Source organism: Streptomyces sp. NPDC036813, assembly GCF_055609245.1.
In genome coordinates this window covers 55893-110527 of the sequence record NZ_JBVJPV010000018.1, presented here as the reverse complement: position 1 = coordinate 110527, position 54635 = coordinate 55893, and the positions used below count along the sequence as shown (strand labels likewise).

The window sequence follows — 54635 nt, the reverse complement described above, 5'->3', positions numbered from 1 at the left end:
GCAGGTCGCGGAGATCTTCACCGAGGTCATCGTGGCCCCGGACTACGAGGAGGGCGCCCTGGAGGCGCTCACCAAGAAGAAGAACATCCGGGTGCTGCGCTGCGCCGACGGCCCGGCCCACCCGGTCGAGGTCAAGCCGATCGACGGCGGTGCCCTGCTCCAGGTCGCCGACCGGCTCCAGGCCGAGGGCGACGACCCGGCCAACTGGACGCTCGCGTCCGGCGAGGCGCTCTCCTCCGAGGAGCTCCAGCAGCTCGCCTTCGCGTGGAAGGCGTGCCGCGCGGTGAAGTCCAACGCGATCCTGCTCGCCAAGGACGGCGCCTCGGTCGGCGTCGGCATGGGTCAGGTCAACCGCGTCGACTCCTGCAAGCTCGCCGTCGAGCGGGCCGGCGAGGAGCGGGCCCGGGGTTCGTTCGCGGCCTCGGACGCGTTCTTCCCGTTCCCGGACGGACCGCAGATCCTGATCGACGCCGGGGTGCGGGCCATCGTCCAGCCCGGCGGTTCCATCCGCGACGAGCAGGTCGTGGAGGCGGCGAAGAAGGCCGGCGTGACGATGTACTTCACGGGCACGCGCCACTTCTTCCACTGACAGCACCGAGTGTGACAGGGCGGTCTGACGGACCGTCATGACATGCGGACGGCCTCCGGCCCTCCCCCGAGGGGACCGGAGGCCGTCCGCTGCCGTGGATCAGCAGGGCCGCAGCGACCAGATCGGGTCCCAGGTGGCGGTGCCCGCCTGGTAGGCCGTCGAGGTCCAGCGGACGCTGCCGTCCTGGTTGAAGAACCGGGCGACCGTGCCCGGGGTCTGGTTGTTGGTGAACGGGCCGTCGCCGGTCCAGTTGGTGACGTTCCAGGTCTGGCACTTGTAGAAGTCGAACTTGGTGCCCTTGACCACCATGCACAGGTGGCCGTAGCCGCAGGCCAGGTCCTTCACCGCGGCCCTGCCCTTCGGCGCGGCGGTGACGGTCAGACCGTCGTAACGGACCTGGTCGGGGGTGACCTTGAGCGGCTTCGGGTGCCCGGCGAGCACCTGGTCGGCGGTCTGCTGGAGGGAGGTCACCCGGGTGCCGGCGGGGCCGGCGGCGGTGGCCGCCGCCGTGGAGCCGGCGACGAGTGCGGTGGCCGCGACGAGCAGCGCGGCGGGCTTGACGAGGTTCACGTGCGTTCCCCCTGAGAGACGAACGGTGTGGTCGCTCCGCCGGTGGCGGAGTGGTCCCACCGTCGCAGCGGCCGTCGCGCGCCGGTACCTCACACCTCTCAGGGTCACTGCTTCCCGGGTGGCGTGTACTCCTTGAGGTAGTGCGTGACGCGGTCGGCGTAGGCGCGGATCGCCGGGGGAACGCCGCCGGCCGCGTTCACCTTCTTGTACGACGTCCGGTACGCGGCGGCGAGCAGCACGCGCCGGTCGCCGTGCAGGCCGGTGGCGTGCAGCAGCGGTTCCATGTAGCAGAGGTAGCGGGCCACGGCCGGGATCGACTCGGCGGGGGAGAAGGGCGGCCTGGGGATCGCCGTGGCGGGTACGCCGTCGGCGCGGACCCACCAGCGCAGCAGACTCGGCGTCCAGCGGGCGATGCCGTACTCGCCCTCGCGGCCGGCGTGCGGGTCGGAGAGGTCCGGGTCGAAGTCGCTCTCCGCCTTCAGCAGCGCGGCGATCAGCGCCGGGGTCACCTCCGGCTGGACGCAGTCGTGCGCCGAGTCGACGATCAGCCGGCGGTAGCCGACGGGTACGCCCCGGTCGGTGCGGAGTTCGGCGGCGCCGTACACGGCGGGTGCGGCGGTGCTCTTGCCGTCACCTGAGCCGGCCGCCCAGTCGCTCACGCCGTACCCCAGCGCCGCGACGGCCAGCGTGGCGACGACGGCCCCCGTGACCGTCGTACGGCGGGAGCGGCGGCGCAGCCGGGGGAGCCGGCGGGGGCGCGCGGTGCCGGCCGCGGCGCTCACCCGGCGCAGCAGCTCCTCGCCGCCGACGCGCTCGGCGTGGGTGCGGGCCAGGCAGTCGCGCACGATGTCCCGCCACACATCGGGCAGTTCGGGGGCGAGACGTAAGGCGTCGGTGCCGCGGGCGTAGGCGACGGCCGCGTCGCGGCGGGCGGTCGGGGTGCCGCCGGGCAGCGGCAGGGAGCCGGTGAGGACGAGGTGGGCGAGGACGCCGAAGGCCCAGATGTCGGCGGACGGGCGGATCCGGCGGCCGCGTTCACCGATCTCCGTCCACAGCAGTTCGGGCGGCGTGTAGTCGGGTGTGGAGAACGCCGGGGTGTAGGCGTGCGTGCCCTCCAGTTCGGCCGCCATGTTGAAGTCGGCGAGGCGGACCGTGCCGTCCTTCATCAGCAGCACGTTGGCCGGTTTCAGATCGCCGTGCACCCAGCCCGCCGTGTGCAGTTGGTGCAGCCCCTCGCAGATCTGGGCGAGCAGCGCGGGACCGGCGGCGGGGCGCGGGGAGGCGGTGAGCAGCGCGGACAGGGAGCCCTCGGCCTTCTCCAGCACCAGCACGGTCGCGCCGTCCAGCTCCGGCCGGCCCGGGTCGTCGACGGTGAGCGTCTCGTACAGCCGGATCAGCCGCGGGTGGCGCAGCCTGCGGTGCAGGGCGACCTCGCGCTCCACGAGGTCGCGCAGGTGCGACAGGCGGCGCGGGGTGTTCGTGCCGGTCGGCAGGAACTTCAGCGCCGCCGTGCGCGGCAGGCCGGCGTCACCGGACTCGCCGGTGCGGCGGGCCTCGTAGACGCTGCCGAAGGCGCCCGTGGCGAGGGGCGCGCGGACCTCCCACGGCCCGACCCGGTAGCCCGGGGGCACCGGTACGGCGAACGGCTCGCCCGGAGCCTTCACCGAGGGGATCCGGAGGGCGCGCTCGCGCGCAGGACCACCAGGTCGTCCTCGCGGACCAGGTCGAAGCGGAGCGCCAGGGAGACCAGCGACTCCTTCTTGCCGTTCAGCCGGGGCCCGCTGTCGGCGGTGTCCGGACCGGGTTTGAGGCGCAGCTTCACGGCGAGGTAGTCGATGTTCCACTGCACGGTGGTGCGGGAGACGGCCGGCCAGGACGGGCGCAGCCGCTCCACGACCTGGTCGACGGTGGGCGGCGGGGCGTGCGGCGCGCCGCGCAGCCGCGGCTCGCACAGGGCGGCCAGGACCGCGAAGTAGCGCTTGGTGCGGTCCAGCGAGAAGGCGGGCGCGGTGGTGTCGCCGTCGCCGCAGCCGTCGGGATGGAGGTAGTCGTGGCGCGGCGCCCACACCTCGACGGGCAGCAGGTCGCCGGCCGCGGGCAGCACGATCCGCGCGAACTCGAAGGGGATCGGCGCGTCCAGCCGGCCCGGGCCGACCTTCACGTGCTCGCCGGCGCCCTCCGGGTTCTCGACGACGTACGTCTGGTCCCGGCTGAGGTTGCTCAGTATCCAGAAGGCGCCCTGCGCGGCGATCTCCCCGGCCCTGCGGGAGACCCCCTCGTGCGGGATGCGCAGGCGGTTGGCGTGCGCGGACCTGCCGAACGTGAGCCGCTCACCGGGGGCGAGACGGATCTGCTCGGCGGTGCTTCGCTCGTCCTCCGTGGTCGGCGGAGGTACCACGATGATGCTGTACAAGGTGCGTCTCCCCGTGCCTGACAGCTCGCGGTGCCAGAGTAGGGCGAACGCACCAGGGCCGTGTCCCCCTCGTACGGGTGAGACACGGCCCTCGGATGTGATTGGCGCGAACCGTATGGTCCGCTTCGCGTCAGTAACGCGGGCGGTTGAACCAGGCGGTCGCCGCGCCGTTGACCATGGAGGCCAGGATGATGCCGGCCATCGCGAGCGAGATCAGGCCGCCGAACGTCGCCGAGCCGCCACCGCCGTTGACGAGGTTGACGATGCCGCCGAGGATCATCAGCGCCGAGTAGACGATGGTGGTGATCCGGATGCCGCTGCCGCCGTTCTTGAACTTCACACCGAGGAAGATCGACAGCGCGCCCAGGGCCAGCATCAGGCCGGCGATCAGGAAGCCGAGACCGGCCAGGCCGCCGGTGTCGTCACCGGTGCCGACGCCGTTGGAGACGTCCTGGACGGCGCCGATGGCGACGCCGGCGATCAGGCCGATCAGGATCTGGAAGCCGGCCAGGATGAACAGCAGCACGCGGGCCGTCTTCATCAGGCCCGGCATCTCCATCGGCATGGCGTTGCCGGCCGGGTAACCGGGGTACCCCGGCTGCTGCGGGTAGCCGTAACCCTGCTGGGGCGGGACGCCGGGCTGCTGCGGGTAGCCGTAGCCCGGAGCGGCCGGCGGCTGCTGGGGCGGTGTCCCGTAGGGGTTGTTCGGGTCGCCGAAACTCATGGCGCGGTCCTTCCTCCGTTATGCCGAGTGCGGGGACGCGCGGCAACGCTCGGAGGAAGTTCTACAGATGCGGTTCGTCCCCCCGGTACTGCCCGCGGCACTGTGCCCCTCATCGTTCTTTAGATCCCCGTTACTTGTCCAGCCGGATTGCACAGGCGTTGTGCAAGTGCAACATCGTCGATCAAGACAGCTGAACGGCGGGAAGGGTGATGCCCGCACCCGGATTGGTACCGGGGGGCGGTCATCCGGGAGGATGGGGTCATGACCGCCCAGATTCTCGATGGCAAGGCCACCGCAGCCGCGATCAAGTCCGATCTGACCGCCCGCGTGGCGGCGCTGAAGGAGAAGGGTGTCACGCCCGGTCTCGGCACCATCCTCGTCGGGGAGGACCCCGGCAGCCGCAAGTACGTCGCGGGCAAGCACCGCGACTGCGCGGAGGTCGGCATCGCCTCCATCCAGCGTGAACTGCCCGCCACCGCCTCGCAGGAGGAGATCGAGGCGGTCGTGCGCGAGCTGAACGACGACCCCACGTGCACCGGTTACATCGTGCAGCTCCCGCTGCCCAAGGGCATCGACGAGAACCGCATCCTGGAGCTGATGGACCCGGCCAAGGACGCCGACGGCCTGCACCCGATGAATCTCGGCCGCCTCGTCCTGAACGAGCCGGCCCCGCTGCCCTGCACGCCCAACGGCATCCTCACCCTGCTGCGCCGCTACGGCGTCGAGCTGAAGGGCGCCGAGGTCGTGGTCGTCGGCCGCGGTGTCACCATCGGCCGTCCGATGCCGCTGCTGCTGACGCGGCGCAGCGAGAACGCCACGGTGACGCAGTGCCACACCGGCACCCGCGACCTGTCCGCCCACCTCAAGCGGGCCGACATCGTCATCGCCGCGGCCGGCTCCGCGCATCTGATCCGGCCCGAGGACATCAAGCCGGGCGCGGCCGTCCTCGACGTCGGCGTCTCCCGCAACGCCGAGGGCAGGATCGTCGGCGACGTCCACCCCGGCGTCGCCGAGGTGGCCGGCTTCATCTCCCCGAACCCGGGCGGCGTCGGCCCCATGACCCGTGCCCAGCTGCTCGTCAACGTGGTCGAGGCGGCGGAGCGCAGTGCCGGCTGAGGACTCGGACGAGCTTCAGGTACGGGACGCGGTCAGCGCGCCCGACGTCGACGGGCGGCCGCGGCGCACCACCCGGCGCTTCCCGCTGTTCACGCGGGACACCGCGCGCCCGGAGGGCGGCGGCCGGGCCGCGGGCGGTGACGCCCCGGCACCGGCCCGGCAGTGGCCGATGCTGGCGGTGCTCGGGCTGGTCGCGGTGGGCCTGCTGGTGACGGCGCTGGGCGCGTTCCGGATCGGCACACTGCTGATCGGTGCCGCGCTGCTCGGCGGGGCCGTGCTGCGCTGGGTCCTGCCGGGCGTGGGCATGCTCGCCGTCCGCTCCCGCTTCACGGACATCGTCACCTACGGCGTCCTGGGCCTGGCCATCGTGCTGCTGGCGCTGATGGCGCAGCCCAACCCGTGGCTGAGGATCCCCTTCCTGAAGGACACCCTGCACTTCACGGTGAGCAGCAGCTGAGGCGCCCGCCCGCGCCGTCCCGCGCGCGGGCAAGCACACCGGCCGCCGACGGCACGCCCGTCGTGGGCAGGCGCCTCGCCGGCCCGACCCGCCGCCGAAGCCCGCGGCGGACGTCCGGCACCGGCCGACCGAGCCCGGCCGCTGGGCGGCGCCTCACGTGCCCCGCGCGCGCAGCGCCGACCAAGGCCGGCAGCCCCGTGGCCCGTCCGTCTGGCGCCGGATGCGCCGTCGTGGCCTCGGTGGTCCGAGTCCCGCGTGGCCGCCCGGCGGCGTCTGGGTCGGGTGGTGGGCGCGGGCGGTGTCATCCGCCCGGTGGGTGCAGCGCCATCCTTGGCGGGGGCCGCTTGGTGGCGTGTTCGGCCGGCGTCGGGGTGCGCCGTCGTGGCCTCGGTGGTCCGAGTCCCGCGTGGCCGCTCGGCGGCGTCTGGGTCGGGTGGTGGGGCGCGGGCGGTGTCATCCGCCGGGTGGGTGCAGCGCCATCCTTGGCGGGGGCCGCTTGGTGGCGTGTTCGGCCGGCGTCGGGATGCGCCGTCGTGGCCCCGGCGGCCCGAGTCCCGCGTGGCCGCTCGGCGGCGTCTGGGTCGGGTGGTGAGGGCGGGCGGTGAGGCCCGCTTCGTGGGCGCAGTGCCGATCTCGGCCGGCGGCTTCGCGGGGCGTGCGGCCGTTGTCGGACGCGCCGTCGCCCGCCCCGCGTTCGCAAAGCGGTGACCCTGTGCCGGGCGGCCGGTCCTCGTCGGCGGGACGGCCATGGCGCCGCGGCTGCCTGTGCGCCGGGCGCGTCCTGGTGGCCCGTCGCCGTGGCTACAACCGCCGCGGTACGCCCGGCGTTTGACTCGCCGCTCCAGCGGCGGCGTTACGCTGCGGCGATGCGCCTGAGCATGCCCATGCCCCGCACGTATGTCGTGGACCCGCTGATCGCGCTCGGCATGCTCGCGGTGGCCGTGCTGCTGGGCCGGGAGTCGGTGGCGCAGGGCTGGCCGGAACTCGACGCCCGCGCCCTGCTGCTGGTCGCGCTCGCCCACCTGCCGGTCGCGCTGCGCGGCCGCCGGCCGCTCGCGGTGTTCGCGGTCGTGCTGCTGGCCGCGCTCGCCTACATCAGCCTCGGCTACTGGCCGGTCGTGTGCACCTTCGGCCCCATGCTCGCCCTGTACACGGTGGCGTCGGCGCGCCCTGCCCGCGTCGCCGTCGGCTGCGCGGTCTGCCTGGCCGCGCTGTGGGTGTACGCCGGTGCGGTCACCGACGGCTCCGCCATGGGCTCGGTGGTGGGACAGGCGCTGCTGTACACCTCGGTGCTGGTGTGGTTCGGCACGCTGGCGCGCCGCTCCGCCGAGCTGACCCGGCGGCTGCGCGCCGAGCAGGCCGAGCGGGCCCGGCGGGCCGTGGCCGAGGAACGCGGGCGGATAGCGCGGGAGTTGCACGACGTGGTCGCGCACCACATGTCGGTGATCTCGGTGCAAGCGGGACTCGCCCGGTTCGTCTTCGACGCCGACCCGGCGACGGCCCGCTCCGCGCTCGGCACCATCGCCGGCACCAGCACGGAGGCACTGGAGGAGCTGCGCCGCATGCTCCACGTGCTGCGCGAGGAGGACCCCGGGGCCCCCGAGCGTGCCGCCATCCCGACGCTGGCCCGCGTCGGCGACCTGGTCGAACGCATCCGCGCCGGCGGCGTCCCGGTGGAGCTCGCCGTCGAGGGCACCGCCCGGCCCCTGCCGCCCGGCGTCGAGCTGTGCGCGTACCGCGTGGTGCAGGAGGCCCTGACGAACGTCCTCAAGCACGCCCGGCACGCCCACGCGCGGGTGGAGCTGCGCTACGGCCGCCACGAGCTGACGGTCACCGTCACCGACGACGGTCGGGGGGCGATTTCGGACGATGTCCCGGCCGGGGCGGGACACGGCTTGATCGGCATGCGCGAACGGGCCAAGCTCTACGGCGGGACGATCAGCGTCGGCCCGCGCGCCGAGGGCGGCTTCCGGGTCAGGCTGACCCTGCCCGCGTCGCACCGCACCAGCTGAGCAACGTCGGGGGGACGGTGGACGGATGACCAGAGTGCTCGTCGTCGACGACCAGTTCCTCATCCGGGCCGGCCTCGTGGGCCTCCTCGACGCGGCGCCCGGATTCGAGGTGGCCGGCGAGGCGGGCGACGGGGCCGAGGCGGTGCGACTGGCCGCCGAGACGCGCCCCGACGTGGTCCTGATGGACATCCGCATGCCCGGCATGAACGGCATCGAGGCCACGACACGCATCCTCGCCGAGGCCGCCGACCCCGTCCCGCGCGTCCTGATCCTGACCACGTTCGACCTCGACGAGTACGTCTACGGCGCGCTGCGTGCGGGCGCGTCGGGCTTCCTGCTGAAGGACTCCGGCCCCGAGCGGCTGCTGGCGGCGGTCCGGGCGGTGGAAGGCGGCGACGCACTGTTCGCGCCGAGCGTCACCCGCCGCCTGGTCGAGGCCTTCGCCCGGAACCGCGACCCCGAGGGGCGGTCCGACGCTCCACCGGACCTGGCCGCTCTGACCTCGCGGGAACGGGAGGTCCTCACGCTGACCGCCCGCGGCCTGTCCAACCAGGAGATCGCCGACCGCCTCTACATCAGCGAGGCCACGGTCAAGACCCACCTCAACCGCACGATGTCCAAGCTGGACCTGGACAGCCGCGCCCAGGCGGTGGTCCTGGCGTATGAGACCGGGCTCGTGGTCCCCGGCTGCTGACGCCGCCGTACAAAACGGCGGCGGACCGTCCTCTCCCCCGAGCGGGGACGGGCCGCCGCCGGGAGCAACGTTTTCGCACCGTGCGGGGGCTGTTCAACGGCTGTCAGCGCGCTGTGCCACGGAAGTGACCATTCCGCTACGGTGTCCTGAACCTGCCACACCTGCGGAACCGTTTCCGCGTCAGCTGTCGTCACCCGATCCGACCGGACAAGGACGAGGGTGTGCGCGCGGAGGTGGCGATGAGCGGCTGGCGGCCGCTGCCGGACGGGCTGCCGCCGGAGGTACGGCACTTCGTGGCGCAGCTCAGGGAGCTGAAGGACGCGACCGGGCTCAGCCTGGCCGCCCTCGGTGCCCGCACCGCCTACAGCAAGTCCTCCTGGCAGCGTTACCTCAACGCCGTACAGCCGCCACCCCGGCAGGCCGTCACCGCCCTGTGCCGGGTCGCCGGGCTCTCCGCTCAGGACGCCGAACGGGTCGCGGTACGCCGGGAGGTGGCCGTCGAGGCCTGGCCGCGCCCCGAGCCGGCCACCACCGCGGACGGCGAGCCCTACGACGACGATCCGACCGTCCCGTGGTGGGAACAGCTCGAGGAGCCGTCCCCGCCGCGCCCCACCGGGCGGCGGCTGCTGCTCGTCGCCGTCCTGCTGCTGTGCGCCCTGCTGGTGCTCGGCGCCGTCGGGGTGCTCCTCGCCGCGTGAGCTGAGTGAGAGGTGTTCCCGACACCCCTGGGACGGGCGAGGTCACGCCTGTGTCCCCGTTGTGTCGATGTCTTGACAAGTTCCGGGATGTCCTGAGAAGCGCCCGGACAACGGCGCTAACGTGGCCGACCCGGGACGCTCCGGGACGTCCCACTGGACTGCGCGCGGCCGGCGTGCGACGGTGCACGCCCCGCTGCCGCACGCTCCCGTGCGCCCCCGTCCCGGGAACTGAGATCCTTGGTGGGCGCATCCCTGTGGGTAGCCAGAACGGGCACCGCGGCACAGGGCGCCAGGCGCGGGGGAAGACCAAGCACGTCACGGGGGGAAGAGGGGGAAGCAATGCCTCGTTGGAGGGCTTTGCCGGACGATCTCGATCCGCAGATCAAGGAGTTCGCGGAGCAGCTGCGGCGGCTCGTGGACCGCAGCGGCCTGGGCATCGCCGCGCTGGCCGACCGCACGGGCTACAGCAAGACGTCCTGGGAGCGTTACCTGGGCGGCCGGCTCCTCGCGCCCAAGGGCGCGATCGTCGCGCTTGCCGAGGTCACCGGCACCAACCCCGTCCACCTGACCACGATGTGGGAGCTGGCCGAACGCGCCTGGAGCCGTTCGGAGATGCGCCACGACATGACCATGGAGGCCATCCGGATCTCGCAGGCGCGCGCCGCCCTCGGTGACCTCGCGGCACCCGAGGCCGGCGAGCGCGGCGGGCGGGCGGCCCGCAAGGGCGGCAGCGCCACCGCCACGCCGGTCGCCGGGCCCGCGGGCGTGTCCCCGACGGTGCCGCAGCAGCCGACGGCCCCCGACGCCGACGCCCGCGACAGCGCGCTCCAGAACTCGTGGGGGATGGCCGGCTACCGGGGCCCGTCCCCCGTCGGCGGCCGTCCCGGCGCCGGGACGCCCGCCGCCACGGCCGCCCAGGGTGAGGGCCAGGGCGCAGGCCGGGGCGCCGGCCGTCCGCCCGGCGGTGCGCCCAAGGGGCCGCGGAGGCCCGCGAAGAACGCCGGCAAGCAGCGGCTGACGATGTTCCTCGCCGGGCTCGTCGGCGTACTCGTCGTCATCGCCGCGGTGTTCTTCTTCACCGAACGCGGCGGCGGCACCAAGAACGAGGGCAAGGACGCCTCCGCCTCACCGACCGCCACCGCCCCCGTGAACCTGCCGCCCGGCGTCAAGTGCAGCGGCGCGAGCTGCACGGGCAAGGACGCCGAGGCGATGGGGTGCAGCGGCAACCTGGTGACCACCGCCAGCACCGCGACCGTCGGCGCCACCGTCGTCGAGGTGCGCTACAGCAAGACGTGCGGCGCGGCCTGGGGCCGCATCACCCGGGCCGGGCAGGGCGACACGGTCCGGGTCAGCGCCGGCGGGGCCACCCAGGAGGGATCCATCACGGCCACCGGGGACGCCATCGCGTACACCCCGATGGTGGCCGTCAAGGACGCGGGCGAGGCCACGGCCTGCGCGACGCTGGCGTCCGGGAAGAAGGGGTGCACGCGGTAGGCGGCCGGCCGGAGTGCACACAGCAGGCGGGCAGAACGGGGGCACGCAGCAGGCGGCCGGAACAGGTGCACGAGACAAGCGGCCGGAACGAGTGCGCGAAGTGAAGAAAGCAGGGAAATCGGCGCGGGAGCGCATGGCTTCGGCCGGGGCGGGCAGGCGAACGGTATCCCCCCACGGGAGTCCGGAAACGGTACCCCCACCGGCGGCCGCCTGGTCATTCCTCTCCCGGACCGGCGGCCGCCCCCCCCCTTTTCCCCGCCGCTTTCGCCCCCGATGTGCCACTCTGTGGGGTGGGCCACACGGACCCGGACGTCCGGCCTGCCGGATGCGCGATAGCCTGACCGCTGGATCTCTCTTGATACCAAGAGATCGATCATCCGCCCGGGGCAGTGACGCCCCACCGCCAGCTGTCATACGGAGAACGCCATGACCCGCACTCCCGTGAACGTCACCGTCACCGGCGCGGCCGGCCAGATCGGTTACGCCCTGCTCTTCCGCATCGCCTCCGGCCAGCTGCTCGGCGCGGACGTGCCGGTCAAGCTGCGCCTGCTGGAGATCACCCCGGCCCTGAAGGCCGCCGAGGGCACGGCCATGGAGCTGGACGACTGCGCGTTCCCGCTGCTGCAGGGCATCGACATCACCGACGACCCGAACGTCGCCTTCGACGGCACCAACGTCGCCCTCCTCGTCGGCGCCCGCCCGCGCACCAAGGGCATGGAGCGCGGCGACCTGCTGGAGGCCAACGGCGGCATCTTCAAGCCGCAGGGCCAGGCCATCAACGCCCACGCCGCGGACGACGTCAAGGTCCTGGTCGTCGGCAACCCGGCGAACACCAACGCGCTCATCGCGCAGGCCGCCGCCCCGGACGTACCGGCCGAGCGTTTCACCGCGATGACCCGTCTGGACCACAACCGCGCGCTGACCCAGCTGGCGAAGAAGACCGGCACCACGGTCGCCGACATCAAGCGTCTGACCATCTGGGGCAACCACTCCGCCACCCAGTACCCGGACATCTTCCACGCCACGGTCGCCGGCAAGAACGCCGCCGAGGTCGTGAACGACGAGAAGTGGCTGGCCGAGGACTTCATCCCGACCGTCGCCAAGCGCGGCGCCGCCATCATCGAGGCCCGCGGCGCCTCCTCCGCGGCCTCCGCCGCCAACGCCGCCATCGACCACGTCTACTCCTGGGTCAACGGCACCGCCGAGGGCGACTGGGTCTCCATGGGCATCCCGTCGGACGGCTCCTACGGCGTCCCGGAGGGCCTGATCTCCTCCTTCCCGGTCACCTGCAAGGACGGCAAGTACGAGATCGTGCAGGGTCTGGAGATCAACGAGTTCTCCCGCACCCGCATCGACGCCTCCGTCCAGGAGCTGGTGGAGGAGCGCGAGGCGGTCCGTGGTCTCGGCCTGATCTGAGCCCGGCGCGCCCGAGTGGATCTTCGGCGGCCGGTGCGCTACAGTTGATCACACACCGGCCGCCGGGAAATCCGGCGCCAGGCTGTGCGTTGGTGGTCCAAGGAAAGACGTCCCGCTTCCTGCGGGGAGATGCAGGTGCAAGGCCTGCCCGGCGCTCCGAATGACGAGGCCCGTCCCGCGTGATGCGGGGCGGGCCTCGTCGTGTTGCCGCCGGCCTGCGTCGCTCGCTGTCCGCCGGCCGCCGCCCGCTCAGCCGCTGTCCGTCAGCCGCTTCTCGAACCAGTGCCCGGCGTACACATGCTCCGAGTACGCCGGGATCTCCCGGTAGCCGCCGGCCCGGTACATCGCCTGCGCCTCGCTGAGCACGGCGTGCGTGTCCAGCCGCACGACGGCGCAGCCGCGCCGCAGCGCCTCGGTCTCCAACGCGTCCAGCAGCCGGCGGGCCAGACCCAGCCGTCGGGCGTCCGGGTGCACCCACACGTGCTTGATCTCCGCCACGCCCGGCTCCAGCCGCCGCAGCGCCCCGCAGCCGACGGGCCGGCCCTCCTCGTACGCCACGAAGAACGCGCCCGCCTGCCCGGACACCTCCTCGGGGGCGACCAGGTCCGAGGCGTCGAAGCCCTCCGGGAAGCGCGTGTCGAGGTCGGCGGCGTAGGCGTCCAGGCAGGCCCGGGCGTCCGGCGAGGCGCCGTCGACGCGCTCCACGGTGAGGGCGGCCAGCCGCAGCAGGCGGTGGGCGGTGCCCAGCGCTTCGGTGAGCCGGTCGCGCTGCTCGGCCGTCAGCCCGTCCAGCAGGCCGGCCGCGAGGGCGTCGGCGCGACGGTTCTGCTCCTTGATCTCCACGCGTCCGGCCGAGGTCAGCTCCACCGTGCGCACCCGGCTGTCGTCCGGGTGGGTGCGCAGCCGGACCAGTCCCTGGGCCTGGAGCGCCTTGACCATCCGGCTCAGGTAACCCGCGTCGAGGCCGAGCCGCGCCCGCAGTTCCCGCAGGGGAACGCCGGCCCCTGCCTCGCCGATCTCGAACAGCAGACGCGCCTGGCCGAGCGGGCGGTCCTGCCCGAGGTAGTGGTCGTCGAGGGCCCCGATCCGCCGGGTGTACGCGCGGTTGAACCGGCGCAGGGCCGAGACGTGCTGTACCGACACGGGCTCCATGTCTTTGACTCTAGTCAAAGAACGGGCGGGTGTCCCGGGACGGCCCGAGATCACTCCTGAGCCTTTTGTCCGTTTATGTTCCTGATTTCCGTGAGGCAGCGCACTTTCGGCCACGGATTCCGCATGCCGTTCAGGGGTACGGGCATGCGCTCACGGTCCCCGTGGGGGACGCGGATGTGACCCACGGGCACCGAACAGGAACGGAAGGCAAGTACCGATCATGGCGGACCACATACAGCAGTACGCGGGGCGGACCCATTACGTGGGAGGGGAATGGCAAGGCTCCGTCTCCGGAGCCACGCGCGAGATCCTCGACCCCGCGGACGGCCGGCCCTTCGCCGTGGTCGCCGAGGGTGACGAGAAGGACGTCGACCTGGCCGTCGCCGCCGCCCGCGACGCCTTCGCCGGCGGGCAGGGCGCCTGGCCGCGCACCCCCGTCGCCGACCGCGCCGCCGTGCTGCGCCGCGTCGCCGACCTGCTCGTGCGCGACCGCGACGAGATCGGCCTGCTGGAGAGCCGGGACGCGGGCAAGACCGTCGAGGAGGGCCGCGTCGACGTCGACTGCGTCGCCGACGCCTTCCGCTACTTCGCCGACCTGGTCGCCGGCGAGGCGCCCGGCCGGGTCGTGGACGCCGGCACGCCCGACGTCCACAGCGTCGTCGTACACGAGCCGGTCGGCGTGTGCGCGCTGATCACGCCCTGGAACTACCCCCTCCTCCAGGCCAGTTGGAAGATCGCGCCCGCCCTCGCCGCAGGCAACACCTTCGTGATCAAGCCGAGCGAGATCACCCCGCTCACCACGATCGCGCTCATGGACCTGCTGGCGGAGGCCGGAGTGCCGGCCGGTGTCGCGGGTCTCGTCACCGGCCCCGGTCACACCGTCGGCGCCCGCCTCGCCGAGCACCCCGACGTCGACCTGGTCTCCTTCACCGGCGGCCTGGCCAGCGGCACCAAGGTCGCCCAGGCCGCGGCACCCGGCGTGAAGAAGGTCGCCCTCGAACTCGGCGGCAAGAACCCCAACGTCGTCTTCGCCGACGCCTGCGCCACCGACGAGGACTTCGACACCGCCGTCGACCAGGCCCTCAACGCCGCCTTCATCCACAGCGGCCAGGTCTGCTCGGCCGGCGCCCGACTGATCATCGAGGAGTCCGTCCGGGACCGCTTCGTCAGCGAACTCGCCCGGCGCGCCCAGAAGATCCGCCTCGGCCGGGGCACCGCCGACGGCGTCGAGTGCGGCCCCCTCGTCTCCGAACAGCACCGCGCCAAGGTCGAGGCGTACGTCGCCTCCGCGCTTCAGGAAGGCGCCGTGCTGCGCTGCGGCGGCAAGCGGCCCGAACCCTGCGACGTGCGCCCGGAGTCGGGCTACTTCTACGAGCCGACCGTCCTCGACGCCTGCCACCGCGAGATGCGCATCGTGCGCGAGGAGGTCTTCGGCCCGGTCCTCACCGTCGAGACCTTCCGCACCGAGGACGAGGCCGTGGCGCTCGCCAACGACACCGAGTACGGCCTCGCCGGCGCCGTGTGGACCACCGACGCCGGACGCGCCCGCCGGGTCGCCGGACTGCTGCGCCACGGCACCGTCTGGATCAACGACTTCCACCCCTACCTGCCGCAGGCGGAGTGGGGCGGCTTCGGCAAGAGCGGCGTGGGCCGCGAACTCGGGCCCGCCGGGCTCGCCGAGTACCGCGAGACCAAGCACGTCTACCAGAACCTCGCGCCGAAGCCCGTCCGCTGGTTCGCCGGCTGACCCCCGCTCGTTCCCCGACAGCTTCCTGGAGTAGCACCCCCATGTCCCACACCCCCCACGAACACGTCTACGACTACGTCGTCATCGGCGGCGGCACCGCCGGCTCCGTCATCGCCTCCCGGCTGACCGAGAACCCCGACACCACCGTCGCCGTCATCGAGGGCGGCCCCAGCGACGTCGGCCGCGACGACGTCCTCACCCTGCGGCGCTGGATGGGCCTGCTCGGCGGCGAACTCGACTACGACTACCCGACGGTGGAGCAGCCCCGCGGCAACTCCCACATCCGGCACAGCCGCGCCCGCGTGCTCGGCGGCTGCTCCTCGCACAACACCCTCATCTCCTTCAAGCCGCTGCCCTCCGACTGGGACGAGTGGGAGGACGCCGGCGCCAAGGGCTGGGGCGCGGTGCCGATGGAGGCGTACTACGCGCGGCTGCTGAACAACATCGTCTCCGTCGACGAGAAGGACCGCAACGCCATCGCCCGCGACTTCGTGGACGCGGCCCAGTCCGCGCTCGGGGTACCCCGCATCGAGGGCTTCAACCGCAAGCCGTTCGCCGAGGGCGTCGGCTTCTTCGACCTCGCCTACCACCCGGAGAACAACAAGCGTTCCTCGGCGTCGGTGGCGTATCTGCACCCGGTGATGGACTCCCGGCCCAACCTGACGATCCTGCTGGAGACCTGGGCGCACAAGCTTCAGATCACCGACGGCCGCGCCGAGGGCGTCCACGTGCGCACCAAGGACGGCGAAGAGCTGCTGATCCGGGCCCGCAGCGAGGTCGTGCTGTGCGCGGGTGCCGTCGACTCGCCGCGCCTGCTGCTGCACTCCGGCATCGGGCCCCGCAAGGACCTCGAGGCGCTCGGCATCCCCGTCGTCCAGGACCTCCCCGGCGTCGGCGAGAACCTGCTCGACCACCCCGAGTCGGTCATCGTCTGGGAGACCCACGGGCCCATCCCGGAGAACTCGGCGATGGACTCCGACGCCGGCCTGTTCGTGCGCCGCGACCCGGACCACGCGGGCCCCGACCTGATGTTCCACTTCTACCAGATCCCGTTCACCGACAACCCGGAGCGACTGGGCTACCGGCGGCCGGAGTTCGGGGTGTCGATGACGCCGAACATCCCCAAGCCGAAGTCGCGTGGCCGGCTGTACCTGACCAGCCCCGACCCGGCCGTGAAGCCCGCCCTGGACTTCCGCTACTTCACCGACGAGGACGACTACGACGCCCGCACCCTCGTCGACGGCATCCGCATCGCCCGTGAGATCGCCAGGGCCGAGCCGCTGGCCGGCTGGCTCAAGCGAGAGGTGTGCCCCGGCCCGGAGATCACCTCGGACGAGGACCTGAGCGAGTACGCCCGCAAGGTCGCGCACACCGTGTACCACCCGGTCGGCACCTGCAAGATGGGCGCCGCCGACGACGAACTCGCCGTCGTGGACCCGGAGCTGAGGATCCGCGGCCTGGACGGCATACGGATCGCCGACGCGTCCGTCTTCCCCACCATGACGGCCGTCAACCCGATGATCGGAGTACTGATGGTCGGGGAGAAGGCCGCCGACCTGATCGGAGGTGAGGTGCGATGACCATGACCGTGCCTACACGCAAGCCGCCCACCACGACCACCGACCCCGCCGCCCCCGTCTTCTCCGTCGACGGACTGTGGAAGGTCTTCGGCCCCAAGGCCGACCGGATCCCCGGCGACCCGGAGCTGACCGCGCTGGACGCCGCCGAACTGCGCGAGCGCACCGGCTGCACCGCCGCCGTCCGGGACGTCTCCTTCGACGTGCGCAAGGGCGAGGTCTTCGTCGTCATGGGCCTGTCCGGCTCCGGCAAGTCCACACTGGTGCGCTGTCTGACCCGGCTCATCGAGCCCACCGCCGGGACCATCGCCATCGACGGCGAGGACGTGCGCGCCATGGACCGCTCCCGGCTGCGCGAACTGCGCCGCCACCGCGCCGCGATGGTCTTCCAGCACTTCGGTCTGCTCCCGCACCGCACCGTCCTCGACAACGTCGCCTACGGCCTGGAGATCCAGGGCCTCGGCCGGGCCGAACGGCGCGAGAAGGCCGCCGAGATCGTCGCCAAGGTCGGCCTGGAGGGCATGGAGCAGCGCCGCCCCGGCCAGCTGTCCGGCGGTCAGCGCCAGCGCGTGGGCCTCGCCCGCGCCCTCGCCGTCGACCCCGAGGTCCTTCTGTTCGACGAACCGTTCAGCGCGCTCGACCCGCTGATCCGGCGGGACATGCAGGAGGAGGTCGTGCGGCTGCACCGCGACGAGGGCCGCACGATGGTCTTCATCACGCACGACCTCAGCGAGGCCCTCAAGCTCGGCGACCGCATCGCCCTGATGCGCGACGGCCGGGTCGTCCAGCTCGGCACCCCCGAGGAGATCGTCGCGACCCCGGCCGACGACTACGTCCGCGAGTTCGTCCGCGATGTACCGCGCGAACAGGTCGTGACGGTCCGCAAGGCCATGCGGCCGGCGTCCGCCGACGAGGCCGGCAGCGGCCCGGCGGTCCGCCCGGACGCCACGGTCTCGGAGGCGATCGAGGCGGTGGCCCGCGCGGGCGAACCCGCCCGGGTCGTCGACCAGGGCCGCTGCCTGGGCGTCGTGGACTCCGAGGCGCTGCTCGCCGTCGTCGCCGGTGCGACCACCGCTGCCCCGGAGGCCGTCTGATGGCCACGATCACCGCGACACCCAAACGCACCGCCCCCGCGCTCCTCACGCACCCCGCGGTCCGCAAGCTCGCCGTGCTCGCCCTGATCGCCGCCGTCCTGGTCCCGCTCGCGACCAGCCACTGGCCCGGCACCGCCTGGCCGAGCGCGCTCACCGTCGACCTCACCCAGCCGCTCACCAAGGTCAGCGACTGGATCATCGACCACCGTGACAGCCACCCGCTGTTCCTCTACTTCTTCGGCTACGTCTCCGACGCGGTCGTCGTCTCCGTACGCGCCGTCTACCTGCTGCTCCTGGGCCTCGGCTGGGCCGGCGTCACCGCGCTCGGCGCGCTGGTGGCCTGGCGGGCCGCAGGCGCGCGGCTCGCGCTCGGCACGGCGGTGGCGTTCCTCGCCTGCGGGCTGCTCGGCATGTGGGTGCCCACCATGCAGACGCTCGCCCTCATGGTCGTGGCCGTCGTCGCCTCCGTGCTGGTCGGTGCCCTGCTGGGGCTGGGCGCCGGGCTGTCCGAGCGGCTGGACCGGGCGCTGCGCCCGGTACTGGACACCATGCAGGTGCTGCCTGCCTTCGCCTACCTGCTGCCGGTCGTCCTGATCTTCGGCATCGGCGTCCCCGCGGCCGTTCTCGCCACCGTCGTCTACGCCGCCCCGCCCATGGCCCGGCTGACCGCGCTCGGTCTGCGCGGCGCCGACAAGGAGGTGCTGGAGGCCGTCGACTCGCTCGGCGCGACCGCCCGGCAGCGGCTGCTGACCGCGCGCATCCCCCTGGCCCGCAAGGAACTCTTGCTCGGCCTCAACCAGACGATCATGATGGCGCTGTCCATGGCCGTCATCGCGTCCGTGATCGGCGCCGGCGGTCTCGGTGACCGCGTCTACCAGGCGCTGGCCTCCGTCGACGTGGGCGCGGCCCTCGCCGCCGGCATCCCGATCGTGCTGCTCGCCGTCGTCCTGGACCGGGTCACCGGCGCGGCCGGCGCGGGCATGGCGCAGGTGCGCCGCGCCGTGGCCGCGGGTGCGCTCGCCGCCGTGGTCGTCGTCGCGCTCGCCGGACGGCTGACCGGCGGCCTCGACTGGCCGTCGGGCTGGACCGTCGGCATCGCGGAGCCGGTCAACCGGGTCGTCGACTGGATGACTTCCCACCTGTACTCGGGCGTGCCGGTGATCGGCGGCACCGCCGAATGGGCCGCGCACTTCACCACCTGGGTGCTGGACCCGGTGCGCTCCACGCTGCTGTGGCTGCCGTTGTGGTCGGCGCTGCTGATCGTCGCCGCGCTCGCCTGGCTGATCGGCACCTGGCGGACCGCGCTCACCGCCGCCCTCGCCATGGGCGTGATCGGCGCCCTCGGCGTGTGGAAGCCGGCCATGGACACCCTGTCGCAGGTCCTCGCCGCCGTCGCGGTCACCCTCGTCATCGGCTTCGCCACCGGCATCGCGGCCGCCCGCAGCGACCGCTTCGAGAAGCTGCTGCGGCCGGTGCTGGACGTCTTCCAGACGATGCCGCAGTTCGTGTACCTGATCCCGGTCGTCGCCCTGTTCGGCGTCGGCCGTGCCCCGGCCGTCGCCGCGGCCGTCGTCTACGCGCTGCCCGCCGTCGTCCGCATCACCACGCAGGGCCTGCGCCAGGTCGACCCGGCCGCGCTGGAGTCGGCCCGCTCGCTCGGCGCGACCCCCGGCCAGCAGCTGCGCCAGGTCCAGCTGCCGCTCGCCCGGCCCGCGTTGCTGCTCGCGCTCAACCAGGGCGTGGTCCTCGTCCTCGCCGTCGTCATCATCGGCGGCCTGGTCGGCAGCGGCGCCCTCGGCTACAGCGTCGTCTTCGGTCTCGCCCAGGGCGACCTCGCCACCGGCCTGGTCGCCGGCATCGCGATCGTCTGCCTGGGCCTGATGCTCGACCGGGTGACCCAGCCGACGGACCGCCGCGCGGGGAAGGGAGCCTGACATGCGTATCCGTACGACAGCCGCCGTCGCCGCGGCGGGCTCGCTGCTGCTGCTCACCGGCTGCGGTGCCGCCGACATGACCAAGCAGGCGTCGCCCTTCGCGAACGCCCGGGGCGCCAAGACGGTCACCCTGTCCGTGCAGTCCTGGGTGGGCGCGCAGTCCAACGTGGCCGTCGCCCAGTACCTGCTGGAGCACAAGCTCGGCTACCGCGTCGACACCGTCCAGGTCGACGAGGTGCCCGCCTGGGACGCGCTCAGCCAGGGCCGCGTCGACGCGATCCTGGAGGACTGGGGCCACCCCGACCAGGAGAAGCGGTACGTCGACGACAAGCACACCATCGCCCGGGCCGGCGGACTCGGCGTCACCGGTCACATCGGCTGGTTCGTGCCGACGTATCTCGCCAAGCAGCACCCCGACATCACCGACTGGCGCAACCTCAACAAGTACGCCTCGCTCTTCAAGACCGCCGAGAGCGGCGGCAAGGGCCAGCTGATGGACGGCTCCCCGTCGTACGTCACCAACGACAAGGCGCTGGTGAGCAACCTGAAGCTGAACTACCAGGTCGTCTTCGCCGGTTCCGAGGCGGCGCAGATCACCCAGATGAAACAGTTCGCCAAGGAGAAGAAGCCCTTCCTGACCTACTGGTACGCACCCCAGTGGCTGTTCAAGAAGGTGCCGATGACCGAGGTGAAGCTGCCGCCGTACAAGGAGGGCTGCGACGCGGACGCGGCGAAGGTCGCCTGCGCCTACCCGCACACCCCGTTGCAGAAGTACCTCAATGCGGACTTCGCGCACCGCGGCGGCAAGGCGGCGGCCTTCCTGAAGAAGTTCCGGTGGACGACCGAGGACCAGAACGCGGTCGCCCTGATGATCGCCGAGCAGAAGCTCACGCCCGAGCAGGCGGCGAAGAAGTGGGTCGACAGCCACCCGTCCACCTGGAAGGCGTGGCTGTCCTGACGGCGTGTCCGGCCGGCGCGGCTGTCCTCACGGCGTAGCCGTCCGGCCGGCGCGGCTGTCCGGCCTGTGGCGCTGTCAGGTCGGTGTCGCGGTGCGGACGGCCTGGATCCCCTCGGCGATCTCTCGCAGGGCCTGTGCCGCCCGGCGCTGGAGCCCCGGTCCGAAGGTGATCCGGGTGGCCCCGCGCTCGCCCAGAGCGGCGGGCGTGGGGCCCTCGCCGACCCGGGCGAGGGCGTTCAGCGGCCCCTCGATCCCGGCCCGCAGCAGCGGCAGTACGTCGGCGGGGGCGAGAATCGGATACACGCAGTCGGCGCCCGCCGCCACGTACAACGCGGCCCGCTCGACGGCCCGTTCGGGGTCGCCGTCACCGTGGACGAAGGTGTCGATCCGGGCGTTCAGGAAGAGCCGCTCCCCTGCGGCGGCCCGCACCTCGGCCAGGAACTCGGCGTGTTCGCGCGGGTCCCTGAGCCGGCCGCCCGTGGAGTCCTCCAGGTTGCAGCCCACGGCGCCCGCCTCCAGCAGCCGCTCCACCAGCTCCTTCGGGGCGAGTCCGTAGCCGTCCTCGACGTCCGCCGACACCGGCACGTCCACCGCCCGCGCGATCCGGGCGACGGCCGCGAACATCTCGTCGGCCGGGGTCGCGCCGTCGGCGTACCCGAGAGACGCGGCCACGCCGGCGCTCGGGGTGGCGAGCGCCGGGAAGCCGGCCTCGGCGAAGACCCGGGCGCTCGCGGCGTCCCACGGTCCGGGCAGGACGAGGGGGTCGCCGGGGGAGCGGCGACGGTGCAGGGCGCGGAAGACGCCGGCCTTGTCCACGACGGGCTCCTCGGTCACCATGCGGGGCCTTCCGGGGGGATACGGCGGCCGATCATCAGCCGGTTCCAGCTGTTGACGACCGCGATCAGGCCGAGCAGATGGGCCAGTTCACGCTCGTCGAAGTGCACGGCGGCCCGCTCGTACACCGCGTCCGGCACAAAGCCGTCGGTGAGCACGGTCACCGCCTCCGTCAGCTCCAGTGCCGCCCGCTCGCGGGCGCTGTACCGCTCGTCCGCCTCTCGCCAGGCGTTCAGCAGCTGGATCCGCTCGTCCGACTCGCCGTTCTCGCGGGCGAGCGTCACATGCATGTCCAGGCAGAACGCGCACCGGTTGAGCTGCGAGGCGCGGATCATCACCAGCTCCGCGAGGACCGGATCACCCAGGCCCTTCTTGGCGGCGGCGCCGGCCTGCCGCAACGCGTCGCGGACGCCGGGGTCCAGCAGGGTCGTGCGCGCCGTCACGCGTGCTGCCCCGCCTGGTAGTGGCCCGGGGTCATGCGGCAGGTCACGCCGAACCGGTTCCAGGCGTTGATCACCGTGATCGCGGCGATCAGCTGGACCAGCTCCGCCTCCTCGAACTGCTTGGCGGCCCGCTCGTACACCTCGTCCGGCACGAAACCGTCGGTGAGGACGGTGACCGCCTCGGCCAGCTCCAGCGCCGCCAGTTCCTTCTCGGTGTAGAAGTGCCGGGACTCCTCCCAGGCGCTGAGCTGGACGATCCGCTCCACGCTCTCGCCGGCCGCGAGCGCGTCCTTGGTGTGCATGTCGAGGCAGAAGGCGCAGTGGTTGAGCTGCGAGACGCGGATCTTCACCAGCTCCGCCAGCTTCGGGTCGATGCCCTTCCGGGCGGCCACGTCCAGGCGGATCATCGCCTTGTACACCTCGGGCGCGTGCTGCGACCAGTTCAGGCGGGCCGGGGTCTCGGGGGCGTAAGCGACGTTCTCTGAGGTCATGTCCTCGAGCGTAGGAGCCGGGCAGCCCAGCGGTATGGTCCATTCCCATGGCAAAACCTTGGGCCACTTTCGGGGTCGACCTGCATCTGGAACCGTCCGGTCCCGGCGTGCGCCGGGGCCTGACCGACGCGCTGCGCGAGGCCGTGCGCGGCGGACGCCTCGCCCCCGGCACCCGGCTGCCCTCCTCCCGCTCGCTCGCCGCCGACCTCGGCATCGCGCGCAACACCGTCGCCGACGCCTACGCCGACCTCGTCGCCGAGGGCTGGCTCACCGCCCGGCAGGGCTCCGGCACCCGGGTCGCCGAGCACGCCGCCGTGCCGCGTCCGCAGGAGCGCCCGGCACCTCGTCACCGTGAGCCCGGCCGGCCCACGCACAGCCTCCTCCCCGGCGTGCCCGACCTCTCCTCCTTCCCGCGAGCCGAGTGGCTCAAGGCCGCCCGGCGCGCCCTGGCCGCCGCGCCCGACGACGTCCTCGGCTACGGCGACCCGCGTGGCCGCATCGAGCTGCGCACCGCGCTCGCCGGCTACCTCGCCCGCGCCCGGGGCGTGCGCGCCGACCCCGGCCGGATCGTCGTCTGCAACGGCTTCGCCCGCGGCCTGAAACTCCTCGCCGAGGTCCTGCACGGCCGCGGCCTGCGCAGCCTCACCGTCGAGTCGTACGGCCTCGACGTGCACTGGGACCTGCTGCACCGCACCGGTCTGACCACCGTCCCGCTGCCCCACGACGACGCCGGGCCCCGGATCGACGCCCTCGGCGACGCCGGTGCGGTGCTGCTGAACCCCACCCACCAGTTCCCGCTCGGGGGCGCCCTGCCGCCCGAGCGCCGCGCCGCCGCCGTGGAATGGGCGCGGCGCACCGGCGGACTGATCCTTGAGGACGACTACGACGGCGAGTTCCGCTACGACCGCCAGCCCGTCGGCGCGCTCCAGGACCTCGACCCCGACCACGTCGTCTACCTCGGCACCGCCAGCAAGTCCCTCGCGCCCGGCCTCCGGCTGGGCTGGATGGTGCTCCCCGAGTCGCTCCTGCCGGAGGTCCTGGAGTACGGCGGTGCCCGCTCCGCCGGCGTCCTCGACCAGCTCGCCCTGGCCGAGTTCATCACCTCCGGCGCCTACGACCGGCACATCCGCGCCGCCCGGCTCCGCTACCGGCGCCGCCGGGACGCCCTGGTCGCCGCGCTCGCCGCCCGCGCGCCGCAGGTCTGCGTCACCGGCATCGCGGCCGGGCTGCACGCCGTACTGCGGCTGCCGCCCGGCACCGAGCAGGCGGTGGTGCAGGCCGCGGCCTGGCAGGGTCTCGCCGTCACCGGCCTCGACTACTACCGCCACCCCGACACGACCACGGACCCTCTCGAGGCCCTGGTGGTCGGCTACGGCACCCCCTCCGACCACACCTGGCCCCGAACCCTGGAGGCGCTGTGCCGCGCGATGCCCTGACCGGCGGTCTCGGCGGGAGTGGCCGGGGGACGGGGGGACCGTCTCAACGCCCGTGAGGCGGCGTCCGGTCAGTGTCGGCCACCGCCGCGGTCAGCGGGCGGCGGACCTCCCGTGCCGGCCGTCGCGGAGGAGCGGCAGTCGCGGAGGACCGGCCGAACCCTCGCCGGGTGGCCGGGGCGCCCCTCCCAGGTCGCCTGCTCCCCGGCAGGGCGGCCGTGTCGGGCGTCGCCGACCGCCGAAGCCGGCGGTCGGTGGGCCGGCGGTGTCCGCCTTCGCGGAGGCGGCCGAGACCTCGGCGGGCCGTCCATGCCTCGCCGGTCGTCCGGAGCAAGTCCCGGCTCATGCCTCCTCGGGGACGGTTTCCGGGGCCTCTCCGAAGCGGGCCAGGGCGAGGGCTCCGGCCACTGCCACCGCGAACCCCAGGACGGCCAGCCAGGCCAGGCCCTCGCGGGTGCGGTCGCCGAGCCAGACCACGCCGATGAGGGCTGGGCCCACCGTTTCACCGATCACTATGCCGGCCGTGCTCGTCGTCACCGAACCCCGTTGCAGGGCCGACGTCAGCAGCAGGAACGCCGCGCCCCCGCCGAGCAGCAGGGCGTACGCCGCCGGGTCCCGCAGCAGGTCCAACGGGTCGAGGGAGTCGATCAGCCGGACCGTCACCTCCACCACCCCGAAGCCGAAGCCCGCCCCGAGCCCCAGCAGCAGCGCCCGCGTCCGCCCGACGAGCCGCCCGCCCGCCGCGCCCAGCAGCAGCACCGCCGCCGCCGTGGCGAGCATCGCCCAGTCGAGCCCCGCCGGTCCGCTGTCCTCGCCCTCCGTGCCCGAGGCCAGCCCCAGCATCGCCAGGCCCGCGCACACGACCCCCACCGCGGCCCACTCCACCCCGCTCAGCCGCGTCCGCAGCAGCCGCGCCGCGGCCACCGCCGTCACCGCAAGCGACGCGGCGAGGGCCGCGCCGACCGCGTAGATCGGGACCGAGCGCAGCGCCGCGATCTGCAGCAGGAAGCCGACCCCGTCCAGACCGAGGCCCGCCAGGTACCGCCACTGCCGCACCGCCCGCAGCAGCAGTGCCGCGTCGCCGCGGCCCGGAGCGGCGGCCGCTCGCGCCGCGATCGCCTGCAACACCGTCGCCGTACCGAAGCAGACCGCCGCGCCGAGCGCGCACACCATTCCGAAGAGCATCAGGCGACTCTAAGGGAGCGGTCCGGGGCGGGGGCTCCTGCATGCCCCCTCTCACCGGTCTCTAGGCTGACAGCCGAGAACGAGACATCCTTTCGACGGAGAACCAACCGCAACCACGGGGGAAAGACATGGCCGACGCACGGCGGCAACTGCGCTCCGGCACGGTGGTCCTCGGCGGGATGGGGCTGCTCGCTGCTGCCCTCACCGCCTGCTCCTCGGACCCGGACAAGCGCTGCGTGGACCGCGACAGTTACAACGCCCTCAAGGGCTACAAGGTCGTCTCCGACAAGAACTGCAAGTCCGGCACGGGCACCTGGTACTACGGCGGCAAGAAGAAGAGCGGCTGGGTCGACGGCGGCTCCTTCACCAAGCCCCGCAAGGGCGGCGGCGGTTCGGGCGGCAGCGGCGGCAGCCACGGCGACGGCGTCGACCGCGGCGGCTTCGGTGGCGGCAAGGGCAGCGGCGGCGGCTGAGGGGGCCGAGGACACATGGAACGCCGTACCGTCGCACCCCGCCCCGGCTGGCAGCAGACCGTGGAGGCGCAGGGCCTGATCTACCCGCTCACCCGCTACCCCGACGACTCCCTGCGCCCCTACTGGGACGAGAGCGCCCACTACGTCTTCTCCCTCGACGAGGTGGAGGCGCTGGAGGAGACCGTCGAGGAACTGCACCGCATGTGTCTGGCCGCCGCCGGCCACATCGTCGGCGAAGGCCGCCTCGCCGACCTCGGCATCACCGACCCGCGCGTCGCCGCAGCGGTCACCGAGGCATGGCACCGCCGCGCCGAACTGCCTTCGCTCTACGGGCGGTTCGACCTGCGCTACGACGGCACCGGCCCCGCCAGACTGCTGGAGTACAACGCCGACACGCCCACCTCCCTGGTGGAGGCGGCGTCCCCGCAGTGGTTCTGGATGGAGGACCGCTTCCCCGGCGCCGACCAGTGGAACTCCCTCCATGAACGCCTGGTCGCCGCCTGGCGCAAGCAGGCGAAGCTGCTGCCCCCGGGCAGCCCCCTGTACTTCGCGCACTCCGCCGCCGACGAACTCGGCGAGGACCTGATGACGGTCGCCTACCTCAAGGAGACCGCCGAGCAGGCCGGTCTGGAGACCGACTGGATCTCGATGGAGGAGATCGGCTGGGACCCGCTGTCGGGCCGCTTCGTCGACAACCGGCTCCGCTTCATCCGCAGCATCTTCAAGCTCTACCCCTGGGAGTGGCTCACCACCGACCGCTTCGCCGACCATGTCCTCGGCACCCTCGACAACGGCGGCGGCACCGGCTCCACCCTGTGGATCGAGCCCGCGTGGAAGATGCTGCTGAGCAACAAGGCGCTGCTGGCGATCCTGTGGGAGCTGTACCCCGGTCACCCCAACCTCCTGCCCGCCTACCTCGACGGCCCCCGCGAACTGGCCGCCGGCCCCGGCTGGGTCGCCAAGCCGCTGCTCGGCCGCGAGGGCGACGGGGTGACGGTCCACGAGCCGGGCAGCGCACCCGAAGTCCGCGACGAACCCTGCTGCTACCAGCAGCTCGCCCCGCTGCCCGCGTTCGACGGCAACCACGTCGTCCTCGGCGCCTGGGTCGTCGAGGACGAGGCGGCCGGCCTCGGTATCCGCGAGTCCTCCGGCCTGATCACCGACGAGTACGCCCGCTTCCTGCCGCACGTGATCCTTTAGCCCGCATGGTGGACGGCCCCGCCCGGCCGTCCGACACGCCCGGTAGGCTGGCAGCGGGCCGTGACTGGCGCGCTGGGATGGGATGGACCATCGGGGAGCGGCCCCTGCGAAAGCTGTGCCGTGCGCCTGGGCCGAACCGTGAACGCCGTACCCACCACGTCCGGAGGTCCCCGATGGCCGAGAACGGTCCCCTCTCCACCGAGTCCACCGCCTACCGCGCGGCCCTCGACGTCATCCGCGCCGTCGAACCGCGGGTCGCCGACGCCATCCGTCAGGAGGTCGCCGACCAGCGCGAGATGCTCAAGCTGATCGCCTCGGAGAACTACGCCTCCCCGGCCACCCTGCTCGCGATGGGCAACTGGTTCAGCGACAAGTACGCCGAGGGCACCGTGGGCCGCCGCTTCTACGCCGGCTGCCGCAACGTCGACACCGTCGAGTCCCTCGCCGCCGAGCACGCCCGCGAACTCTTCGGCGCCCGGCACGCCTATGTCCAGCCGCACTCCGGCATCGACGCCAACCTCGTCGCGTTCTGGGCCGTCCTCGCCGACCGCGTCGAGGCGCCCTTCCTGCAGAAGACCGGCGTCCGGCAGATCAACGACCTCACCGACGCCGACTGGGCCGAGCTGCGCCAGGCCTTCGGCAACCAGCGCATGCTCGGCATGTCCCTGGACGCCGGCGGCCACCTCACCCACGGCTTCCGCCCCAACATCTCCGGAAAGATGTTCGACCAGCGGTCCTACGGCACCGACCCGGCCACCGGTCTCATCGACTACGAGGCCCTGCGCGCCCAGGCCCGCGAGTTCAAGCCGCTGATCATCGTCGCCGGCTACTCCGCGTACCCCCGTCTGGTGAACTTCCGGATCATGCGCGAGATCGCCGACGAGGTCGGTGCGACCCTCATGGTCGACATGGCGCACTTCGCGGGCCTCGTCGCCGGCAAGGTCCTCACCGGCGACTTCGACCCGGTCCCGCACGCCCAGATCGTCACGACCACCACGCACAAGTCCCTGCGCGGCCCGCGCGGCGGCATGGTCCTGTGCGACGACTCGCTCAAGGACCAGGTCGACCGCGGGTGCCCGATGGTCCTCGGCGGTCCCCTGCCGCACGTCATGGCCGCCAAGGCCGTCGCTCTCGCCGAGGCGCGGCAGCCCGCGTTCCAGGACTACGCCCAGCGGATCGTCGACAACTCCCGCGCGCTCGCCGAGGGCCTGATGCGCCGCGGTGCCACCCTGGTCACGGGCGGCACGGACAACCACCTCAACCTGATCGACGTCGCCGGCTCCTACGGTCTCACCGGCCGCCAGGCCGAGCAGGCCCTGCTCGACTCCGGCATCGTCACCAACCGCAACGCGATCCCGGCCGACCCGAACGGCGCCTGGTACACCTCCGGCATCCGCATCGGCACCCCGGCGCTCACCACCCGTGGCCTCGGCACCGCCGAGATGGACGAGGTCGCCGGTCTGATCGACCGCGTCCTGACGGCCGCCGAGCCCGGCACCACCAAGTCCGGCGCGCCCTCGAAGGCGGCCCACGTCCTGGACGCGAAGATCTCCGACGAGATCTCCCGTCGCGCCACCGACCTCGTGGCCGGCTTCCCGCTCTACCCGGAGATCGACCTGGGCTGACCCCCACCGGGGGCTCACCGGTCGATCAGCTCCTGACGAGGCTCGTCCCGCGGCGGCCCGGCACACTGCCGGGCCGCAGCGCGGCGTATCAGCAGCGTCCCGGCGACCCCGACGGCAAGCCCCGCGGCCGCCCACCCCGCGCCCTCGCGCGCATACCCCTCGCGACCGGCGGCCGGAGCGGCGCCGAGCCCGGGGAAGCCGGCGCCCGTCGGCCGGTCGTACACCGGGCGCGGCGCGCGGTGCCGGCGGATGTCGTGGTCCGGCAGGTCCGGCGCCGGATCGGTCCGCACCCACAGCGTGCCGTCCGGTGCCAGGAACCGGTCCGCACCCACGGCGAGCCGTCCGGTGCCAGGAACATGTGGTTTTGGCGCAGCATCGCCACGTCGCCGCCGGGCGCCCGCCGCGTCTGCGGCCGGCCCCCGACCCCGGTCGGCCCCCACAGCACCGTGAACCGCGCCGCCGGATACCGCCTCTGGGTCCACGCCTCGGGCATCCGCTCCGTACCGCCGTACGGCCGGCTCGAGCAGACCGCGCAGCCGGTCGGAGCCGGCCTCCCCGGCATGCCACGCCTCGGTGCGCCCGGCGCCGGCCGTGACGACCACGGCCACGTCGGGCTCCTCGGGCCCGGCACCGGCCCGCGCCACGGGATGCCCGACGGGATGCCCCATGGGAGCCGGCGGCGCCACGAGTGCGGTCCCCGGCGCCGGCAGCGTCACGAACAGCCCTGAAAGAGCCGCCAGTTGCCGCAACCCGCCCCGTCGCCGTCGCATCCCGCCCCCACCCGCTCATCCGCTCCCGGCCGCCCCGAGCCCCGTTCCCCCTCTGGTACACCGCCCGGCCCGCCGGTGTCCCCCTCTTGTCACAGGCGGAGGCTCCGCCACCTGTTGCGCAAGCGGATCGTGGTCGTGAATGATCAGGCCCGCTTCCGGCCCGGCGCAGCGCACCCAGCACCCGCCGTACCGCACTGACCCGCGGCACCGGGAGGCTTTCACCAGCGGCCGTCGGCCGCCTTCACACACACGCACCGGGGGAACGATGACCGCTCACGACGCCACGTCCGCACCAGCCGCTCCCACCGCGCCGGACACCCCGGCGGCAGCGGCAGGGGACCGCCCCGCGCCGCCCGCCCGGTCCCGGGGCGCCGCGCTGGGCGGCTGGGCCCTCACCATCGGGCTCAACGTGGCCGCCCCGATCCTCACCTACAACGCCCTGCGCGACCACGGCTGGAGCGAGTTCGCCGCGCTGCTCGCGAGCGGTGCCTGGCCGGTCCTCGACAGCGCCGTCCACCTCGCCTGGCGGCGCCGCCTCGACGAGTTCGCCCTGGTGACCCTGGTGTTCCTGGTGATCACAGCTGTGGTGTCGGTCGTCGGCCCCCACTCGGCCCTGTCCCTGCTGATCAAGGACTCGGTCGTCACCGGGCTGTTCGGGCTGTTGTGCCTGGTCACGCTGGCGGCGCAGCGCCCGCTGATGTTCTACTTCGGCCGCAAGTTCGCCACCGACGGCACGCCCGAGAGCACCGCCTGGTGGAACGGCCTGTGGGAGTTCGAGGGCTTCCGCTCGACCATGCGGACCATGACGACGGTCTGGGGCGTGGCCTACTGCCTGGAGGCCGTGGTCCGCATCGCGCTGGCCTGCACGCTCAGCACCGACACCATGGTCTCCCTGAGCCCGGTCCTGATCTACGGCGTGCTCGGCGCCCTCGCCCTGTGGACGGCCCTCTACGGCAAGCGGGCCCGCCGCAAGGGCGAGGAACGCACCGCGGCCCTGGCCGCCGCGCAGGCATAGGAGGGGTGTCTCGCCCCATTCCGGCCGGTGCTCCCCGCCGGCCGGGTGCCGCGCGCTGTGGCCTCCGTCTCACCGGAGGACGATCTTGTTACACGGCGCGCGAAGATTCGGTTCGCAGCTGTTTCCGACCAGTTCCTGTTCGACCCTCCCGCTCTGAGAGAATGGGCCCATGGCCTCTGATCGCCCGTCCGTCGCCCACCACCACCCTCAGGGGAGTGGCTCCGCCACGCCGCGTGCTCTTCGCGTGCTGTCCGGCATCCAGCCCACCGCCGGCTCGTTCCACCTCGGCAACTACCTCGGCGCCGTGCGCCAGTGGGTGGCCCTCCAGGAGTCCCACGACGCCTTCTACATGGTCGTGGACCTGCACGCGATCACGGTCCCGCAGGATCCGGCGGACCTGCGCGCCAACACCCGCCTCGCCGCCGCCCAGCTGCTCGCCGCCGGCCTGGACCCGGACCGCTGCACCCTCTTCGTGCAGAGCCACGTGCCCGAGCACGCCCAGCTCGCCTGGGTCATGAACTGCCTCACCGGCTTCGGCGAGGCCTCCCGCATGACCCAGTTCAAGGACAAGTCCGCCAAGCAGGGCGCCGACCGCGCCTCCGTCGGCCTGTTCACGTACCCGATCCTCCAGGTCGCCGACATCCTGCTGTACCAGGCGCACGAGGTGCCGGTCGGTGAGGACCAGCGCCAGCACATCGAGCTGACCCGCGACCTCGCCGAGCGCTTCAACGGCCGCTTCGGCGAGACCTTCACCGTGCCGAGGCCGTACATCCTCAAGGAGACGGCCAAGATCTACGACCTTCAGGACCCGTCGATCAAGATGAGCAAGTCGGCGTCCACGCCGAAGGGGCTCATCAACCTCCTCGACGAGCCGAAGACGACGGCGAAGAAGGTCAAGAGCGCGGTCACCGACACCGACACCGTGATCCGCTTCGACCCGGAGAACAAGCCGGGCGTGAGCAACCTCCTCAGCATCTATTCGACCCTCACCGGCTCGGGTGTCGCCGAGCTGGAGGAGAAGTACGACGGCAAGGGCTACGGCGCGCTCAAGACGGACCTCGCCGAGGTCATGGTCGAGTTCGTGACGCCGTTCCGGGAGCGCACCCAGAGTTACCTGGACGACCCGGAGACGCTGGACTCGATCCTCGCCAAGGGCGCGGAGAAGGCGCGTGCCGTGGCCGCGGAGACGCTGGCGCAGGCCTACGACAAGGTCGGATTCCTGCCGGCCAAGCACTGACCCGGCCGGCACGACACCCGAGCGCGGACGGTACGGCGGCTCACCCTGCGCGGTGAGCCGTACAGCACACGTCCGCACCCGCCCAACACCGCGGCGGCAGCCGTACAGTCGATAACCGACGGCTGCCGCGGCAGCCACCCCTGCCCCGGACCCGCCGGGACAGCACGACGACAGGAGACGACGTGGGGACCGTAACGATCGGCGTGTCGATCGCGGTCCCGGAGCCTCACGGCAGCCTGCTCCAACAGCTGCGCGCGGGCTTCGGTGACGCCGCCGCCCACGGCATCCCCACGCACGTCACACTGCTGCCGCCGACCGAGGTGGACGCCTCGGCCCTGCCGGACGTCGAGGCCCACCTCACCCGGGTCGCCGCGGCCGGCCGCCCCTTCCCGATGCGGCTGGAGGGCACGGGCACCTTCCGCCCGCTGTCCCCGGTCGTGTACGTGAAGGTCGTCGAGGGCGCCCAGGAGTGCACGCGGATCCAGCAGCAGGTCAGGGACTCCTCCGGTCCTGTCGAGCGGGAGCTGCAGTTCCCCTACCACCCGCACGTCACGGTGGCGCACGGCATCGACGACGCCGCCATGGACCGCGCCTACGCGGAACTCGCCGGCTACGCGGCCGACTGGTCCTGCACCGGCTTCGCCCTCTACGAACAGGGCGCCGACGGCGTGTGGCGCAAGCTGCGCGAGTTCACCTTCGGCGGCGCGGTGGTCCCGCCCCAGGCCGGCAGCGTGGAACAGGGTTCCCTGCGCTAGGGCCCTGGCAGGCCCCCGGCTAGAGCGGCAGCCGGCGGAACACGGCTCGCGGCAGATGCCGCAGCGCCGTCATCACCACCCGCAGGGCGCCCGGTACCCACACCGTCTCCGAGCGGCGGCGCAGGCCGAGTTCGATGGCGGCGGCGACCGCCTCCGGCGTCGTCGCGAGCGGTGTCTCCTCCCGCCCGTCCGCCTGCGGCGTCCGCACACTCCCGGGGCGTACGACCATGACGTGCACGCCGGTGCCGTGCAGCGCGTCGCCGAGGCCCTGCGCGAAGGCGTCCAGGCCGGCCTTGCTGGAGCCGTAGATGAAGTCCGAGCGGCGGGCCCGCTCGCCGGCCACGGAGGACAGCACGACGAGCGAGCCGTGGCCCTGGCCCTGCAAGGCGCGGGCGCTGACCAGGCCGGCGCTGAGGGCGCCGGTGTAGTTGGTCTGCGCGACGCGCACCGCGGCGGACGGCTCGCGTTCGTCGCGCGCCTGGTCGCCGGGCACGCCGAAGGCGAGCAGCACCAGGTCGATGTCGCCCTCCGCGAACACCTTGCCGAGGACCGTCTCGTGGGCCTCGGGGTCGAGCGCGTCGAAGGCGACGGTGCGCACGTCGGCGCCGAGGGCGCGCAGGCTCTCGGCGGCCCGCTCAAGACCGGGTGAGGGGCGCCCGGCCAGCCACACGGTGCGGGTGCGGCGGGCGATCAGCCGGCGCGCGGTGGCCAGCGCGATCTCGGACGTGCCGCCGAGGACGAGCAGGGACTGGGGGAGGCCGAAGGCGTCCTTCATGAATGGCTCCTGGGTGTCACGGGCGGTGGTCACAGACCGAGGCGGCGGGCGAGGTCCGAGGTGAACACCCCGCCCGGGTCCAGCTCCGCGCGCAGCCGGCGGAAGTCGGCCAGGCGGGGGTACATCGCGGTGGGCAGGTCCGGGCGCAGCCGGGCGTCCTTGGCGAGGCAGACCCGGCCGCCCGCCGCGGCGACCTCCTCGTCCAGGCCGTCGAGGAGGGCGGCGAGGCCGGGCAGGTGCGCCGGGAGGTCCAGGGCGAGGCTCCAGCCGGGCGCCGGGAAGGACAGCCAGCCGGGCCCGCTCTCCCCGAAGCGCTTGAGCACGGCCGGGAAGGACGGGCAGCGGTGTGCGGCGAGGCGGCGCACGATCCGGCGCAGGGTGTCCTCCTCGCCGTATCCGAGGAGGCACTGGTAGTGCACGAGCCCGCCGCGCCCGTAGACGCGGTTCCAGTGCGGGACGCCGTCCAGGGGGTGGAAGAAGGCGCTGATCGGTCGCAGTTCGGTACGCGCGCGTGCCGCCCTGCGGTGCCGCAGCTCTCCGGCCAGCGCGGCGGTGGTACGGCCGAGCAGTCCCGTGGGGACGAAGGCGGGCGGGGCGGGCAGCCGGCGGGGGCGGAAGGCCAGCGGTTCCTGCCATGCGCGGGTGCCCGGGCGCAGGGCGGCCGCGGGCGCGTGGTCGGCGTGGGTGACGATGCCCCGGCCGGTGGCCGCGCCGCGGGCGAGCAGGTCGATACGGGCGGCGGCGTGGCGGTGGCGCCGGGCGGCGTTCGCCAGGCGGGCCATCACCTCGTCGAGGTCACGCGCGCGTTCGGTGCCGACCGACATCAGGGCCGTCTCGACGGGCAGCAGCCGGAGCGTGACCGTGAGGATCACACCGGTCAGGCCCAGACCGCCGGTGGTCGCATCGAACAGCTGGGTGCCGTGGGGGACGGTGTGCACGGTGCCGTCGGCGGTGAGGAGTTCGAAGGACAGCACATGGCGGGAGAAGGCGCCCGCTACGGGGTGGTCGCTGCCGTGCACGTCACCGGCGATCGCCCCGCCGACCGTCACCCGGCGGGTGCCGGGGACCACCGGGACGAACCAGCCGAGCGGCAGCACCACCTCCATCAGCCGGTGCAGGGAGACTCCCGCGTCGCACAGCACGGTTCCGTCGTCGGCGTCCACGACATGGACGCGGTCCAGGCCCGTCATGTCGAACACGCGGCCGCCGGCGTTCTGCGCGGCGTCCCCGTACGCCCGGCCCAGCCCGCGCGCGATGCCTCCGCGGACCCCGCAGTCCCGGACGGCGGCCACGGCCTGCGCGTAGTCGCGGGGGCGGATCAGCCGGGCGGTGGTGGGGGCGGTGCGGCCCCACCCGGTGACGGGCACGGTGTCGGTTGCCATGAAAAGACGCTATCGACACGATATGCGGCGTTGGTTTACTAACATTCCGACTCTGCACGAAACGGGTGATAAGTGAGACAACGGCCGTGCATCAGCGGGCCGTGGCAAGGGGAGATCACGAGCATGGAATGGCTGACAGGACTCCCCGTCATCGGACCGCCCCTGAAGCGGCTGATGGTGACGCACGCGTGGCGGTCGTACGAGCGGTTGGACCGTGTGAAGTGGACACGGCTGGCCGCCGCGATGACGTTCGTCAGCTTCGTCTCGCTCTTCCCGCTGCTCACCGTCGTCGCCGCGGTGGCCGCCGCCACCCTCGGCGCCGACCGGCAGAAGACCCTCGAGAACAAGATCGCCCAGCAGGTCCCGGGCATCTCCGACCAGCTCGACATCCAGGGCCTGGTGAACAACGCGGGCACCGTCGGCCTCATCGCCGGCGCGGTGCTGCTGTTCATCGGCATCAACTGGGTCGGCCAGATGCGGGACTGCCTGCGGGCGGTGTGGGAGCTGCCGGACAGCACGGAGAACCCCCTGCTGAACAAGGCCAAGGACGGCGGCATCCTGCTCGGTTTCGGCGGGGCGGTGCTCGCCACGCTCGCCGTCTCCGTCGTCGCCTCCGCCGCCGTCGACTGGATCGCCGGCCAGGCCGGACTCGACGAGCACGGCTGGGGCAGCGCCCTGCTGCGTGTCGCCGCGTTCGCCGTGGCCGTCCTCGCCGACTTCCTGCTCCTGCTGTACGTGCTCACCCTGCTGCCCGGCGTGGAGCCCGCGCGTCGCCGCCTGGTCGTCGCCGCCCTGCTCGGCGCGGTCGGCTTCGAACTGCTCAAGCTGCTGCTCAGCGGCTACATCCAGGGCGTCGCCGCGAAGAGCATGTACGGCGCGTTCGGCATCCCCGTCGCCCTGCTGATGTGGATCAACCTCACCTGCAAGCTGCTGCTGTACTGCGCCGCGTGGACGGCGACGCGCACCAAGGAGGAGGGCGTCGCCGTCGAGGAGGAGGAGGGGAGGGAGGAGGGGATCAGCGCCGACGCCCCACCGGCCAACGGCGGTTGACGACGAACGCGCCGCCGCCCAGCAGCGCCAGCGCCCCACCGGCGATACCGAGCGCGATCCCCATCCCGCTGGAGCCGCTCGCGGTCGCCGCGCTCGCCGCCGCCCTGCCGCCGGAGGCCCCGCCCGAGGCGGTGCCGCCCGACGTGCCGGAGGAGGCCGTCGCACCGGGCTGGGCGTCGCCGCCGACGCTCCTGGGCGCCACCAGCTCACCCACCGGCTGCACCTTCCCGGCCGCCTGGAAGCCCCAGTCGAACAGCCGCGCGGTCTCCTTGTAGACCTCGTTGTGCTCGCTCTTCTCCGGGTGCATCACCGTGACGAGCAGCACATGACCGCCCCGCTCGGCGACACCGGTGAAGGTGGCGCCCGCGTTGGTGGTGTTGCCGTTCTTCACGCCCGCGATGCCCTGGTAGACGGGGACGTCGTGGTCGGTGCCGCTCAGCAGGCGGTTGGTGTTCTGGATCTCGAAGGGCTGGCGGACCACTTTGCCCGACTTGTCCTTCTTCGTCTCACCCGGGAACGCGGCCTTCACCGTCGAGCAGTACTCGCGGAAGTCCTTCTTCTGCAGTCCGGAACGGGCGAACAGCGTCAGGTCGTAGGCCGAGGACACCTGCCCGGGAGCGTCGTAACCGTCCGGGCTGACCACATGCGTGTCGAGCGCCTGGAGTTCCTCGGCGTGCTGGTTCATCTCCTTCACGGTGGCCTCGACGCCGCCGTTCATCGACGACAGCACGTGCACCGCGTCGTTGCCGGAGCGCAGGAAGACACCGAGCCACAGGTCGTGGACCGTGTAGGTCTCGTTCTCCTTTATCCCGACCAGGCTCGAGCCGGCGCCCATCCCCGCCAGGTCGCTCGGCACCACCTTGTGCTGCGTGGAGGCGGGGAACTTCGGCAGCACCGTGTCCGCGAACAGCATCTTCATCGTGCTCGCCGGCGCCAGCCGCCAGTGCGCGTTGTGCGCGGCCAGTACCTCACCCGACTCGGCGTCGGCGACGATCCAGGAGCGCGCGGTGACGTCCTTGGGCAGCACCGGGACCCCGGCGGCCAGGTTGACCTGCGTACCCGGCCGGCCGAGTTGCGCGCCGCCCACCTGGGACATGGACGCCGGGGGTGTGGCCGACGGGCTCGGCGGGGGAGACGGGGCCGCGAGGGCCGCCGGCGCGGTCAGGGCGAGGGACAACAGGGTCGCGGAGGTGACCAGCAGGGATCGCCTGCCGGTCCTGCGGTGAGCGGGCACGACGCAGAACGTACCTCCCGCGCCCGTCGAAGTCCCGCCCCGCCCCCCACCCCGGACACGGAACCGGACATCCGGCGGCGATACTGGAGGGATGAAGCTCAGCCGCCGGGTCTCGTGGTTCCTGCTCGCCTTCGGGGTGTGGAGCCTCGTCATCTGGGTCACTTTCATCAAGAACTTGATCAAGGACAGCAGCGGGCTCGCCTTCGACGACGGTCGTCCGACGGCGTACTTCTGGGTGCACCTGCTGCTCGCGGTCGTTTCCTTCGTATTGGGGACGGCCATCGGGGTCATCGGGTTGCGTGGAGTGCGCGCACTGCGCCGCACGTCATAGCCGACCGTCCGGAACCGGACACCCACGCCGCACACCAACGGGGGACACGACACGGTGGTCATCGTCTTCGCGCTCGTGGCGCTGCTCGTGCTCGCCGCCGCGGTGTCGGCCAACTGGTACGTGTGGCGGCGCCTGTTCCGCGACACGACCACGGGCCCCGGCCGCGCCCGCCGCCTGGGCGCGGCCCTGATCGGGGGCGGCTGGGCGCTCGCCGTCGGCGCGCTCGTCGCCGAACGCACCGGCGCCCCCTTCTGGCTGCAGCGCGTCCTCGCCTGGCCGGGCTTCCTGTGGCTGGCCCTGTCGGTCTACCTGCTGCTGGCCGTCCTCGCGGGCGAGCTGCTGCGGCCGCTGCTCCTGCGGCTGCCGCGGCGGCGCGGGACGGCCGTACCGCGACCGGAACCCGTCCCCGCGGGCGCGAGCGCGGAACCCGCCGATCCGCCGCAGCCGCCCGTGCCCGTCACCGACCCCTCCCGCCGCCTGGTCGTCTCCCGCTTCGTCGCCGGAGCGGCGGCCGTCGCGGCCGCCGGCACCGTCGGATACGGCACTTATGGCGTGCTGCGCGGGCCGAGTGTGAAGCGCGTCACGGTGCCGCTGGCCAAGCTGCCGCGCGCCGCGCACGGTTACCGGATCGCCGTGGTCAGCGACATCCACCTCGGCCCGATCCTGGGCCGTGGCTTCGCGCAGAAGGTCGTCGACACGATCAACGCCACCCAGCCCGACCTGATCGCGGTCGTCGGCGACCTCGTCGACGGCAGCGTCAAGGACCTCGGCCCGGCCGCGGCCCCGCTCGCCCGGCTTCAGGCCCGGCACGGCGCGTACTTCGTCACCGGCAACCACGAGTACTTCTCCGGCGCCGAGCAGTGGGTCGAGGAGGTGCGGCGGCTCGGCCTGCACCCCCTGGAGAACGCCCGCACCGAGATGCCCTGGTTCGACCTCGCCGGCGTCAACGACGTCCAGGGCGAGAGCGAGGGCCACGGCCCGGACTTCACCCGCGCCCTCGGCGACCGGGACACCACGCGCGCGTGCGTGCTGCTCGCCCACCAGCCGGTGCAGATCCACGAGGCCGTCCGGCACGGCGTCGACCTCCAGCTCTCCGGCCACACCCACGGCGGCCAGCTCTGGCCCGGCAACCTCCTCGCCGCTGCCGCCAACCCGACCGTGGCCGGTCTGGAGCGCTACGGCGACACGCAGCTGTACGTCAGCCGGGGCGCCGGTGCCTGGGGCCCGCCGACCCGCGTCGGCGCCCCCTCGGACATCACGGTCGTCGAACTGGCGTCACGGCGGGCCTGAGCGAACCTTCACGAATCAACCAAATCCTCTTCCGCTGCATGAAACTCCTGTGATTAATTGAGCCGCGCCACTAATAGGGGAGTGGCCGCCACTTGGGGGAGTGGCACGTGCACAGGGGGCCCGGAACGGGCCCGTGGGAGGGCAACACCACCATGCGATCACTTCGCATGCGCGTCCTGGCGGCCGTACTCGTCCTGGCGGCCGCCGGTGTGGCCGGCTGGCAGATGCTGCCGTCACAGGGAAACAAGAACAAGACGATCGTGGTCGGTACGACGGACACCATCACGTCGCTCGACCCGGCCGGCGCCTACGACGCCGGTTCCTGGGCTCTGTTCAGCAACGTCTTCCAGTCGCTGCTGACCTATGAGCCCGGCGGTACGCAACCCGTGCCGGACGCGGCCGAGAGCTGCGCCTTCGTCGCGGGCAGCCTGCGCACCTACCGCTGTGAACTACGGGACGGCCTGACGTTCCCCAGCGGCCGCGAGGTGAGCGCGAAGGACGTGAAGTTCTCCTTCGACCGCATCAAGAAGATCAACTCCGATGTCGGTCCGGGGTCCTTGCTGTCCACGCTCGCCTCGGTGGACGCCGAGGGCCGCACGGTCACCTTCCATCTGTCGTCCCCGGACGCCACGTTCCCGTTCAAGGTGGCCACCGGCGCCGGTTCCATCGTCGACGCCGAGCAGTACCCGGCCGGCAAGCTGCGCGAAGGCACCGCCGCCGACGGCACCGGGCCGTACGAGCTGGCGTCGTACACCAAGGGCGGCAAGGCCGTGCTGAAGCCGAACTCCCGCTACCGGGGCGCCATCAAGAGCACCGGCACACCCATCGAGCTGCGCTACTACAAGGACCCGGTGGCTCTGCACAACGCCTGGAAGGCCAAGCAGGTCGACGTCGCCACCCGCCAGCTGCCGCCGGACGTGCTGGCCGGGCTCAGCGCCAGCGACCCCGGCCAGCGCGTCTTCGAGGCCGACAGCTCCGAGACCCGCAACCTGTACTTCAACACCCACAAGGGCGCCCCGCTGCACGACGCGCGCGTGCGCCAGGCCGTGGCCTGGCTGGTCAACCGCGAACAGCTCGCCGGCGACGTCTACGACGGCACCGTCGAGCCGCTGTACTCGCTGATCCCGACCGGCATCATCGGCCACACCGCGTCGTTCTTCGACAGCTACCCCAAGCAGAACACCGCCAAGGCGCGGGCGCTGCTCACCCGGGCCGGGGTCAGCCTGCCGGTCCGCTTCACCTACGGCTACGGCATCGGCAGCGGCGCCGCCGAGCAGGAGGCGAAGGAGCTCAAGCGGCAACTGGAGGCGAGCGGTCTGTTCCAGGTCGACGTCAAGGGCTACGAGTGGACCGACTTCCAGAAGCACTGGGCGACCGGCAAGCTCGACGCGTACGCCGTCGGCTGGGTCGCCGACTATCCCGACCCGGACACCTTCACGGGCCCGCTCGTCGGCAGTGACGCCACCATGAACACCGGCTACAGCGACAAGACGGTCGACGCGCTGATCCGCTCCTCGCAGCAGTACGCCGACCGCAGCCGTTCCGCCCAGGACTTCCGCCGCCTGCAGACCCAGGTCGCCGACGACGTGCCGGTGATCCCGCTGTGGCAGAGCAAGGAGTACGTGGTCACGAACGTGGACGTCAGCGGCGGCCAGTACCTGTCCGACGGCAACGGCGTGTTCCGGCTGTGGCAGCTGACGTGGATCTGACGGCAGGCTGACGGGCGCCCGGCCGGGCCGGGATCACCGGTCCCGGTCGGGGTCCTGGTCCGCCGGCGCGGGCGTGGGGGCCGGCGCGGGCAGCATCTTCGTCATGCCCGGCAGGAAGTCCGTGAACAGCTCGTGGACCTCGCGCACCAGCGGGCGCAGCACCCGGAAGCGGGCCAGCGCCACGCCCCGCGCGGTGATGCGCGCGCCCCGCTCGGCGAGCCGGTAGCTGCGCTCGCGCCCCGGGGTCCGGTCGAAGATCCAGTACAGCACGAGCCCCATCTGCGCCAGCCACATCAACTCGGGCAGGGCGTCCCGCAGTTCCTCGGGCACCTTCGTCTTCCTCGCCCCGCGCAGCACCTCCCGGTGGACGCTGATCGCCTCCTCGCGCGCGTGCTCCGACTCCTGCGAGAAGGGGCTCAGCGGGCTGTCCGGGTCGGCGGCGTTCTTGAAGAACTGCACCGCGAACTCGTGGTACGGCGCCGCCACGTCCAGCCAGGTCCGCAGCACGCCCGCGAGCCGCGCCTCGAAGTCGCTCTCGCGCTCCAGGACGCCGCGGACCGCCGCCTGGTGCTCGGCGGCGATCCGGTCGTAGAAGCCCTGGATCAGGTGCTCCTTGCCGGCGAAGTAGTAGTAGGCGTTGCCGACGGAGACACCGGCCTCCTGGGCGATGGCCCGCATGGTGGTCTTGTCGTAGCCCCGCTCCTGGAACAGCCGCATCGCCGTCTCCAGGATCAGCGCACGGGTCTGCTCGGACTTCTCGGACTTCGGGGTCACGGGGCCCTCATGCGGGCTGTCGTTCTTGGCGGGCACGACACCAGAGCCTAGTCAGTGGCGCAGGCGCCGTCGTCACAGCCGGGTGGGTTGTACGTCCAGCCCGCCCCGGGTTCGTACGACCATCCGTCGCCCCTGCGGTACGTCCGCCCGCCCCACCCTTCCTGCCGGCCCCGCCATTTCGCGGCGGCGAGCACGGCGCCCCGGGCGAGTTTCGCGCCTGCCGGGGTGCTGAGCCGGTGGGCGAGGGGGCGGTGCTCACGCAGGGCCCACAGGACGACGATCCAGGCGGCGGTGTCCCGGTAGACCTGGCCGCCGTCGCCGACGACGGTGACCTCCTCCAGGGTGGCCCCGTGGTCGAGACCCGGGAAGCGCCGCCGGGCCTCGTCCGACCCGGCGGGGACCAGCTCCAGCGGCACCAGCTGCGGCTGCCGCGTGAGCCAGTCCCGCAGGAACGTGCACAGGGAGCACTGGGCGTCGTACAGGACGGTGAGCCCGCGCAGTGCCGGTGCCGGTGCCGCTGCCGGTGTGCCGGTCACGGCGGTCACGCTCCGGTGGTCGGCGCCACCCAGCCCTGCGGCGGCACCGGCGGCATCTGCTCGCGCTCCATCATCCCGCGGCGCCGGATCCGGTTGAGCACGTACACGTTGCCCAGGTGCATCACGCCGAGCACGAGCAGGACCACACCGAGCTTGGTGGACAGGGCCTCGAAGATGCCGCGGGTGTCCGCGATGGTGTCGTCACCGCTCAGGTAGAGGGCGACGAAGCCGAGGTTGACCAGGTAGAAGCCGACGACCAGGAGGTGGTTGACGGCGTCGGCGAGCTTCTCGTTGCCGTGCAGGACGTCGGACAGGAAGACCCGCCCGTTGCGGCTGAGGGTCCGGGCCACCCAGACGGTCAGCCCGATGCTGACGACCAGGTAGATGACGTAGGCGATGACGGTGCGGTCCATGCCCCACCCCTTCTTGAACGCGTTCAAAACGCTGACAGGGATGACTGTAGACCTGTTTTTGAACGCGTTCAACTCACCTGTTCGAGCATCGGGCCCCGCGACGCCGGCGTGATCCGCCGGGCGGGTCCTAGCTCCGGCGGGCCAGCTCGGGCCGCTTGGTGTAGTCCGTGAACCCGATGACATTGCCCCAGGGGTCGGCGATCTCGACGGTCCACCCGGTGGCCACCGCGAAGGGCATCTCCAGCGGCGTGATCCCGGCCCCGACGAGCCGCAGCGCGGCGAGCCGGGCGTCGGGCACCTCCACCCACACCCGCGGGGCGGCCCACGCGGGCGACCGGTAGCCCAGCGCGTCCTCCTGCCGCAGCAGCACGCCCGGTGTCTCCCCGCCGACCTTCAGCAGCGCGATCCCGGCCTCGTCCAGCCGGAACCCGACGACGAACCCGGCCCGCTCGTAGAACTCGACGGCTTCCCCGAGCTCCCCGACCGGCAACAACACGTTGTCGAACCCGAGCAGCTCGTACGACTCTTCGTCAGACATGTCGTCAGATTAGAGCGCATCTCAGGCCAAACCCGACAAAAACGCCCGAGGGTGCCGCGTGCTTCCGCCGGCCGGCGCGGTGCCTACGGGGCGCCGGGAAGGCGGACGGTGACGAGGAGACCGCCGGCGGACCGGGGAACCAGGGCGAGGGTTCCATCGTGGGCGCGGACGATGCTGTGCACGATGGCCAGGCCGAGGCCGACGCCGGCGTGCTCGTCGGAGCGGACGCGTTCCGTTCCGCGCCGGAAGGGCTCGGTGAGCGTCGGTACCAGGTCCGCGGCGAGCCGGTGGCCCGTGTTCTCGACCCGCAGCACGCTCGTGTGACCCACCGTCTCGGTGCGGACCGTCACGCTGCCACCGGCGGGGAGGTTGTGGACGACGGCGTTCTGGACGAGGTTCGTCACCATGCGCAGCAGCAGCTCCGCCGAACCGCAGGCCGGGGCCGCCCCACCGGTGACCTCGAGCGTGATCCGGCGCTGTTCGGCGAGGGGAAGCAGCGTCTCGGCGGCTTCCTCGGCGATGAGGGAGAGGTCGACCCTCTCGCGGCTGAAGTTCCCGCCCTCGCCCCGGCTGAGCAGCAGGAGGGCCTCGGTGAGGTCGATAGCGCGGGTGTTGGCGGTGTGCAGGCGTTCGATGAGTTCGTCGCGGCCCCGCGCGGGGTCCTTGCGGGCGACGTCGAGCAGGGTGCGCGAGATCGCCAGCGGGGTGCGCAGCTCGTGGGAGGCGTTCGCGGCGAACCGCTGCTGTTCGGCGACGTGGGACTCCAGTTGCTGGAGCATCGAGTCGAAGACGTCGGACAGTTCGCGGAATTCGTCCTGGCGGCCCTTCATGCGGATCCGGTGGGACAGCGAGCCCTTCCCGGCCCTCCGTGCCGCGTCCGTGATCTGCGCGAGGGGCGCGAGCATCCGCCCGGCGAGGAGCCACCCCCCGACGAGGCCGAACACCAGCAGGAAGGCCATCGCCACGGCCGCGGCGGGAGCGAAGGTGTGCACGAGGAGATAGCGGTTGGGCGAGATCCCGAGAAGACCCTGCGGGTTGTCGGGCACGTAGCGCAGCAGGAACATCCACACCACGGCCAGCAGGAGAGCACCGGCGACCGCGAGGAACCCCGCGTAGCTGAGCGTGAGCTTCAGCCGGACGCTGAGCCCCGGGCGCCTAGGGCCTGTCGGCCGGTGCGACTGTGCGCACCGGACCCCGCTCGGGTCGGCCGGGGGACACCGCACCTCACAGCCGGCCTGATCCGAACGACAGGCCCTAGGCACGCGGACCGTCCGCGCGGGTGACGTCGGGGCCGGCGTCGATGCGGTAGCCGACACCCGGCACCGTGGCGATGATCCAGGGTTCGCCGAGCCGTTTGCGCAGTGCGGAGACGGTGATGCGCACGGCGTTGGTGAGGGGGTCGGCGTTCGCGTCCCAGGCCCGCTCCAGCAGTTCTTCGGCGCTGACGACCCCGCCCTCGGCGGCGACGAGGACGTCCAGCACGGCGAACTGCTTTCGGGTGAGCGCGACATGGCGTCCGTCGCGGAAGACCTCCCGGCGGAAGGGGTCGAGGCGCAGGCCCGCGATCTCGCGGACCGGGGGCCGGGCGTACGCGCGTCTGCGGTCGAGCGCCCTCAGCCGCAGGACGAGCTCGCGCAGGTCGAACGGCTTCGTGAGGTAGTCGTCGGCGCCCAGCTCGAACCCGGACGCCTTGTCGTCGATCCGGTCGGCGGCGGTGAGCATGAGGATCGGCAGGCCGCTGCCGGAGGCGACGATGCGCCGGGCGACCTCGTCGCCGGAGGGGCCGGGGATGTCGCGGTCGAGGACCACGAGGTCGTAGGAGTTGACGCCGAGCAGTTCCAGGGCGGAGTCGCCGTCGCCGGCGATGTCGGCGGCGATCGCCTCCAGGCGCAGACCGTCACGGACGGCTTCGGCCAGGTGGGGCTCGTCCTCCACGATCAGTACGCGCATGCCCGAAGCGTAAGCAGGGCGTCATATCGCCGACGTATGCACGACGCGGGCACCGGGCACGCGGCTCAGCCGGCGGGCGCCGCCGCGGGGCGAGAGCGGTCCGCAGGCGCCTGCGCGCCGCTGCGCCACCAGCGGCGCGACGCCAGCGCGGCCAGCACGGCACCGGCGGTGTTGACCAGCACGTCGTCCACGGAGGACACCCTGTCCAGCCGCAGCACGTACTGCGCGGTCTCGACCAGGGCCGAGCAGCCCGCCCCGAGCGCCAGGATCCGCGGGACGGACGCCAGCGCCGCGAAGCGCACCGGGGCGAAGAACCCCAGCCACGCTAGGCCCAGCAGGTTGCCGACGATGCCGAGCGTCCCCATCGTGACCAGGTCCCGCAGCGGCACCAGGCTCACCCGGGCGGGCACGACCCCGGCCCCGCCGCCCGGCATCATCGTCAGCCACAGGAACGGCAGCGTCCCGTGGACCATGCCCACCTCGGCCAGCGACGTCCGCCACGGACGGGTGACGCCGGCGGCTCGCCGACGGCGCGCCAGAACCCACACCACCAGCGCGGACAGCGGCAGCGCGACCAACGTCATCAGCACCACACCGTTGAAGGTGTCGTAGCAGCCGTGCCATCGCCCGGCCATGCACATCGGAGCAGACATCATGAGCGGCCGCCGCACGACGAACAGGGCGCTCGCCAGGGCGAGGGCCGCCAGGCCGAGGAGAACGATCCGGAGCGTGCGGCGGGGCGGTGCGGGCACAGGCGCGTGATGGCTCATGCCCCCATTGCAGACGGAGGGCTGTTGCGGCGTCGTATGCGATTTTCGATACGCCCGCGATACACGCGCCCGGCCCGAACACGCAGATGGCCCCGCTTCCCGGTGATGTCACCGGGACGCGGGGCCCTCTCCGGGCTGCGCGAAGCTCAGAAGCGGCGCGTGATGAGCGCGCGCTTCACTTCCTGGATCGCCTTCGTGACCTCGATGCCGCGCGGGCAGGCGTCCGTGCAGTTGAACGTCGTGCGGCAGCGCCAGACGCCGTCCTTGTCGTTCAGGATCTCCAGACGCTGCTCGCCGGCCTCGTCACGCGAGTCGAAGATGAAGCGGTGCGCGTTGACGATGGCCGCCGGGCCGAAGTACTGGCCGTCGTTCCAGAAGACCGGGCAGGACGACGTGCACGCGGCGCACAGGATGCACTTCGTGGTGTCGTCGAAGCGCTCGCGGTCCTCGGCGGACTGCAGACGCTCACGCGTCGGCTCGTTGGTGTCCTTCGTGATCAGGAAGGGCATCACGTCCCGGTAAGCCTGGAAGAACGGCTCCATGTCGACCACGAGGTCCTTCAGGACCGTCAGGCCCTTGATGGGCTCGACCGTGATCGGCTTCTCCGGGTTGATGTCCTTGATCAGCGTCTTGCACGCCAGGCGGTTCTTGCCGTTGATCCGCATCGCGTCGGAGCCGCAGATGCCGTGGGCGCAGGAGCGGCGGAAGGTCAGCGTGCCGTCCAGGTCCCACTTGATCTTGTGGAGACCGTCGAGGACGCGCTCCTTCGGGTCGATCTCCAGCTGGAAGTCTTCCCAGGTCGCCTCGGCCGAGATCTCCGGGTTGAACCGGCGGACCCGGAAGGTGACCGTGATGTACGGGGAGGCCGCGGACTCCGCCTCGACCTTGTCCAGAACAGGGGTAGCCATCAGTACTTACGCTCCATCGGCTGGTAGCGGGTCTGGACGACCGGCTTGTAGTCGAGACGGATGGACTCGGTCCCGTCGGCGCCGACCTCGCGGTACGCCATGGTGTGGCGCATGAAGTTGACGTCGTCGCGGTTCGGGTAGTCCTCGCGGTAGTGACCGCCGCGGGACTCCTTGCGGGCCAGCGCGGACACGGCCATGACCTCGGCCAGGTCGAGCAGGTTGCCCAGCTCGATGGCCTCCAGCAGGTCCGTGTTGAACCGCTTGCCCTTGTCCTGGATCGCCACGTTCTTGTAGCGCTCACGCAGCTCGGCGATCTTCTCGACGGCCGTCTTGATCGTCTGCTCGGTGCGGAAGACCATGACGTTGGCGTCCATGGTCTCCTGCAGCTCGCGCCGCAGCTCCGCCACCCGCTCGGTGCCCGTCGAGGTGCGCAGACGCTCGATCTGCTCCACGACGAGGGACTCCGGGTTGTCCGGCAGGTCGACGTAGTCCGCCTTCTGGGCGTACTCCGCGGCGGCGATGCCCGCACGCTTGCCGAAGACGTTGATGTCCAGCAGCGAGTTGGTGCCCAGGCGGTTGGCGCCGTGGACGGACACGCAGGCCACCTCGCCGGCGGCGTACAGGCCGGGGACGACGGTGGTGTTGTCCGCGAGGACCTCACCCTCGACGTTCGTCGGGATGCCGCCCATGGCGTAGTGCGCGGTCGGCTGGATCGGGATCGGGTCCGTGTACGGCTCGATACCGAGGTAGGTCCGCGCGAACTCCGTGATGTCGGGCAGCTTCGCGTCCAGCTGCTCCGGCGGGAGGTGGGTGAGGTCCAGGTAGACGTGGTCGCCCTCGGGACCGCAGCCGCGGCCCTCACGGATCTCGGTGTAGATGGAGCGGGACACGACGTCACGGGACGCCAGGTCCTTCATGACGGGAGCGTACTTCTCCATGAAGCGCTCGCCGTCCTTGTTGCGCAGGATGCCGCCCTCACCGCGGGCACCCTCGGTGAGCAGGATGCCCATGCGCCAGATGCCGGTCGGGTGGAACTGGAAGAACTCCATGTCCTCCAGCGGGATGCCCCTGCGGTACACCGCGGCCTGGCCGTCACCGGTCAGAGTGTGCGCGTTGGACGTCACCTTGAAGAACTTGCCGCAGCCGCCGGAGGCGTAGATCACGGACTTCGCCTGGAAGACGTGGATCTCGCCGGTGGCCAGCTCGTACGCCACGACGCCGGCCGAGCGCTTGACGCCGTCGACCTCGGTGATCAGCTGGTCCAGGACGTAGAACTCGTTGAAGAACTCCACGCCCTCCTTGACGCAGTTCTGGTACAGCGTCTGGAGGATCATGTGGCCGGTGCGGTCGGCCGCGTAGCAGGAGCGGCGGACCGGCGCCTCGCCGTGGTTGCGGGAGTGACCGCCGAAGCGGCGCTGGTCGATGGTGCCGTTCGGGGTCCGGTTGAACGGCAGGCCCATCTTCTCCAGGTCGAGGACGGAGTCGATGGCCTCCTTCGCCAGGATCTCGGCGGCGTCCTGGTCGACCAGGTAGTCACCGCCCTTGACCGTGTCGAAGGTGTGCCACTCCCAGTTGTCCTCCTCCACGTTCGCCAGCGCGGCGGCCATGCCGCCCTGCGCGGCGCCCGTGTGGGAGCGGGTCGGGTAGAGCTTCGTCAGGACGGCCGTGCGGCTGCGCTTGGTCGCCTCGATGGCGGCCCGCATACCGGCGCCACCGGCGCCGACGATGACGGTGTCGTACTTGTGGATCTTCATGATTCTCGCAGCCCCGTGCCTAGCGGATGTTCGGGTCGAAGGTGAAGATCACCAGCGTGCCCAGCAGGATGGTGAACACCGTGGCGGTGTAGAGCAGGCCCTTGAGCCACAGGCGGGTGTTCGCGCGCTCCGCGTAGTCGTTGATGACCGTGCGCAGGCCGTTCGCGCCGTGCAGCATCGCCAGCCACAGCATCAGCAGGTCCCAGACCTGCCAGAACGGCGAGGCCCAGCGGCCGGCCACGAAGGCGAAGCCGATCTTGGACACGCCGCCGTCCAGCACGAGCTGGATCAGCAGGTGGCCGAGGACCAGGACGACGAGCACGACGCCGGACAGGCGCATGAAGAGCCAGGCCGCCATCTCGAAGTTGCCCCGGGTCGACTTCGGGGTCTTCTTGGTGCGCTTGCGAGGGGCCTCGATGAAGGGCGCCGGGTTGTCGACGGAGTAGACGGCTCCGCCCTCGACCGGGCCGATACCGGCAGCGGTGGTTTCAGTGGTGGACATGCGCGTCAGCTCCCGAACAGAACACGAGCGGCGTGGCCGAGGACGGGGTAGACCGCCCCGAGCATCAGCACGACCCAGATGCCCACGACGGTCCAGAGCATCTGCTTCTGGTAGCGCGGGCCCTTGGACCAGAAGTCGACGGCGATGACGCGGAGGCCGTTGAGCGCGTGGAAGAGGATGGCGGCGACGAGACCGTACTCAAGGCAGGCGACGATCGGCGTCTTGTAGGTGGCTACGACCTTGTCGTAGTCCTCGGGGGAGACACGCACGAGAGCGGTGTCCAGCACGTGAACGAACAGGAAGAAGAAAATGAGGACGCCGGTGACTCGGTGAGCCACCCAGGACCACATTCCTTCCCGGCCGCGGTACAGCGTTCCAGCCGGCACGGAAGTTTCCTCCGGGAGCGGGGGTTGGGGCCGCGCCGGCTTCGGTGTCGGTCGGGCCCGGCCGGGTACGGTCCACCGGCCCCCAGCATCGTAGCGACGCGCTGGCGCTGGGCCTCGCCGGGGTCCCTCGGTGTGATCAAAGTGGCACTCAAAGAGGTACGGGTGGGCTAGTGGGGCCACTGAGATGGGCGGTTTGTACCTGTTTGCCGGATGCGGGTCGTCAGTGGCTGCTCGCGCAGTTGCCCGCGCCCCTGAGGGTGTCGCACAAACGTTCCCTTGCCAGGCGCCGGAGTTCCTCCGCCGCCACCACCCGCTCCTCCTCCGGGTCGTTGGCCAATCGTGACCGGATGGCTTCCAGAACGTGATCCAGCGTCTCCTGCGGCGGGACTCCGTCCAGGCAGATGACGAACGTGTGTCCGAAGCGAGCCTCATAGGCCGCGTTCGCCGCGGTCAGGGCCGTGTGCGCCGCCCCGTAGGTGTCGTCGGGCAGCGGAGGCAGGGTCTCCGCGGTCAGGGCCTCGGCCAGGTCGGTGGGCGCGAGGTCGTAGGCGGCCTCGTCGGACGCGGCCAGCAGGGCGTCCAGCGTGGGATACGGACGGTGGTCGGCGATGCGGCGCGCCCAGCGCAGGCTGCGCAGGCAGCACAGCAGGGCGCGCACGGCCTGGTCGGCGGGCGCGTCGTTGAAGTCCCCCAGGCCGGCCGGCGGACGCGGGACACGCGGCTGCTCGGGTAGTGCCGGTATGGCGACTCGGCCGGGGAGACGGGGAAGACGGTGCGCGGGCAGCGTGAGTCCTCGGCGTGGGTGATGTGTGGGTCGGCAGGGGATCATGTGAGAGATGTGACACCACGTTATCGAGAGTGGTCACGGTGTGTCCGACGGATGCCCGGATTTCACCCGCACGGGAGAGTTTCCGGATGTGCGGTGGACACTCCGGGGGACGTGGCGGACACGAAGGGGTGCCGCGCGGAGCCGTACGTTGGCGAGGTGAGCCAGCACAGGCGCAAGCACAGCAGGCACGGCGAGCACAGCGGCAGGCACAGGCGGCTCGTCGTCACGGCGGCGTTGGCCGGGACCGTCGCGCTCGGCGTCGGCGTCGGGGTGTGGGCCTCGGCGGGCGGCGGGACCTCCGGCGGCCCGACGGCGCGGCCCTCCGGGGCCGGGTCACCCGATCGGGTGGCGTCCGGCGAGCCCCCCACCCCGCCCCGCCCCACGCGCTCCTACCCGCTGTCCACCGCCCCGCGCACCATCCCCGCGGTGCGGGCGCACACCCCGGCGCGCGGGCCGGGCTGGCGTCCGGCGCGCGGCTCCCGCGTCGTGGTCAGCGACCCCGAGCTGGCCGACGAGGGCAGGCTGGTCGCCGGTGAGCTGGGGCTCGCCTACGGCGGGCAGCGCGACGACGTGCGCGCCGGCGACGTACGACTGGCGCTCAGTGGTGAGGAGGGCGGCGACCCGGAGTCGTACACCATGACCGTGCGCGCAGGGCGGGTGGTGATCAGCGGACCCGGTGAGGCCGGTGTCTTCTACGGCACGCGCACGCTGAAGCAGGAGGTGCGGGGCGCAGGCGGCGCGCCTGAGGGCGTGGTGCGGGACGAGCCGGCGAAGCCGGTGCGCGGGTTCATGCTGGACATCGCGCGCAAGCCGTTCACCGCCGGCTGGATCGAGGACCGCATCCGCGAGCTGGGCGATCTGAAGTTCAACGAGCTGGGGCTGCACTTCTCCGACGACCAGGGCTTCCGCATCGAGTCCGCCGGCCACCCGGAGATCGTGTCCGGGACCCATCTCACCAAGGCGCAGGTCGAGCACATCGTCCAGCTGGCCCGGGACCGGCACATCACCGTCGTGCCGGAGATCGACTCGCCTGGGCACCTCGGGGCCGTCCTCGCAGCCCATCCCGAGCTGAAGCTCGTCAGTGCGCGCGGCAACGTGGCCCGCGGCGCCGTCGACATCTCCCGGGACGCGGCCGCCCGGATCGTCGACGACCTGCTCGACGAGTACGCCGGTGTGTTCCCCGGCGACCAGTGGAACCTCGGCGGCGACGAGTACCAGGCGCTGATGGCGAAGGACCCCGCGGCGAGCTACCCGCGGCTCGCGGCCGCCGCCCGTGCCGCCCACGGCCCCTCGGGCACCATCGCCGACCTGGCCACCGGCTGGCTCGACGACCGTGCCGACACCGTCCGCGCCCACCACCGCACCCTGCGCGCCTGGAACGACGGCTTCTACCCGGGCACCTCCGTCGAGCCGGCCGCCGACCTCCAGGTGGCGTACTGGACCGGCAAGGAGATCGGGGCGCGTCGGCCCGAGGAGTACCTGAGCGCCGGCCGCAAGGTGATCAACTACAACGACTCGTACCTCTACTACGTCCTCGGGCAGCCGAACCGGTTCGTCTACCCGACGGGGCAGCGGATCTACGAGCAGTGGACCCCGCGGGTGCTGCGCGGCAGCCGGCCGGTGCCCGCGCGCTACGACGGGCAGATCCTCGGCGGCTCCTTCGCGGTCTGGGGCGACTTCCCGAACGCCCGGACCGAGGACCAGGTCGCGGCCGGCATCCGGATGCCGCTGCGGGCGACGGTGCAGAAGCTCTGGAACCCGGGCGAACCCGCCGTCCCCTGGACGCAGTTCACGTCCCTGGCCGCCGAGCTCGGCTGATCGGTTCCCCGAACCGGCTGCGGCGGGCCGTACGGCTGTGGTGTATTCGGCGCGACCGCAGCCGTGCACGGGCAGAGCCGGGGGGACGGACATGGGCTACTGGGGGTACTTCGTCGTGGGCCGCGGTGAGCGGCCGCTGGACGGGCTGGACACGCTGGCGGGGCTGCCGGGACTGCGGCAGCGCACCGCGGCACCGGGCGGCTGGCAGGTGTGGGAGTACCCGAGCGGCGAGGGCGACATCGGCAGCATGAACACGCTGGCCCGCGAGACCGGGGCGCCCGCCCTGTTCGGGTACGTCATGGACAGCGACTGCGTGGTCGTGGAGGCGGCGGCCCCCGAGAGCGGCACATGGACCACCTGCCTGGGATGGGAGGCGATGGCCGGATATCTCGGCGAGGACGGCCTCAGCGCGCAGGACTACTTCCTGTCGCCGGACGACGCCGCCGGGCACGCCGTCGCCTGGGCGGCGGAAGCCGGGCACACGGTCCGCGCGCAGGCGCTGCTCGCCGTCCTCACCGCCACGCCCGATCCGCTGGCCGAAAATATCTTCTTCGCCTTCCTCGACCGGCTCGGTGTGGTACCCCTGTGACACTGCGCGGGCGTCGCACGCAGTAAGGGGAAGTGCGGGCTCCGTAAGGGATGGCGCCCCGTCGAGGGAGGCGTGGATGAGTCTGGTGGATCTCATCTCGCAGGCTGACGAACGCGGGCTGGCCGCGAGCGGACTGGCTTGTTTGGATCGGTGCCTGCCCCTGCTGGGCGGCGACGACGAGGCATTGCGGCCCCTGTGGGCCAATCTCGCCGATGACGCCGGCGGCGCCTGGGGCGACCTGCTCGACGCGGCGCGCGGCAGACTCGCGGTGTCCGCCGGTGCCGGCGACGAGGCGACCCTGCTGGCCCAGCGGATGCTCGCCGCCGCGCCGGACGAGCGGTTCGCTCCGCAGGTGCGGGTGTGGGCGGACGCCTGCTCGGTCGCGTCGCTGCAGATCCACCGGCTGCTCGACCCCGCCGAGGACACCTCCGGCGTCGACGCGCGCCGCCAGGGCCGTACCGACGGCATCTCCCCGCTGGTCGCCGCCGAACTGCGCCGCCAGGTCACCGTCCTCGAAGTCCTCGCCGAGCACGGCACGTCCGGCCTGCGCCGGGCCCTGGACGTCTCCACCGAGGGCCGCCGGGTGCTGCGCGCGGTGGTCTCGCGCCGGTCCCGCGGACGGGCCTGAACCCCGCAACGGCCCCGTGAAACCCGCCGCCGTGCGCGGGTCCTGTGACCGTCGTGCGGGGGCGCTGGGGCGGACTCGCACCGGTTCGCCGAACACCCCCCGAACCCCGTGACGCCGCACCGGTCCGGTGCGCTCTTGGGTACGTGACGACTGTTACCTCCCAGTACACGACCTGGCACCAGCGGACGCCCGGGCAGGACGGCAGACCGCAGGCCGCCGCCAAACCCGCGCGGTGGGCGGCCGACGTGGTGGCCACCATGCGCGAGGGCGCCCGCCTCCACCTCGACTACTCCGCGCAGAGCCTGTGGCGTGTCGACCGGATGATCGAGGAGATACGGAGGGAGGGCGCCCCCGAAGCCGCCGTGGCGACCGTGCTGCGCGGATTCGGCGCCTACGCCGGTGAGGTGATCGTCCGCCAGGCCGGTGCCGAGTGGTGGGCGAGCGGCGGCGACCACTGGGTGCGCACCCCCGACGGCAAGCTGTGGGACCCGGTGGACGAGGCCCACCGCGCCTACGCCGGCCACGGCTCGCTGCGCCTGCTGTGCCGGGATGCGACGGCGCCCGGCTGACACCGCCCGGCCCCCTGCGACGCATGAGCGCTCCGAAGGTTGTACGCCCGCGCCCGGTTTTTGCTGTGGCAATGGACACCCTTGGGGCCCGTGATGCCGAACGCCCGGCATCCGCTTGGTAGTCGGGGGGTGCCGCGGGGTTCCTCCCGAGACCGAGCGAGGGGGAGCCCATGGACGCCGCGGACCAACGCATGCCGTACGCACGTCAGATGCGACCGCACGCGGCGGCCTTCGTCGCCCGCGCGAGCGCACGCCACCGGCTGCCGCTCGACTATTCCGTGCGCAGCCTGCGGGTCGTGGACTTCATCGTCGACGGACTGCGCAAGGGCGGTGCCGAACACGAGCGCGTGGCAGGCACGTTGTTCGGGCTCGGTGCGTACGTCGGTGAGGTCCTCGTACGCCGGGCGGGCGCCGCCTGGGTGGACCTCGACGCCGACCAGCGCCACTACTTCGGGCAGGCGGTCGGGGTGCGGATGCCCGACGGGCGGGTCTGGAACCCGCTCGGCAAGGTCCTCAACCGCTTCACGGAGGGCGCCCCCGAGGACTCACTGCAGACCTTCTACCTCACCCTGCACGGCAGGGCACGGCGAGCGGCCGCCTGACATGCTGTGACACTTCTGTGAGCCGCGACGCTGATGACCGTGGAGGCGTGGACGACGAACGAGGGCGGACTTGGGCCAGGGAGCTAAGCCCCGGCGTGCGCAGGCGTACGACGGGGAGCTGGGTGCGGCGGTCGCACGGGCCCAGGGCGGTGACGAGGCCGCTTTCGCCGTCGCGTACCGGATCGTGCAGCCCGGTCTGCTCGGCTATCTGCGCGGCCTGGTGGGGGATGACGCCGAGGACGTGGCCTCCGATGCCTGGCTGGAGATAGCGCGCGACCTCGGGCGGTTCAAGGGCGACGGCGCGGGCTTTCGCGGCTGGACGGCCACCATCGCCCGGCACCGGGCGCTGGACCATCTGCGCCGCCGGCGCTCCCGGCCCCGGCCGGCGGCGCTGGACGCGGAGCTGCTGGAGCTGCCCGGGCCGCACAGCACGCACGACCAGGCGCTGGAGTCGCTCGCCACCGAGGAGACGCTCGCCCTCGTGCGCGGGCTGCCCCGCGACCAGGCCGAGGCGGTGCTGCTGCGGGTGGTCGTCGGGCTCGACGGCCCCGCGACGGCACGGGTCCTCGGCAAGCGCCCGGGCGCGGTCCGCACCGCCGCCCACCGGGGGCTGCGGCGGCTCGCCCGGCAGCTCGGCGTGGCGGCCCCGGCGGGCGAAGGTGTGACGGATGAGGCTTCCCGGACGCTGGGGGAGTCGAAATGAACGGTGGCGGCGGCAGGCCGTACACCCCACAGCACGAGCCTGGCCCAGCGGGCCGGCCGGAAAGGGACGGACACGGACATGGGTGACACGCACAGGGGCGGCGAGCCGCACACTCGCCGGCACATCCACCCTGGCGCGCCCGCGTCCGCGACCCACGCCCCCGACGACGTCCCGACGCCGGCCGGTGACCACGTCACGCCCGGCTCCCCGCTGCTCCCCGCGGGACAGGCGACCCGCGGTGACCACCTCGCGCTCGAGGACCTGCTGGCCGCCGCGATCCTGAGCGGTGACGTCGATCCGGACGCCGAGCAGCGCGCGGTGGCCGCCTTCTGTGCCGCCCGGGACGCGGGCGCCCACCGGGCCGGTACCCGGCGGCGCGACGACTGGCGGCCCCGCGCGCGGCGCCCCCGGCGCTCGCTGAAGGCCGCGCTGTCCGTGCTGGCGGCGAGCCTCACCCTCGGGGGCGTCGCCTTCGCGGCGATCGGCACC

Annotated in this window: 56 protein-coding genes and 1 riboswitch (2 of these 57 cut by a window edge); of the genes, 31 read left to right on the top strand and 25 right to left on the bottom strand. The window is 72.5% G+C overall.

The window, feature by feature from the left end; all coding sequences use genetic code 11:
* Positions 1 to 589, top strand: partial view of a bifunctional phosphoribosylaminoimidazolecarboxamide formyltransferase/IMP cyclohydrolase gene (gene purH, locus ACZ67Q_RS31985; RefSeq protein ID WP_471189340.1) — the 3' end only. Its footprint begins 974 nt before the window's first position; 589 of the gene's 1563 nt are visible here — the last part of the coding sequence; its start codon lies off the left edge, out of view; it ends in the stop codon at positions 587 to 589.
* 99 nt (positions 590 to 688) lie between these two features.
* Here purH and ACZ67Q_RS31980 read toward each other — a convergent pair whose 3' ends face one another.
* The 4 genes from ACZ67Q_RS31980 to ACZ67Q_RS31965 form a co-directional block, all read right to left on the bottom strand.
* Positions 689 to 1159 (bottom strand): hypothetical protein, encoded by a 471-nt coding sequence (locus ACZ67Q_RS31980; RefSeq protein ID WP_471189337.1) that lies wholly within the window; start codon positions 1157 to 1159, stop codon positions 689 to 691.
* A 104-nt stretch (positions 1160 to 1263) separates the two neighbouring features.
* Positions 1264 to 2823, bottom strand: coding sequence for a protein kinase domain-containing protein (locus ACZ67Q_RS31975; RefSeq protein WP_471189335.1), 1560 nt, complete (start codon positions 2821 to 2823; stop codon positions 1264 to 1266).
* The gene (locus ACZ67Q_RS31970) at positions 2820 to 3572 is read right to left on the bottom strand and encodes an FHA domain-containing protein (protein WP_471189333.1); all 753 of its coding nucleotides are present in this window, start codon (positions 3570 to 3572) and stop codon (positions 2820 to 2822) included. Before ACZ67Q_RS31970 ends, ACZ67Q_RS31975 begins: the two co-directional genes overlap by 4 nt.
* A 130-nt stretch (positions 3573 to 3702) precedes the next feature.
* Positions 3703 to 4296 (bottom strand): hypothetical protein, encoded by a 594-nt coding sequence (locus ACZ67Q_RS31965; protein ID WP_471189330.1) that lies wholly within the window; start codon positions 4294 to 4296, stop codon positions 3703 to 3705.
* 261 nt (positions 4297 to 4557) lie between these two features.
* On the opposite strand from ACZ67Q_RS31965, the gene ACZ67Q_RS31960 reads away from it, so the two are divergent.
* The 7 genes from ACZ67Q_RS31960 to ACZ67Q_RS31930 all read left to right on the top strand — a co-directional run bounded on the left by ACZ67Q_RS31960 (position 4558) and on the right by ACZ67Q_RS31930 (position 12183).
* Positions 4558 to 5412, top strand: coding sequence for a bifunctional methylenetetrahydrofolate dehydrogenase/methenyltetrahydrofolate cyclohydrolase (locus ACZ67Q_RS31960; RefSeq protein WP_361632279.1), 855 nt, complete (start codon positions 4558 to 4560; stop codon positions 5410 to 5412).
* Positions 5402 to 5869, top strand: coding sequence for a DUF3017 domain-containing protein (locus ACZ67Q_RS31955; RefSeq protein WP_471189327.1), 468 nt, complete (start codon positions 5402 to 5404; stop codon positions 5867 to 5869). The genes ACZ67Q_RS31960 and ACZ67Q_RS31955 overlap by 11 nt, the downstream gene beginning before the upstream one ends.
* Before the next feature lie 866 nt (positions 5870 to 6735).
* Positions 6736 to 7881 carry a sensor histidine kinase gene (locus tag ACZ67Q_RS31950; RefSeq protein ID WP_471189325.1) on the top strand — a complete coding sequence of 382 codons (1146 nt, stop codon included), beginning with the start codon at positions 6736 to 6738 and terminating at the stop codon, positions 7879 to 7881.
* A 25-nt stretch (positions 7882 to 7906) separates the two neighbouring features.
* Positions 7907 to 8575: a response regulator gene (locus ACZ67Q_RS31945; RefSeq protein ID WP_471189322.1), complete on the top strand. Its 669-nt coding sequence runs from the start codon at positions 7907 to 7909 to the stop codon at positions 8573 to 8575.
* Positions 8576 to 8814: 239 nt separating this feature from the next.
* A complete protein-coding gene (locus ACZ67Q_RS31940) occupies positions 8815 to 9273 on the top strand; it encodes a helix-turn-helix domain-containing protein (protein WP_471189444.1) in 459 nt (152 codons plus the stop codon).
* 357 nt (positions 9274 to 9630) lie between these two features.
* Complete coding sequence (locus ACZ67Q_RS31935) at positions 9631 to 10767, top strand: helix-turn-helix domain-containing protein (RefSeq protein ID WP_471189319.1); 1137 nt, start codon at positions 9631 to 9633, stop codon at positions 10765 to 10767.
* 426 nt (positions 10768 to 11193) lie between these two features.
* Positions 11194 to 12183: a malate dehydrogenase gene (locus ACZ67Q_RS31930; RefSeq protein ID WP_469811789.1), complete on the top strand. Its 990-nt coding sequence runs from the start codon at positions 11194 to 11196 to the stop codon at positions 12181 to 12183.
* 249 nt (positions 12184 to 12432) lie between these two features.
* Here the strand turns inward: ACZ67Q_RS31930 and ACZ67Q_RS31925 are convergent, their stop codons facing one another.
* Positions 12433 to 13335, bottom strand: coding sequence for a GNAT family N-acetyltransferase (locus ACZ67Q_RS31925; protein WP_471189315.1), 903 nt, complete (start codon positions 13333 to 13335; stop codon positions 12433 to 12435).
* Between the two features lie 220 nt (positions 13336 to 13555).
* Here ACZ67Q_RS31925 and ACZ67Q_RS31920 point away from each other — a divergent pair, with 220 nt between their 5' ends.
* Genes ACZ67Q_RS31920 through ACZ67Q_RS31900 form a run of 5 tightly spaced genes read left to right on the top strand, consistent with a single transcriptional unit; the run spans position 13556 to position 20645 of the window.
* A complete protein-coding gene (locus tag ACZ67Q_RS31920) occupies positions 13556 to 15082 on the top strand; it encodes an aldehyde dehydrogenase family protein (protein WP_471189313.1) in 1527 nt (508 codons plus the stop codon).
* Between the two features lie 41 nt (positions 15083 to 15123).
* A complete protein-coding gene (locus ACZ67Q_RS31915; RefSeq protein WP_471189311.1) occupies positions 15124 to 16662 on the top strand; it encodes a GMC family oxidoreductase in 1539 nt (512 codons plus the stop codon).
* Entirely contained in the window at positions 16659 to 17753 is a 1095-nt protein-coding gene (locus tag ACZ67Q_RS31910; protein ID WP_471189308.1) for a quaternary amine ABC transporter ATP-binding protein, read from the top strand. The genes ACZ67Q_RS31915 and ACZ67Q_RS31910 overlap by 4 nt, the downstream gene beginning before the upstream one ends.
* Positions 17753 to 19687 carry an ABC transporter permease gene (locus tag ACZ67Q_RS31905; RefSeq protein WP_471189306.1) on the top strand — a complete coding sequence of 645 codons (1935 nt, stop codon included), beginning with the start codon at positions 17753 to 17755 and terminating at the stop codon, positions 19685 to 19687. Before ACZ67Q_RS31910 ends, ACZ67Q_RS31905 begins: the two co-directional genes overlap by 1 nt.
* A gap of 1 nt (position 19688) precedes the next feature.
* Complete coding sequence (locus ACZ67Q_RS31900; RefSeq protein WP_471189304.1) at positions 19689 to 20645, top strand: ABC transporter substrate-binding protein; 957 nt, start codon at positions 19689 to 19691, stop codon at positions 20643 to 20645.
* 75 nt (positions 20646 to 20720) lie between these two features.
* Here the strand turns inward: ACZ67Q_RS31900 and ACZ67Q_RS31895 are convergent, their stop codons facing one another.
* Genes ACZ67Q_RS31895 through ACZ67Q_RS31885 form a run of 3 tightly spaced genes read right to left on the bottom strand, consistent with a single transcriptional unit; the run spans position 20721 to position 22413 of the window.
* Complete coding sequence (locus tag ACZ67Q_RS31895; RefSeq protein ID WP_471189301.1) at positions 20721 to 21482, bottom strand: isocitrate lyase/PEP mutase family protein; 762 nt, start codon at positions 21480 to 21482, stop codon at positions 20721 to 20723.
* Complete coding sequence (locus tag ACZ67Q_RS31890; RefSeq protein ID WP_471189299.1) at positions 21476 to 21922, bottom strand: carboxymuconolactone decarboxylase family protein; 447 nt, start codon at positions 21920 to 21922, stop codon at positions 21476 to 21478. Before ACZ67Q_RS31890 ends, ACZ67Q_RS31895 begins: the two co-directional genes overlap by 7 nt.
* Positions 21919 to 22413, bottom strand: coding sequence for a carboxymuconolactone decarboxylase family protein (locus ACZ67Q_RS31885; protein ID WP_471189297.1), 495 nt, complete (start codon positions 22411 to 22413; stop codon positions 21919 to 21921). The genes ACZ67Q_RS31890 and ACZ67Q_RS31885 overlap by 4 nt, the downstream gene beginning before the upstream one ends.
* Positions 22414 to 22460: 47 nt before the next feature.
* On the opposite strand from ACZ67Q_RS31885, the gene pdxR reads away from it, so the two are divergent.
* On the top strand, positions 22461 to 23849 hold the full coding sequence (gene pdxR / locus ACZ67Q_RS31880) for a MocR-like pyridoxine biosynthesis transcription factor PdxR (protein ID WP_471189294.1): 1389 nt from the start codon (positions 22461 to 22463) through the stop codon (positions 23847 to 23849).
* A gap of 339 nt (positions 23850 to 24188) precedes the next feature.
* On the opposite strand, the gene ACZ67Q_RS31875 is transcribed toward pdxR, so the two are convergent.
* A complete protein-coding gene (locus ACZ67Q_RS31875) occupies positions 24189 to 25019 on the bottom strand; it encodes a DMT family transporter (RefSeq protein WP_471189442.1) in 831 nt (276 codons plus the stop codon).
* 140 nt (positions 25020 to 25159) lie between these two features.
* Here ACZ67Q_RS31875 and ACZ67Q_RS31870 point away from each other — a divergent pair, with 140 nt between their 5' ends.
* From ACZ67Q_RS31870 to ACZ67Q_RS31860, 3 genes are all read left to right on the top strand, one after another.
* Positions 25160 to 25504 carry a hypothetical protein gene (locus ACZ67Q_RS31870; protein ID WP_471189292.1) on the top strand — a complete coding sequence of 115 codons (345 nt, stop codon included), beginning with the start codon at positions 25160 to 25162 and terminating at the stop codon, positions 25502 to 25504.
* 15 nt (positions 25505 to 25519) lie between these two features.
* On the top strand, positions 25520 to 26704 hold the full coding sequence (locus ACZ67Q_RS31865; RefSeq protein WP_471189290.1) for a glutathionylspermidine synthase family protein: 1185 nt from the start codon (positions 25520 to 25522) through the stop codon (positions 26702 to 26704).
* Between the two features lie 50 nt (positions 26705 to 26754).
* Positions 26755 to 26843, top strand: a riboswitch (ZMP/ZTP riboswitch).
* A 34-nt stretch (positions 26844 to 26877) separates the two neighbouring features.
* Positions 26878 to 28329, top strand: coding sequence for a glycine hydroxymethyltransferase (locus ACZ67Q_RS31860; RefSeq protein ID WP_471189287.1), 1452 nt, complete (start codon positions 26878 to 26880; stop codon positions 28327 to 28329).
* A 14-nt stretch (positions 28330 to 28343) separates the two neighbouring features.
* Here ACZ67Q_RS31860 and ACZ67Q_RS31855 read toward each other — a convergent pair whose 3' ends face one another.
* The gene (locus ACZ67Q_RS31855) at positions 28344 to 28661 is read right to left on the bottom strand and encodes a hypothetical protein (RefSeq protein ID WP_471189284.1); all 318 of its coding nucleotides are present in this window, start codon (positions 28659 to 28661) and stop codon (positions 28344 to 28346) included.
* 703 nt (positions 28662 to 29364) lie between these two features.
* Here ACZ67Q_RS31855 and ACZ67Q_RS31850 point away from each other — a divergent pair.
* From ACZ67Q_RS31850 to ACZ67Q_RS31840, 3 genes are all read left to right on the top strand, one after another.
* Positions 29365 to 30114 (top strand): VC0807 family protein, encoded by a 750-nt coding sequence (locus ACZ67Q_RS31850; RefSeq protein ID WP_471189281.1) that lies wholly within the window; start codon positions 29365 to 29367, stop codon positions 30112 to 30114.
* A gap of 244 nt (positions 30115 to 30358) precedes the next feature.
* A complete protein-coding gene (gene trpS, locus ACZ67Q_RS31845; protein ID WP_471189440.1) occupies positions 30359 to 31351 on the top strand; it encodes a tryptophan--tRNA ligase in 993 nt (330 codons plus the stop codon).
* A gap of 182 nt (positions 31352 to 31533) precedes the next feature.
* Complete coding sequence (locus ACZ67Q_RS31840; RefSeq protein ID WP_471189279.1) at positions 31534 to 32106, top strand: 2'-5' RNA ligase family protein; 573 nt, start codon at positions 31534 to 31536, stop codon at positions 32104 to 32106.
* 19 nt (positions 32107 to 32125) lie between these two features.
* Here ACZ67Q_RS31840 and ACZ67Q_RS31835 read toward each other — a convergent pair whose 3' ends face one another.
* On the bottom strand, positions 32126 to 32881 hold the full coding sequence (locus ACZ67Q_RS31835; RefSeq protein ID WP_471189277.1) for a decaprenylphospho-beta-D-erythro-pentofuranosid-2-ulose 2-reductase: 756 nt from the start codon (positions 32879 to 32881) through the stop codon (positions 32126 to 32128).
* Positions 32882 to 32910: 29 nt separating this feature from the next.
* Complete coding sequence (locus ACZ67Q_RS31830) at positions 32911 to 34263, bottom strand: FAD-binding oxidoreductase (protein ID WP_471189274.1); 1353 nt, start codon at positions 34261 to 34263, stop codon at positions 32911 to 32913.
* A 123-nt stretch (positions 34264 to 34386) separates the two neighbouring features.
* Here ACZ67Q_RS31830 and ACZ67Q_RS31825 point away from each other — a divergent pair, with 123 nt between their 5' ends.
* Positions 34387 to 35313, top strand: a complete 927-nt coding sequence (locus tag ACZ67Q_RS31825) for a YihY/virulence factor BrkB family protein (protein ID WP_471189272.1) — start codon at positions 34387 to 34389, stop codon at positions 35311 to 35313.
* Here ACZ67Q_RS31825 and ACZ67Q_RS31820 read toward each other — a convergent pair.
* The gene (locus tag ACZ67Q_RS31820; protein WP_471189269.1) at positions 35279 to 36547 is read right to left on the bottom strand and encodes a D-alanyl-D-alanine carboxypeptidase family protein; all 1269 of its coding nucleotides are present in this window, start codon (positions 36545 to 36547) and stop codon (positions 35279 to 35281) included. The two genes, ACZ67Q_RS31825 and ACZ67Q_RS31820, sit on opposite strands and share 35 nt — an antisense overlap.
* A gap of 91 nt (positions 36548 to 36638) precedes the next feature.
* Between ACZ67Q_RS31820 and ACZ67Q_RS31815 the strand changes: the two genes are divergently transcribed.
* From ACZ67Q_RS31815 to ACZ67Q_RS31805, 3 genes are all read left to right on the top strand, one after another.
* Positions 36639 to 36878: an SCO4848 family membrane protein gene (locus ACZ67Q_RS31815; RefSeq protein ID WP_471189267.1), complete on the top strand. Its 240-nt coding sequence runs from the start codon at positions 36639 to 36641 to the stop codon at positions 36876 to 36878.
* Between the two features lie 54 nt (positions 36879 to 36932).
* Positions 36933 to 38168, top strand: a complete 1236-nt coding sequence (locus ACZ67Q_RS31810) for a metallophosphoesterase (RefSeq protein ID WP_471189264.1) — start codon at positions 36933 to 36935, stop codon at positions 38166 to 38168.
* A gap of 152 nt (positions 38169 to 38320) precedes the next feature.
* A complete protein-coding gene (locus ACZ67Q_RS31805; RefSeq protein ID WP_471189262.1) occupies positions 38321 to 39877 on the top strand; it encodes an ABC transporter substrate-binding protein in 1557 nt (518 codons plus the stop codon).
* A 33-nt stretch (positions 39878 to 39910) separates the two neighbouring features.
* Here the strand turns inward: ACZ67Q_RS31805 and ACZ67Q_RS31800 are convergent, their stop codons facing one another.
* The 12 genes from ACZ67Q_RS31800 to ACZ67Q_RS31745 form a co-directional block, all read right to left on the bottom strand.
* Positions 39911 to 40687 (bottom strand): TetR family transcriptional regulator, encoded by a 777-nt coding sequence (locus tag ACZ67Q_RS31800; protein ID WP_471189259.1) that lies wholly within the window; start codon positions 40685 to 40687, stop codon positions 39911 to 39913.
* Between the two features lie 11 nt (positions 40688 to 40698).
* A complete protein-coding gene (locus ACZ67Q_RS31795) occupies positions 40699 to 41196 on the bottom strand; it encodes a thiol-disulfide oxidoreductase DCC family protein (protein ID WP_471189257.1) in 498 nt (165 codons plus the stop codon).
* Positions 41193 to 41600, bottom strand: a complete 408-nt coding sequence (locus ACZ67Q_RS31790) for a hypothetical protein (protein WP_471189254.1) — start codon at positions 41598 to 41600, stop codon at positions 41193 to 41195. Before ACZ67Q_RS31790 ends, ACZ67Q_RS31795 begins: the two co-directional genes overlap by 4 nt.
* Before the next feature lie 127 nt (positions 41601 to 41727).
* Positions 41728 to 42138 (bottom strand): VOC family protein, encoded by a 411-nt coding sequence (locus ACZ67Q_RS31785; RefSeq protein ID WP_471189252.1) that lies wholly within the window; start codon positions 42136 to 42138, stop codon positions 41728 to 41730.
* 83 nt (positions 42139 to 42221) lie between these two features.
* Entirely contained in the window at positions 42222 to 43211 is a 990-nt protein-coding gene (locus ACZ67Q_RS31780; RefSeq protein WP_471189249.1) for a sensor histidine kinase, read from the bottom strand.
* A 181-nt stretch (positions 43212 to 43392) separates the two neighbouring features.
* Positions 43393 to 44088 carry a response regulator transcription factor gene (locus tag ACZ67Q_RS31775; RefSeq protein WP_471189247.1) on the bottom strand — a complete coding sequence of 232 codons (696 nt, stop codon included), beginning with the start codon at positions 44086 to 44088 and terminating at the stop codon, positions 43393 to 43395.
* Positions 44089 to 44153: 65 nt separating this feature from the next.
* Complete coding sequence (locus tag ACZ67Q_RS31770; RefSeq protein ID WP_471189245.1) at positions 44154 to 44858, bottom strand: VanZ family protein; 705 nt, start codon at positions 44856 to 44858, stop codon at positions 44154 to 44156.
* A gap of 146 nt (positions 44859 to 45004) precedes the next feature.
* Positions 45005 to 45766 carry a succinate dehydrogenase iron-sulfur subunit gene (locus tag ACZ67Q_RS31765; RefSeq protein WP_469811832.1) on the bottom strand — a complete coding sequence of 254 codons (762 nt, stop codon included), beginning with the start codon at positions 45764 to 45766 and terminating at the stop codon, positions 45005 to 45007.
* Positions 45766 to 47520, bottom strand: a complete 1755-nt coding sequence (gene sdhA, locus ACZ67Q_RS31760; RefSeq protein ID WP_471189243.1) for a succinate dehydrogenase flavoprotein subunit — start codon at positions 47518 to 47520, stop codon at positions 45766 to 45768. The genes ACZ67Q_RS31765 and sdhA overlap by 1 nt, the downstream gene beginning before the upstream one ends.
* Positions 47521 to 47539: 19 nt before the next feature.
* On the bottom strand, positions 47540 to 48022 hold the full coding sequence (locus ACZ67Q_RS31755) for a succinate dehydrogenase hydrophobic membrane anchor subunit (RefSeq protein ID WP_471189240.1): 483 nt from the start codon (positions 48020 to 48022) through the stop codon (positions 47540 to 47542).
* Positions 48023 to 48027: 5 nt separating this feature from the next.
* Positions 48028 to 48408: a succinate dehydrogenase, cytochrome b556 subunit gene (gene sdhC, locus ACZ67Q_RS31750; protein ID WP_471189237.1), complete on the bottom strand. Its 381-nt coding sequence runs from the start codon at positions 48406 to 48408 to the stop codon at positions 48028 to 48030.
* Between the two features lie 220 nt (positions 48409 to 48628).
* The gene (locus tag ACZ67Q_RS31745) at positions 48629 to 49237 is read right to left on the bottom strand and encodes a 2-oxo-4-hydroxy-4-carboxy-5-ureidoimidazoline decarboxylase (RefSeq protein ID WP_471189235.1); all 609 of its coding nucleotides are present in this window, start codon (positions 49235 to 49237) and stop codon (positions 48629 to 48631) included.
* A gap of 51 nt (positions 49238 to 49288) precedes the next feature.
* On the opposite strand from ACZ67Q_RS31745, the gene ACZ67Q_RS31740 reads away from it, so the two are divergent.
* The 7 genes from ACZ67Q_RS31740 to ACZ67Q_RS31710 all read left to right on the top strand — a co-directional run.
* Positions 49289 to 51055, top strand: a complete 1767-nt coding sequence (locus ACZ67Q_RS31740) for a beta-N-acetylhexosaminidase (RefSeq protein ID WP_471189232.1) — start codon at positions 49289 to 49291, stop codon at positions 51053 to 51055.
* A gap of 91 nt (positions 51056 to 51146) precedes the next feature.
* Entirely contained in the window at positions 51147 to 51644 is a 498-nt protein-coding gene (locus ACZ67Q_RS31735) for a hypothetical protein (protein ID WP_471189229.1), read from the top strand.
* A 76-nt stretch (positions 51645 to 51720) separates the two neighbouring features.
* Entirely contained in the window at positions 51721 to 52272 is a 552-nt protein-coding gene (locus tag ACZ67Q_RS31730; RefSeq protein ID WP_471189227.1) for a hypothetical protein, read from the top strand.
* Between the two features lie 143 nt (positions 52273 to 52415).
* Positions 52416 to 52841, top strand: a complete 426-nt coding sequence (locus tag ACZ67Q_RS31725; RefSeq protein WP_471189225.1) for a hypothetical protein — start codon at positions 52416 to 52418, stop codon at positions 52839 to 52841.
* Positions 52842 to 53011: 170 nt separating this feature from the next.
* Positions 53012 to 53443, top strand: a complete 432-nt coding sequence (locus ACZ67Q_RS31720) for a hypothetical protein (RefSeq protein ID WP_471189222.1) — start codon at positions 53012 to 53014, stop codon at positions 53441 to 53443.
* Positions 53444 to 53513: 70 nt separating this feature from the next.
* A complete protein-coding gene (locus ACZ67Q_RS31715) occupies positions 53514 to 54146 on the top strand; it encodes an RNA polymerase sigma factor (protein ID WP_471189220.1) in 633 nt (210 codons plus the stop codon).
* A 78-nt stretch (positions 54147 to 54224) separates the two neighbouring features.
* On the top strand, positions 54225 to 54635 hold the 5' portion of the coding sequence (locus tag ACZ67Q_RS31710) for a hypothetical protein (protein WP_471189217.1). Its footprint extends 462 nt past the window's final position; only the first 411 of its 873 coding nucleotides appear in the window; the start codon lies at positions 54225 to 54227; its stop codon lies off the right edge, out of view.

Excerpts from the sequence above, each read along its gene's own strand:
- ACZ67Q_RS31835 (WP_471189277.1), bottom strand. The coding sequence starts at position 32,881 with ATGAAGGACGCCTTCGGCCTCCCCCAGTCCCTGCTCGTCCTCGGCGGC.
- ACZ67Q_RS31925 (WP_471189315.1), bottom strand. The coding sequence starts at position 13,335 with ATGGAGCCCGTGTCGGTACAGCACGTCTCGGCCCTGCGCCGGTTCAAC.
- ACZ67Q_RS31745 (WP_471189235.1), bottom strand. The coding sequence starts at position 49,237 with ATGATCCCCTGCCGACCCACACATCACCCACGCCGAGGACTCACGCTG.
- ACZ67Q_RS31940 (WP_471189444.1), top strand. The coding sequence starts at position 8,815 with ATGAGCGGCTGGCGGCCGCTGCCGGACGGGCTGCCGCCGGAGGTACGG.
- ACZ67Q_RS31830 (WP_471189274.1), bottom strand. The coding sequence starts at position 34,263 with ATGGCAACCGACACCGTGCCCGTCACCGGGTGGGGCCGCACCGCCCCC.
- ACZ67Q_RS31930 (WP_469811789.1), top strand. The coding sequence starts at position 11,194 with ATGACCCGCACTCCCGTGAACGTCACCGTCACCGGCGCGGCCGGCCAG.
- ACZ67Q_RS31790 (WP_471189254.1), bottom strand. The coding sequence starts at position 41,600 with ATGGACCGCACCGTCATCGCCTACGTCATCTACCTGGTCGTCAGCATC.
- ACZ67Q_RS31905 (WP_471189306.1), top strand. The coding sequence starts at position 17,753 with ATGGCCACGATCACCGCGACACCCAAACGCACCGCCCCCGCGCTCCTC.
- ACZ67Q_RS31860 (WP_471189287.1), top strand. The coding sequence starts at position 26,878 with ATGGCCGAGAACGGTCCCCTCTCCACCGAGTCCACCGCCTACCGCGCG.
- ACZ67Q_RS31755 (WP_471189240.1), bottom strand. The coding sequence starts at position 48,022 with ATGTCCACCACTGAAACCACCGCTGCCGGTATCGGCCCGGTCGAGGGC.
- ACZ67Q_RS31920 (WP_471189313.1), top strand. The coding sequence starts at position 13,556 with ATGGCGGACCACATACAGCAGTACGCGGGGCGGACCCATTACGTGGGA.
- ACZ67Q_RS31825 (WP_471189272.1), top strand. The coding sequence starts at position 34,387 with ATGGAATGGCTGACAGGACTCCCCGTCATCGGACCGCCCCTGAAGCGG.
- ACZ67Q_RS31865 (WP_471189290.1), top strand. The coding sequence starts at position 25,520 with ATGGAACGCCGTACCGTCGCACCCCGCCCCGGCTGGCAGCAGACCGTG.
- ACZ67Q_RS31765 (WP_469811832.1), bottom strand. The coding sequence starts at position 45,766 with ATGGCTACCCCTGTTCTGGACAAGGTCGAGGCGGAGTCCGCGGCCTCC.
- pdxR (WP_471189294.1), top strand. The coding sequence starts at position 22,461 with ATGGCAAAACCTTGGGCCACTTTCGGGGTCGACCTGCATCTGGAACCG.
- ACZ67Q_RS31770 (WP_471189245.1), bottom strand. The coding sequence starts at position 44,858 with ATGAGCCATCACGCGCCTGTGCCCGCACCGCCCCGCCGCACGCTCCGG.
- ACZ67Q_RS31885 (WP_471189297.1), bottom strand. The coding sequence starts at position 22,413 with ATGACCTCAGAGAACGTCGCTTACGCCCCCGAGACCCCGGCCCGCCTG.
- ACZ67Q_RS31740 (WP_471189232.1), top strand. The coding sequence starts at position 49,289 with ATGCCCGGATTTCACCCGCACGGGAGAGTTTCCGGATGTGCGGTGGAC.
- ACZ67Q_RS31950 (WP_471189325.1), top strand. The coding sequence starts at position 6,736 with ATGCGCCTGAGCATGCCCATGCCCCGCACGTATGTCGTGGACCCGCTG.
- ACZ67Q_RS31720 (WP_471189222.1), top strand. The coding sequence starts at position 53,012 with ATGGACGCCGCGGACCAACGCATGCCGTACGCACGTCAGATGCGACCG.
- ACZ67Q_RS31785 (WP_471189252.1), bottom strand. The coding sequence starts at position 42,138 with ATGTCTGACGAAGAGTCGTACGAGCTGCTCGGGTTCGACAACGTGTTG.
- ACZ67Q_RS31850 (WP_471189281.1), top strand. The coding sequence starts at position 29,365 with ATGACCGCTCACGACGCCACGTCCGCACCAGCCGCTCCCACCGCGCCG.
- ACZ67Q_RS31775 (WP_471189247.1), bottom strand. The coding sequence starts at position 44,088 with ATGCGCGTACTGATCGTGGAGGACGAGCCCCACCTGGCCGAAGCCGTC.
- ACZ67Q_RS31735 (WP_471189229.1), top strand. The coding sequence starts at position 51,147 with ATGGGCTACTGGGGGTACTTCGTCGTGGGCCGCGGTGAGCGGCCGCTG.
- ACZ67Q_RS31875 (WP_471189442.1), bottom strand. The coding sequence starts at position 25,019 with ATGGTGTGCGCGCTCGGCGCGGCGGTCTGCTTCGGTACGGCGACGGTG.
- ACZ67Q_RS31915 (WP_471189311.1), top strand. The coding sequence starts at position 15,124 with ATGTCCCACACCCCCCACGAACACGTCTACGACTACGTCGTCATCGGC.
- ACZ67Q_RS31805 (WP_471189262.1), top strand. The coding sequence starts at position 38,321 with ATGCGATCACTTCGCATGCGCGTCCTGGCGGCCGTACTCGTCCTGGCG.
- ACZ67Q_RS31900 (WP_471189304.1), top strand. The coding sequence starts at position 19,689 with ATGCGTATCCGTACGACAGCCGCCGTCGCCGCGGCGGGCTCGCTGCTG.
- ACZ67Q_RS31895 (WP_471189301.1), bottom strand. The coding sequence starts at position 21,482 with ATGGTGACCGAGGAGCCCGTCGTGGACAAGGCCGGCGTCTTCCGCGCC.
- ACZ67Q_RS31730 (WP_471189227.1), top strand. The coding sequence starts at position 51,721 with ATGAGTCTGGTGGATCTCATCTCGCAGGCTGACGAACGCGGGCTGGCC.
- sdhA (WP_471189243.1), bottom strand. The coding sequence starts at position 47,520 with ATGAAGATCCACAAGTACGACACCGTCATCGTCGGCGCCGGTGGCGCC.
- ACZ67Q_RS31870 (WP_471189292.1), top strand. The coding sequence starts at position 25,160 with ATGGCCGACGCACGGCGGCAACTGCGCTCCGGCACGGTGGTCCTCGGC.
- ACZ67Q_RS31945 (WP_471189322.1), top strand. The coding sequence starts at position 7,907 with ATGACCAGAGTGCTCGTCGTCGACGACCAGTTCCTCATCCGGGCCGGC.
- ACZ67Q_RS31960 (WP_361632279.1), top strand. The coding sequence starts at position 4,558 with ATGACCGCCCAGATTCTCGATGGCAAGGCCACCGCAGCCGCGATCAAG.
- ACZ67Q_RS31965 (WP_471189330.1), bottom strand. The coding sequence starts at position 4,296 with ATGAGTTTCGGCGACCCGAACAACCCCTACGGGACACCGCCCCAGCAG.
- ACZ67Q_RS31815 (WP_471189267.1), top strand. The coding sequence starts at position 36,639 with ATGAAGCTCAGCCGCCGGGTCTCGTGGTTCCTGCTCGCCTTCGGGGTG.
- ACZ67Q_RS31910 (WP_471189308.1), top strand. The coding sequence starts at position 16,659 with ATGACCATGACCGTGCCTACACGCAAGCCGCCCACCACGACCACCGAC.